This is a genomic window from Planomonospora antibiotica (assembly GCF_014647955.1).
Lineage (GTDB): Bacteria > Actinomycetota > Actinomycetes > Streptosporangiales > Streptosporangiaceae > Planomonospora > Planomonospora parontospora.
In genome coordinates this window covers 1-57,671 of record NZ_BMQE01000006.1, presented here as the reverse complement: position 1 = coordinate 57,671, position 57,671 = coordinate 1, and the positions used below count along the sequence as shown (strand labels likewise).

At 73.1% G+C, this 57,671-nt stretch carries 47 protein-coding genes and 1 pseudogene (1 of these 48 running past the window's edge); 33 read left to right on the top strand and 15 right to left on the bottom strand.

Annotated features, from left to right (window positions below; translation table 11 throughout):
* From IEZ06_RS07525 to glyA, 3 genes are all read right to left on the bottom strand, one after another.
* A protein-coding gene (locus IEZ06_RS07525) for a non-ribosomal peptide synthetase (RefSeq protein WP_189235932.1) crosses the window boundary here: on the bottom strand, window positions 1–818 show its beginning. It extends 2,572 nt beyond the left edge of the window; 818 of the gene's 3,390 nt are visible here — the first part of the coding sequence; its start codon is at window positions 816–818; the stop codon falls past the left edge of the window.
* Window positions 819–840: 22 nt separating this feature from the next.
* Window positions 841–5,055: a non-ribosomal peptide synthetase gene (locus IEZ06_RS07520; RefSeq protein WP_189235931.1), complete on the bottom strand. Its 4,215-nt coding sequence runs from the start codon at window positions 5,053–5,055 to the stop codon at window positions 841–843.
* A gap of 166 nt (window positions 5,056–5,221) precedes the next feature.
* Window positions 5,222–6,556 (bottom strand): serine hydroxymethyltransferase, encoded by a 1,335-nt coding sequence (gene glyA / locus IEZ06_RS07515; protein ID WP_189235930.1) that lies wholly within the window; start codon window positions 6,554–6,556, stop codon window positions 5,222–5,224.
* A 295-nt stretch (window positions 6,557–6,851) separates the two neighbouring features.
* Here glyA and IEZ06_RS07510 point away from each other — a divergent pair, with 295 nt between their 5' ends.
* The 8 genes from IEZ06_RS07510 (at window position 6,852) to IEZ06_RS07475 (ending at window position 19,561) form a co-directional block, all read left to right on the top strand.
* Entirely contained in the window at window positions 6,852–8,279 is a 1,428-nt protein-coding gene (locus tag IEZ06_RS07510) for an AMP-binding protein (RefSeq protein ID WP_189235929.1), read from the top strand.
* Between the two features lie 96 nt (window positions 8,280–8,375).
* Window positions 8,376–9,083 carry an NADPH-dependent FMN reductase gene (locus tag IEZ06_RS07505; RefSeq protein WP_189235928.1) on the top strand — a complete coding sequence of 236 codons (708 nt, stop codon included), beginning with the start codon at window positions 8,376–8,378 and terminating at the stop codon, window positions 9,081–9,083.
* Between the two features lie 105 nt (window positions 9,084–9,188).
* Complete coding sequence (locus tag IEZ06_RS07500) at window positions 9,189–11,057, top strand: non-ribosomal peptide synthetase (protein ID WP_189235927.1); 1,869 nt, start codon at window positions 9,189–9,191, stop codon at window positions 11,055–11,057.
* The gene (locus tag IEZ06_RS07495; protein WP_203872087.1) at window positions 11,054–11,842 is read left to right on the top strand and encodes a thioesterase II family protein; all 789 of its coding nucleotides are present in this window, start codon (window positions 11,054–11,056) and stop codon (window positions 11,840–11,842) included. Before IEZ06_RS07500 ends, IEZ06_RS07495 begins: the two co-directional genes overlap by 4 nt.
* The gene (locus tag IEZ06_RS07490; protein ID WP_189235926.1) at window positions 11,839–12,045 is read left to right on the top strand and encodes an MbtH family protein; all 207 of its coding nucleotides are present in this window, start codon (window positions 11,839–11,841) and stop codon (window positions 12,043–12,045) included. The genes IEZ06_RS07495 and IEZ06_RS07490 overlap by 4 nt, the downstream gene beginning before the upstream one ends.
* Window positions 12,038–13,273 carry a cytochrome P450 gene (locus IEZ06_RS07485; protein ID WP_189235925.1) on the top strand — a complete coding sequence of 412 codons (1,236 nt, stop codon included), beginning with the start codon at window positions 12,038–12,040 and terminating at the stop codon, window positions 13,271–13,273. Before IEZ06_RS07490 ends, IEZ06_RS07485 begins: the two co-directional genes overlap by 8 nt.
* A 245-nt stretch (window positions 13,274–13,518) precedes the next feature.
* Window positions 13,519–18,099 carry a non-ribosomal peptide synthetase gene (locus IEZ06_RS07480; RefSeq protein WP_189235924.1) on the top strand — a complete coding sequence of 1,527 codons (4,581 nt, stop codon included), beginning with the start codon at window positions 13,519–13,521 and terminating at the stop codon, window positions 18,097–18,099.
* Between the two features lie 130 nt (window positions 18,100–18,229).
* Window positions 18,230–19,561, top strand: coding sequence for a hypothetical protein (locus IEZ06_RS07475; RefSeq protein WP_189235923.1), 1,332 nt, complete (start codon window positions 18,230–18,232; stop codon window positions 19,559–19,561).
* Window positions 19,562–19,579: 18 nt separating this feature from the next.
* Here the strand turns inward: IEZ06_RS07475 and IEZ06_RS07470 are convergent, their stop codons facing one another.
* Window positions 19,580–21,094, bottom strand: a complete 1,515-nt coding sequence (locus IEZ06_RS07470) for an amino acid permease (protein WP_189235922.1) — start codon at window positions 21,092–21,094, stop codon at window positions 19,580–19,582.
* A 151-nt stretch (window positions 21,095–21,245) separates the two neighbouring features.
* Window positions 21,246–21,719 carry an ATP-binding protein gene (locus IEZ06_RS07465; RefSeq protein WP_203872088.1) on the bottom strand — a complete coding sequence of 158 codons (474 nt, stop codon included), beginning with the start codon at window positions 21,717–21,719 and terminating at the stop codon, window positions 21,246–21,248.
* 191 nt (window positions 21,720–21,910) lie between these two features.
* Here IEZ06_RS07465 and IEZ06_RS07460 point away from each other — a divergent pair, with 191 nt between their 5' ends.
* Entirely contained in the window at window positions 21,911–22,294 is a 384-nt protein-coding gene (locus IEZ06_RS07460; protein ID WP_189235921.1) for a response regulator transcription factor, read from the top strand.
* A 53-nt stretch (window positions 22,295–22,347) separates the two neighbouring features.
* Entirely contained in the window at window positions 22,348–22,539 is a 192-nt protein-coding gene (locus IEZ06_RS07455; RefSeq protein ID WP_189235920.1) for a HAMP domain-containing histidine kinase, read from the top strand.
* A gap of 102 nt (window positions 22,540–22,641) precedes the next feature.
* Here IEZ06_RS07455 and IEZ06_RS07450 read toward each other — a convergent pair whose 3' ends face one another.
* A complete protein-coding gene (locus IEZ06_RS07450) occupies window positions 22,642–23,322 on the bottom strand; it encodes an endonuclease V (protein WP_189235919.1) in 681 nt (226 codons plus the stop codon).
* 257 nt (window positions 23,323–23,579) lie between these two features.
* Between IEZ06_RS07450 and IEZ06_RS07445 the strand changes: the two genes are divergently transcribed.
* The 12 genes from IEZ06_RS07445 (at window position 23,580) to IEZ06_RS07390 (ending at window position 37,591) form a co-directional block, all read left to right on the top strand.
* Window positions 23,580–24,494, top strand: coding sequence for a CHAP domain-containing protein (locus IEZ06_RS07445; RefSeq protein ID WP_189235918.1), 915 nt, complete (start codon window positions 23,580–23,582; stop codon window positions 24,492–24,494).
* A 410-nt stretch (window positions 24,495–24,904) separates the two neighbouring features.
* The gene (locus IEZ06_RS07440) at window positions 24,905–25,918 is read left to right on the top strand and encodes a LacI family DNA-binding transcriptional regulator (RefSeq protein ID WP_373293816.1); all 1,014 of its coding nucleotides are present in this window, start codon (window positions 24,905–24,907) and stop codon (window positions 25,916–25,918) included.
* Window positions 25,919–26,011: 93 nt separating this feature from the next.
* Complete coding sequence (locus IEZ06_RS07435) at window positions 26,012–27,004, top strand: ABC transporter substrate-binding protein (protein ID WP_189235917.1); 993 nt, start codon at window positions 26,012–26,014, stop codon at window positions 27,002–27,004.
* 69 nt (window positions 27,005–27,073) lie between these two features.
* Window positions 27,074–28,585, top strand: coding sequence for a sugar ABC transporter ATP-binding protein (locus IEZ06_RS07430; RefSeq protein ID WP_189235916.1), 1,512 nt, complete (start codon window positions 27,074–27,076; stop codon window positions 28,583–28,585).
* Window positions 28,582–29,634: an ABC transporter permease gene (locus tag IEZ06_RS07425; RefSeq protein ID WP_189235915.1), complete on the top strand. Its 1,053-nt coding sequence runs from the start codon at window positions 28,582–28,584 to the stop codon at window positions 29,632–29,634. The genes IEZ06_RS07430 and IEZ06_RS07425 overlap by 4 nt, the downstream gene beginning before the upstream one ends.
* Window positions 29,631–30,629 (top strand): galactofuranose ABC transporter, permease protein YjfF, encoded by a 999-nt coding sequence (gene yjfF, locus IEZ06_RS07420; protein ID WP_189235914.1) that lies wholly within the window; start codon window positions 29,631–29,633, stop codon window positions 30,627–30,629. Before IEZ06_RS07425 ends, yjfF begins: the two co-directional genes overlap by 4 nt.
* A gap of 52 nt (window positions 30,630–30,681) precedes the next feature.
* The gene (araB, locus tag IEZ06_RS07415) at window positions 30,682–32,382 is read left to right on the top strand and encodes a ribulokinase (RefSeq protein ID WP_189235913.1); all 1,701 of its coding nucleotides are present in this window, start codon (window positions 30,682–30,684) and stop codon (window positions 32,380–32,382) included.
* Between the two features lie 76 nt (window positions 32,383–32,458).
* Window positions 32,459–33,142 carry an L-ribulose-5-phosphate 4-epimerase gene (locus IEZ06_RS07410; protein ID WP_189235912.1) on the top strand — a complete coding sequence of 228 codons (684 nt, stop codon included), beginning with the start codon at window positions 32,459–32,461 and terminating at the stop codon, window positions 33,140–33,142.
* Between the two features lie 26 nt (window positions 33,143–33,168).
* Entirely contained in the window at window positions 33,169–34,674 is a 1,506-nt protein-coding gene (gene araA / locus IEZ06_RS07405) for an L-arabinose isomerase (protein ID WP_189235911.1), read from the top strand.
* 123 nt (window positions 34,675–34,797) lie between these two features.
* On the top strand, window positions 34,798–35,763 hold the full coding sequence (locus IEZ06_RS07400) for a TIGR03557 family F420-dependent LLM class oxidoreductase (RefSeq protein ID WP_189235910.1): 966 nt from the start codon (window positions 34,798–34,800) through the stop codon (window positions 35,761–35,763).
* Between the two features lie 217 nt (window positions 35,764–35,980).
* Window positions 35,981–36,388 carry a YciI family protein gene (locus IEZ06_RS07395; RefSeq protein ID WP_189235909.1) on the top strand — a complete coding sequence of 136 codons (408 nt, stop codon included), beginning with the start codon at window positions 35,981–35,983 and terminating at the stop codon, window positions 36,386–36,388.
* A gap of 6 nt (window positions 36,389–36,394) precedes the next feature.
* Complete coding sequence (locus tag IEZ06_RS07390; protein WP_189235908.1) at window positions 36,395–37,591, top strand: RNA polymerase sigma factor; 1,197 nt, start codon at window positions 36,395–36,397, stop codon at window positions 37,589–37,591.
* A 253-nt stretch (window positions 37,592–37,844) separates the two neighbouring features.
* Here the strand turns inward: IEZ06_RS07390 and adhE are convergent, their stop codons facing one another.
* From adhE to IEZ06_RS07360, 6 genes are all read right to left on the bottom strand, one after another.
* Entirely contained in the window at window positions 37,845–40,526 is a 2,682-nt protein-coding gene (gene adhE / locus IEZ06_RS07385) for a bifunctional acetaldehyde-CoA/alcohol dehydrogenase (protein WP_229797862.1), read from the bottom strand.
* 59 nt (window positions 40,527–40,585) lie between these two features.
* Window positions 40,586–41,206 (bottom strand): vitamin K epoxide reductase family protein, encoded by a 621-nt coding sequence (locus tag IEZ06_RS07380; RefSeq protein WP_189235907.1) that lies wholly within the window; start codon window positions 41,204–41,206, stop codon window positions 40,586–40,588.
* Entirely contained in the window at window positions 41,206–41,973 is a 768-nt protein-coding gene (locus IEZ06_RS07375) for a DsbA family protein (RefSeq protein WP_189235906.1), read from the bottom strand. The genes IEZ06_RS07380 and IEZ06_RS07375 overlap by 1 nt, the downstream gene beginning before the upstream one ends.
* A 774-nt stretch (window positions 41,974–42,747) precedes the next feature.
* Window positions 42,748–43,449 carry a CBS domain-containing protein gene (locus IEZ06_RS07370; protein ID WP_189235905.1) on the bottom strand — a complete coding sequence of 234 codons (702 nt, stop codon included), beginning with the start codon at window positions 43,447–43,449 and terminating at the stop codon, window positions 42,748–42,750.
* Window positions 43,450–43,824: 375 nt separating this feature from the next.
* A complete protein-coding gene (locus IEZ06_RS07365; protein WP_189235904.1) occupies window positions 43,825–44,460 on the bottom strand; it encodes an SRPBCC family protein in 636 nt (211 codons plus the stop codon).
* A 182-nt stretch (window positions 44,461–44,642) separates the two neighbouring features.
* Window positions 44,643–45,659, bottom strand: a complete 1,017-nt coding sequence (locus IEZ06_RS07360; RefSeq protein WP_229797861.1) for a zinc-dependent alcohol dehydrogenase — start codon at window positions 45,657–45,659, stop codon at window positions 44,643–44,645.
* Window positions 45,660–45,903: 244 nt separating this feature from the next.
* Here IEZ06_RS07360 and IEZ06_RS07355 point away from each other — a divergent pair, with 244 nt between their 5' ends.
* From IEZ06_RS07355 to IEZ06_RS07345, 3 genes are all read left to right on the top strand, one after another.
* Entirely contained in the window at window positions 45,904–48,477 is a 2,574-nt protein-coding gene (locus IEZ06_RS07355) for a cation-translocating P-type ATPase (RefSeq protein WP_189235903.1), read from the top strand.
* 233 nt (window positions 48,478–48,710) lie between these two features.
* On the top strand, window positions 48,711–49,247 hold the full coding sequence (locus IEZ06_RS07350) for a flavodoxin family protein (RefSeq protein WP_229797860.1): 537 nt from the start codon (window positions 48,711–48,713) through the stop codon (window positions 49,245–49,247).
* A gap of 216 nt (window positions 49,248–49,463) precedes the next feature.
* The gene (locus tag IEZ06_RS07345; RefSeq protein ID WP_189235902.1) at window positions 49,464–49,607 is read left to right on the top strand and encodes a hypothetical protein; all 144 of its coding nucleotides are present in this window, start codon (window positions 49,464–49,466) and stop codon (window positions 49,605–49,607) included.
* 168 nt (window positions 49,608–49,775) lie between these two features.
* On the opposite strand, the gene IEZ06_RS07340 is transcribed toward IEZ06_RS07345, so the two are convergent.
* A complete protein-coding gene (locus tag IEZ06_RS07340; RefSeq protein ID WP_189235901.1) occupies window positions 49,776–49,916 on the bottom strand; it encodes a hypothetical protein in 141 nt (46 codons plus the stop codon).
* 224 nt (window positions 49,917–50,140) lie between these two features.
* Between IEZ06_RS07340 and IEZ06_RS07335 the strand changes: the two genes are divergently transcribed.
* The 3 genes from IEZ06_RS07335 to IEZ06_RS07325 all read left to right on the top strand — a co-directional run bounded on the left by IEZ06_RS07335 (window position 50,141) and on the right by IEZ06_RS07325 (window position 52,507).
* Window positions 50,141–51,001 (top strand): universal stress protein, encoded by an 861-nt coding sequence (locus IEZ06_RS07335; RefSeq protein WP_189235900.1) that lies wholly within the window; start codon window positions 50,141–50,143, stop codon window positions 50,999–51,001.
* 366 nt (window positions 51,002–51,367) lie between these two features.
* Window positions 51,368–51,616: a DUF1918 domain-containing protein gene (locus IEZ06_RS07330; RefSeq protein WP_229797859.1), complete on the top strand. Its 249-nt coding sequence runs from the start codon at window positions 51,368–51,370 to the stop codon at window positions 51,614–51,616.
* Window positions 51,617–51,643: 27 nt separating this feature from the next.
* On the top strand, window positions 51,644–52,507 hold the full coding sequence (locus IEZ06_RS07325) for a universal stress protein (RefSeq protein WP_189235899.1): 864 nt from the start codon (window positions 51,644–51,646) through the stop codon (window positions 52,505–52,507).
* 57 nt (window positions 52,508–52,564) lie between these two features.
* Here IEZ06_RS07325 and IEZ06_RS07320 read toward each other — a convergent pair whose 3' ends face one another.
* Window positions 52,565–52,744 carry a hypothetical protein gene (locus IEZ06_RS07320; protein ID WP_189235898.1) on the bottom strand — a complete coding sequence of 60 codons (180 nt, stop codon included), beginning with the start codon at window positions 52,742–52,744 and terminating at the stop codon, window positions 52,565–52,567.
* A complete protein-coding gene (locus IEZ06_RS07315) occupies window positions 52,735–52,965 on the bottom strand; it encodes a hypothetical protein (protein WP_189235897.1) in 231 nt (76 codons plus the stop codon). The genes IEZ06_RS07320 and IEZ06_RS07315 overlap by 10 nt, the downstream gene beginning before the upstream one ends.
* Window positions 52,966–53,097: 132 nt before the next feature.
* Here IEZ06_RS07315 and IEZ06_RS07310 point away from each other — a divergent pair, with 132 nt between their 5' ends.
* The 5 genes and pseudogenes from IEZ06_RS07310 to IEZ06_RS07290 all read left to right on the top strand — a co-directional run.
* Window positions 53,098–53,772 carry a CBS domain-containing protein gene (locus IEZ06_RS07310; RefSeq protein ID WP_189235896.1) on the top strand — a complete coding sequence of 225 codons (675 nt, stop codon included), beginning with the start codon at window positions 53,098–53,100 and terminating at the stop codon, window positions 53,770–53,772.
* Between the two features lie 67 nt (window positions 53,773–53,839).
* Window positions 53,840–54,055, top strand: a pseudogene (locus IEZ06_RS07305) (hypothetical protein); the annotation flags it as partial.
* 91 nt (window positions 54,056–54,146) lie between these two features.
* Complete coding sequence (locus tag IEZ06_RS07300; RefSeq protein WP_189235895.1) at window positions 54,147–55,844, top strand: sensor histidine kinase; 1,698 nt, start codon at window positions 54,147–54,149, stop codon at window positions 55,842–55,844.
* 750 nt (window positions 55,845–56,594) lie between these two features.
* Complete coding sequence (locus tag IEZ06_RS07295) at window positions 56,595–57,194, top strand: CBS domain-containing protein (RefSeq protein WP_189235894.1); 600 nt, start codon at window positions 56,595–56,597, stop codon at window positions 57,192–57,194.
* A gap of 104 nt (window positions 57,195–57,298) precedes the next feature.
* A partial coding sequence (locus tag IEZ06_RS07290; protein WP_189235893.1) for a helix-turn-helix domain-containing protein occupies window positions 57,299–57,671 on the top strand: 373 nt, incomplete at its 3' end.

Genomic DNA, 57,671 nt, shown 5'->3' with positions numbered 1-57,671 from the left:
TCGGCGTCCAGGGACAGGGAGAGCCCCTTGCCCTCGCCGCGGGTCTCCGGCGTCCGGGGGAAGTCCGACATGACCTCCGTCGCCCGGGAGCCCGCCAGGATGCGGCGCCAGGACTCGGCCAGGGCCGCGGACCGCTCGGCGTCCAGCTTCTCCCGCTGCCAGGCCGCGAAGTCGGCGTACTCCACCGGCAGGCCCGGCAGGTCGTGCTCGCGCCCGGCCACCGCCGCCTCGTAGCCGGAGGTCAGCTCCTCGGCGAACACCCGGGTCGACCCCGGGTCCCAGACGACGTGGTGGACCACCCACAGCAGGACGTGCTCGTCGTCGGCGAGGCGGACCAGCCGGGCCCTGATCGGCGGGCCGGCGGCCAGGTCGAACGGGGCCGCCGCATCGGCGGCGGTGAGCTCGGCCAGCTCCCGCTCGGGGTCGTCCCCGCCGGACAGGTCGGTCTGCTGGACGCCGACCATGTAGCCGGGGACCGGCTCCTGCCAGGGCAGCCCGTCCACCTCGATCAGCCTGCTGTGCAGGACCTGGTGGCGGCGGACCACCGCGTTCACCGACTCGCGGAGCGCGGCCGGGTCGAGCGGGCCGCGCAGCCGTACCGACAGCGCGATGTTGTTGCGGGTGCGGCCGCCGCCCAGCCGGTCGACGAACCACATCTGCTCCTGCTGGAACGAGGTCCTGGCGCGGGAGCCGTGGTCGAGGCGGGTCAGCGCGGTACGGCCGCCGCCGCCCGCCGACATCTGGCCGCGCATCTGCCGCAGGAGCCGTGACCGCTGCCCCTGGGGCAGCCGGCCGAGCCGTTCGGCGAGGTCGCTCATGTCAATCCTCCGTCAGCGGTGGTCACCGGGTCGGCCGGTGGAACTCGGTCAGCAGCTCGGCGAGCTGCCGGGGCAGGTGTTTGGCGAAGTAGTGGCGGCCGCCGGGGACGACGGCCAGCCCCACCTCGGAGGCGTACAGGCCCCAGGCCAGGTGGCCCTCCCCGTACCCCTCGGTCGCCTCGTCGGCGTCGCCGATGATGCAGGTGAGCGGGGTGGACAGGCGGGGCGTGAAGCCGGCGGACGTGCGGCCGAAGAAGCGGGCGGCCTCCGTCATGTCGTGCCGGACCATGCGGATCACCGTGGTCAGGTCGCGTTCGTCGAGCACCCCGTCGAAGCCGTCCATGGACCGCAGGTGCGCGACGAGGTCGTCGTCGCTGGAGATCCGCTCCATCTCCAGCGAGTACTCGGGGTCGTCCTCCGGCAGGGCGGCGGCGAGGTACAGCGCGCGGGGGCGCAGGCCGTACCCCTCCAGGACGCGGGTGGTCTCCAGCGCCGCGACGACGCCGGCGCAGTGGCCGTAGACCGCGAACGGGCCGCGCACGGTGCGGGCGATCTCGGTGGCGGCGAGCTCGGCGAGCTCGGTGACGGGCACCATCGGGCCGGGGCGCACCGGGTCGTGCCCGGGAGGGGAGACCGCCACCAGGGCGATCTCCGGCGGGAGCTCGGCGGCGAGCGGCCGGTAGGCGATGGCGTCGCCGCCGCCGTGCGGGAAGCACACCAGGGTCAGCTCCGGCTCGCGCCCGGTCTCGGGGGTGAGCCGGTACAGCAGACGGTGCGGGGCGCCGGGCGCGGCCTGCTCCCCGCCGGGCCCGGTGAGCTCGGCCAGGCGGGCGGCGAGCCGGCGCGGCGTCGGATGGGTGAACAGCTCCACCACCCGCAGGTCCTCGCGGACCGCCCGCACGGCGCGCACCGCGGCGAAGGAGTCGCCGCCGAGGGCGAAGAAGTCGTCGTCGGGGCCGACGCCGCCGACGCCCAGGACCTCGCCCCAGGCGGCGGCGACCGCGGCGGCGAGGGGCCCGCCGTCCGCCGGAGCGGTCGCGCCGGACCCGCCGGACCCGCCGGACCCGCCGGACCCGTTGTGCGCGGTGGGCGCGGTGCCGGAGCCGGTGGACCCGGGGGACACGGTGGACCCGGCGGCGGGCGCGGGCAGCGCGGCACGGTCCACCTTGCCGTTCGGGCTCAGCGGCAGGCGGTCGAGCAGCACCAGGGCGGACGGTACGGCGTGCGGCGGCAGCACGCGGGCCAGCGCGGCCCGTACGGCCGCCGGGTCCACCCCCGCGACCTCCTCCGTGCCTTCCCCCGGGCCCTCCTCCGTGCCTTCCGCTGCGCCTGCTTCCGGGACCAGGTAGCCGACGAGCCGCGCCGCGCCCTCGCCGGGCCCGCCGCCGCGCGCCACCACGACGGCGTCGCGCACGCCCGGCTGCCCGCGCAGCGCGGCCTCCACCTCGCCCGGCTCGATGCGCAGCCCGTTCAGCTTGATCCTGAAGTCGGTGCGGCCCAGCAGCTCGATGACGCCGTCGGGACGGTGGCGCGCGACGTCGCCGGTCCGGTACAGGCGCTCGGTGAGCCCCGGCTCCAGCTCGACGGTCACGAACCGCTCCGCGGTCAGCTCCGGCCGGTTGAGGTAGCCCCTGGCCAGGCCCGCCCCGCCCAGGTGGAGTTCGCCCGGGACGCCGACCGGCACGGGGCGCAGCCGCTCGTCGAGGATGTAGGCCCGCTGGTTGGCCATCGGCCTGCCGTAGGGGATGCGCGCCCAGGAGGGGTCGACGCGGTGGACGGGGAACTCGATGGAGTGGATCGACGCCTCGGTGGCCCCGCCCAGGGCCGCGAACGCCAGCCCGGGGGCGAAGGCGCGGATCCGGTCCGGCTGGGCGACCGGGATCCAGTCGCCGCCGAGGAAGGCGACCCGCAGATCCGGCAGGTCCGGGCCCCCGGCGTGCTCCAGCTGGTCCAGGAGCAGGTCCAGCAGGGCGGGCGCGGAGTTCCACACCGTCACCCCGTGCCGGGTCATCAGGTCGGCCCAGTGGGCGGGGTCGCGCGCGGCGGCCGGGTCGGGCAGGACCAGGGTCCCGCCCGCGCCCAGCATGCCGAGGACCTCGTAGACGCTCATGTCGAAGCTGGGGGACGAGAGCGCCAGGACCGCGTCCCCGGGGCGCACGCCGTACGACCGGTTGAGGTCGAGCAGGTTGCTGACGACCCCCCGGTGCTCCAGCGCGATCCCCTTGGGGGTCCCGGTGGAGCCCGAGGTGTAGATGACGTACGCCAGGTCGCGGGCGGTGACCCGGGTGACGGGGCGGTGGGCGGGGCGGGCGGCGATCTGCGCGCCGTCGGCGTCCAGCAGCACCCGCACGGCGCCCGCGGAATCCCCGGCGCCCGCGGGGGCTCCGGGGGGTCCTTCGCCGGCCGGGATCCGGGCCGCCGTCTCCGCGGTGGCGACCAGGACCGGGGCCGCGGCGTCGCGGACCATGAAGGCCAGCCGGTCCGGCGGGTAGTCCGGGTCCAGCGGCACGTACGCGCCGCCGGCCTTGAGCACGGCGAGGATCGCCGTCACGAGGGCGGGCCCGCGGCGCAGGCACAGCGCCACCGCGCCGCCCGGCCGCACGCCCAGTCCGATCAGGTGGTGGGCCAGCCGGTTGGCGCGCTCCTCCAGCTCGCGGTAGGTGACCGTCCAGCCGTCCAGGCCGCCGCAGACCAGCGCGGGCGCGCCGGGACGGCGGTCGGCGTGCTCCTCGAACAGCCGGTGCAGGCAGGTCCGGTCCGGGAACGGCGCCCCGGTGGCGTTCCAGTCGTGCAGTACGGCCCGCCGCTCGGCCTCCGACAGCAGCGGCAGGTCCCCCAGCGGCACCTCCGGCCGCTCGACCGCGGCCCGCAGGAGGGTGAGGAAGCGCTGCAGCAGCCGGTCGACCGTCTCCGGGTCGAACAGGGCGGTGGGGTACTCCACCAGGGCCCGGACGGTGGTGCCGCTGTCGTGCACGCTGACCATCAGGTCGTACTTGGTGACGCCCGACTCGAACTCGACCGGCTCGGTCCGCAGGCCCGCCAGCTCCGGTGCGGTGTCCGGCGTCTCGTCGAGCAGGAACATCACGGACGTGAGCGGCGGGCGGCTCGGGTCGCGCGGGATCTTCAGCGCGTCGACGATGAGGTCGAACGGCATCTCCTGGTGGGCGTAGGCCTGCAGGGTGGTGGTCCGGACGGAGCGGACCAGCTCGTCGAACGTGGGGTCGCCGCCTGTCCTGACCCGCAGCGGCAGCGTGTTGACGAAGAAGCCGATCAGGTCGGCGACGGCCGGGTGGTCGCGGCCGGAGACCGACGTGCCGACCACGACGTCGTCCTGGCCGGTGTGGCGGGCCAGGGTGGCGGCGAAGCCGGCCAGCAGCGTCATGAAGAGCGTCGCGCCCGCCGCCCTGCCGTGCTCGCGCAGCGCCGCGACCAGCGGGGCGGGCAGCTCGACGTAGCGGGAGCCCCCCTCGTGCCCGAACAGCGGCGGCCGGGGCCGGTCGGTGGGCAGGTCCACCGGGGCGGCGCCCGCCAGCTCGCCGGTCCAGTAGTCCCTGAGCCTGTCCAGCCGCTCGCCGCCGACCCGCCTGCGCTGCCAGGCGGCGAAGTCGGCGTACTGGAGGGGGAGCGGGGCCAGGCCGGGGTCGCGGCCCGCCGCGCGGGCCGCGTAGCAGCGCTCCAGCTCGGTGGAGAGCAGCCGCATCGACCAGCCGTCGGTGACGATGTGGTGGACGTTCAGCAGCAGGACGTGGTCCTCGGGGCCCAGCCGCCCCAGGGCGGCGCGGATGGGCGCCTCACGGGCGAGGTCGAACGGGGCGACCGCGTCGGCGGCGTGGAACGGGCCGATCGCGGCCTCGTCCGGCAGGTCGACGACCGGCAGGGGCAGCCGGTGGTCCGGCAGGAGCTCGGGCACCGCCTCCTCGCCGCGTCCGGGGTAGACGGTGCGCAGGACCTCGTGCCGGTCCACCACGTCCTGCAGGGCGCCGTGCAGCGCCCCGACGTCCAGCGGACCGCGGATGCGGGTGGCCACCGGCACGTTGTAGGCCGGCGAGCCCGGCTGCAGCTGGTCGACGAACCAGAGCCGCCGCTGGGCGAACGACATCACCGCCGGCTCGCCACCGGTCCGGGGCTCCGGGTCGTCCTGCCCGGCGGGCCCGGCGCCCGCGCCCGCCAGTGCTTCGAACAGGGCGCGGCGCGAGGCGGGCAGACCGGCGATACGTTCGGCGAGGGTGTCGCTCACCGGGAACCTCCATGCGTTTTCGGGGGAGTCTTCGGGGCGTCTTCGGGGGTGCTCGCGGCGGCGACCGGCCGCCGGCCGGCGGCCGGGCCCTCCCGGGCCGGCCCCTCCGAGGCGGAGGGAGCCCGGCCGGGCCGAACCGGACGGAGTCGAGCCGGGCGGAGCCGGGTCAGGCGGGGTAGCCGGGCAGCGGGAAGTCCCGGCAGAGTCGGGCCACGGCGGCGCGGACGCCGTCGCGGGCGGGTGCGGGGAGCCGGTAGTCGGTGTCGCCGAGCTGCTCCACCGCCTCGACGGCCCGGCAGAAGAGGTCGGCGCAGGCGGCCATGTCGGCGGGGCCCATGCCGCGCAGCGCGAGCGTGTTGGTGCCCAGGCGGATCCCGGAGGTGACGTGGGCGGGCCTGGTGTCGCCGACGATGCGGTTCTTGTTGACGATGATCCCGCACTCCTCCAGCGCCCTCTCGACCACGACGCCGGTGTAGCCCTTGGCGCCCACGTCGATGAGGACGAGGTGGTTGTCGGTCCCGCCGGTGATCAGGCCCTGCCCGCGGTCCACCAGCTCCACCGCGAGCTGCCGGGCGTCCAGCCGCAGGCGCAGGGCGAGCGCGCGGAAGGCGCCGGTGGAGGCCGCGGCGAACGCCCGGGCCTTGGCCGCCACCCCCGCCAGGTCCGGGGTGCCCTGGGCACGGGGGAAGACCGCCCGCTGCAGCGCGCCCGCCAGCGTCCCCCTCCCGCCGGGACCCGGCCGGGCGGCGTCGGGCCCGGACAGGATGAGCCCGCCGCGCGGGCCGTAGAGCTGCTTGTAGGTGCTGGTGGTGGTCACATGGGCGTACGGGACCGGGTCGGGGTGCTCGCCGGCCGCGACCAGCCCGGCGATGTGGGAGATGTCCGCCAGCAGCCAGGCGCCGCACCCGTCGGCGATCTCCCGGAAGCGGGCGAAGTCGATGGTGCGGGGGTAGGAGCTCGCGCCGCAGACGATCAGCTTGGGCCGGACGCGCCGGGCCAGCTCGGCGACCTCGTGGTAGTCGATGAAGCCGTCGGGGCCCACGCCGTAGCCTGCGGTCCGGAAGTACCTGCCGGTGACCGAGGCGGGGGAGCCGTGGGTGAGGTGCCCGCCGGCGTCCAGGTCCATGCCGAGCACGGTGTCGCCGGGTTCCAGCAGGGAGAACAGCACCGCGAGGTTGGCCGAGCTGCCCGAGTGGGGCTGCACGTTGGCGTAGTCGGCTCCGAAGAGCTCGCGGGCCCGGGCCACGGCCAGCCGCTCGACGTCGTCGGCCACCTCGCAGCCCGCGTGGAAGCGGGCGCCCGGGTAGCCCTCGGCGGTCACGTTCCCCAGCGCGCTGCCGGCGCAGGCCAGCACCGACGGCGGCGCGGTGCTGCACGCGGCCACCATCGCCAGCGTGTCCGCCTGGCGGCGCATCTCGCGCTCCAGCAGATGGAAGATCTCGGGGTCCTCGGCGGCGAGGTTCTCCGTCGCGCGCCGGTGGAATTCGGCCAACCGGACCATGCGGGCCTCCAGTCGTCAGAGCCGCCGGGAAAAGGCTCCCGGAAGGGCGGTGAATTCGATCCGCGGACGGCAGATTAGGCACCCCCAGTTAAGTGCCGGTTATGACGCTTTATTAGGATTGATGAGAAATTGAAGCGATGAATTCCCCGCCTCCTTCCCCCGCCGGCGGGTGGGGGTCCGGGGCCCTCAGAGTGCGACGTAACCGCGCGGCAACCGGTTGCCGGAAGGGTGAACGGCGATACCGGTTTGACGGCGACCACGACGGCGGCTTTGACGGGATGACTCTGGAGGACCAATGACCACGGGACCACCGCATCGGTACTTCCAGGTTCTGGTGAACCACCGCGCGCAGTACGGCATATGGCCCCTGGACGACGCCGTGCCCGGCGGCTGGTCGCCGATCGGGTTCGTCAGCACGCGCGAGGAGTGCCTGGTCCAGGTGGCCGAGCTGTGGCGGGACATGCGGCCGGCCGGGAAACCGGACGAGGACGGGCCGGCCGGCTGGCCCGGCCGGATCGCCGCCGCCGCGGCCGCCCGTCCGGACGCCGTCGCGCTGAGCGGCGGCGCCCGTCTCACCTACGGCGAGCTGCTGGAGGGCGCGCGCCGGCTCGCCGGGCGGCTGATCGCCCTCGGCATCGGCGCCGAGGACCGGGTCGCGCTGTACCTCCCGCTCGGTGCCGCGGCGCTCACGGCGCTGCTCGGCATCGCCCTCACCGGAGCCGCCTACCTCCCGGTCGACAGCCTCGACGACGCCGGCTGGCGGGACCTGGTGATCGCCGACGGCGGTGTCCGGGCGGTCGTCACGGACCGTGCCGACACCCTGCTGCACGTCGACGCGCACATCCTGACCTGGCCGGACGACGCCGGGACCGAAACCGGCACCGACGCCACCCCCGACGCCGTCACCGATTCCGGGATCCCCGACACCGACACCGACGAGGCCATCGGCGCCGCCGCGGCCGCCACCGCTGCCACCGCTGCCACCGCCGCCGTCGCGGCGGCCGGATCCGCCGCGACCGGGCGGCCCGCCGCCCCGGCGCAGGGTCCGGGTGCGCTCCCGTCCGACGCGGCCTGCGTGCTCTACCACCCGGCGGAGCGCGGATCGCGGGGCGTCGTCCTGGAGCACCGACAGCTGGACGCCCTGCTGGGCGAGGTGCTCCCGGTCCGCCCGGGCGACCGCGTCGCGGTGTCGGGGCGCCTGTCCTCCGAGTTCGTCAACGCGGACCTGCTGCGCGTCCTGCACGGCGGGGCCGAGGCGGTCCTGCGGCCGGACGCCGCCGGTGCCACGGGTGGCGCCGGAGGCATCGGTGCCGCCGACCCCGCCGACCCCGCCGACACCGCCGATGCCTCCGAGGGCTCCGCCCGCCCGCCCGCCCCGAGGTGCTCCTCGCGCTTCTACGGATCCCTGGAGACCGGTGTCGTGTGCGCCGGGCGCAGGACGCTCCCCGCCGGGCCGGGCCCGGCGCGGACGCTGATCGGCCCGCCGCTCGCCGGCTGCCGCCTGTACGCCCTGGACGACGACCTCCGGCCGCTCGCCGCGGGCGGCACCGGCTTCCTCTACGTCGGAGGCCCGGTGGTCGCCCGCGGCTACCTGGACGATCCGGCGGCGACGGTCGACCGCTTCCTCCCCGACCCCTTCGCCGCGGACGGCAGCCGCATGTTCGCCACGGGACACCGCGTGCGGCTGCTGGAGGAGGGGGTGCCGGAACGCCTCGACGGATAGGCCGCAGGCGTCCGGAGAGCACGCATCCGCAGCCCGGGGCTCCTGCCGTCCGACCGAGCGCGACCCGTCCCGCCAACCGAACAGACAGGAGCGGAAATGTCCGTCACTCCTCATGTCACCGTGCTGAGCGGCGCGCTGGGCGCCGGCTCGCGCACCGAGCGCCTGGCCCGCTGGTGCGCGCGGGAATGCCTCTCCCGGGGGGCGACCGCCACCCTCTTCGGAGGCGCCGAGCTGGACTTCCCGTTCTACGGGGAGCCCGGCCGCCACGGCCCCCGGGTGGCCCGGTTCCTGGACGACCTGGCACGCGCCGACGGCGTCGTGCTGGTGACGCCCGCCTATCACGGCAGCGTGTCCGGCCTGCTCAAGAACGCCCTCGACTACGTCAACGAACTGGCCGCGGACGCACGCCCCTTCTTCGACGCCAGGGCGGTGGGCTGCGTCGCCCTGGCCGGGGGGGAGCAGGGCGCGGCCGCGACCCTCGCCACCATGCGGGCCATCGTGCACGCCCTGCGCGGCTGGCCGACACCGCTCGGCGTCGGCGTGACCGGAGGCTCCCTGCCGGACGGCGACGCCTCGCCGGCGAGCGAGCGCACGCGCCGGCAACTCGGCCTCATGCTCGACCAGGTCCTGTTCCTCGGCTCCGTGCCGGGGACGGGACGGCCGCAGGAGGTCGCCCTGCCCTCTCTCGCGCTGACGGCGCTCGACGCCGGATATTTCGACGCCGGAAAGAGCGGATCGCCCCGCAGCGGAACGTCTCCCGAGATTTCCGTGGAGCCGGGTCTCTACCGCCACGCAGATAGATAACCGCCATTTAACCGCCTTTATCTATTTTCTGCATATGTCGGATATCGAGGTCGACTCCCGTCCGGGTGGACCAGGCGCGACCCACGTCACGAAGCAGGAGCTCCGATGACCCACAGTTCGGCTCCAGAAACCCCGGGCGGGTACGCACCCGCGTACCGCGTCCTCGACGCGGTGACGCGGTGGGCCCGGCGGGCACCCGCGGCCACGGCGGTCCGCGCACCGGACGGCGAGTTCGGTTTCGCGGAGCTCGCCCGCCACGTGGACGCCCTCGCCGCCGCACTCGTCGACGCCGGCGCCGGCCCGCAGACGCCCGTCGGCCTGTGCACCGGCAGATCACGCTGGCTGGTGCCCGGCCTGCTCGCGGTCTGGCGGGCGGGCGCCACCGCCGTGCCGGTCGACGACGGCCATCCCGCCGACCGGATCAACTTCGCGCTCCGCGACGCCGGGGCGAAGATCCTGCTCGGCGACCGGCTCCCGCCCGGTGCCGCGCCCCCGAAGACGCGCACCCTCCTCCCGGAGGAGGCGGCCGGGCGGCGGGTGAGCGCGTGGGCCGCGCCCCCGGACCCGGACGACTGCGCCTACATCATCTACACCTCCGGGACCACCGGCTGGCCCAAGGGCGTGGAGGTCACCTACCGGGGCCTCGACACGCTGCTCGGCGCCCTCGCCGGCCTGGAACTGCCCGCCGGCGGGCTCGGGGTCAACGCCGTCTCCCCGGCGTTCGACGGCTGGCTGTGGTGCACCCTGCTCTACCTGTGCCACGGGCAGGGCGTCGCCCTCGTCGACCTGGAGGAGGGGCTCGACGCGGCGCTGGAGGCGGTGCGCCCGCGCACCGTCTGCCTCACGCCGTCGCTGCTCGCCTCCTGCACCGGGGACATCCCCAGCGCCCGGGTCCTGGTCGTGGCCGGCGAGCCCTGCCCGCCGGAGCTGGTGCGCAGGTTCGGCGGCGGGCGCAGGATCCTCAACGTCTACGGCCCCACCGAGACGACGATCGCCGCCACCTGGGCCGACAGCCGCCGCGGCGACGACGTCCGGACGATCGGGCGGCCGCTCCCCGGCTACCGCGCCCACGTGCTGGACGACCGGCGCCGCCCGGTGCCGCCCGGCGTCCCGGGGGAGCTGTACCTGGCCGGCGCGGCCGTCGCCCGCGGATACCGCAACCGGCCGGGCCTGACCGCCTCACGGTTCGTCCCCGACCCCTTCGGCGAGGCCGGGGAGCGGATGTACCGGACCGGCGACGTGGTGGTCGAGCGGCCCGACGGGCAGCTGGAGTACCACGGCCGGCTGGACGACCAGGTCAAGGTGCGCGGCCTGCGGGTGGAACTCGGCGAGATCGAGCGCGTGGCGCTGCGCGCCCCCGGCGTCCGCGCCGCCGCGGCCTTCGTCACGGAGACCGGTGACGCGGTCGGGCTCGCCGTGGTGCCCTCGGCAGGCGCCGCCGCGGGCCGGGCCGCCCCCGGCACCCCGCAGGGCTCCCCGGCCCTGGACCCGGCCCCGGCCCTGGACCTGGAGCCGGACTCGCTCCCGGACCCTCTTCCGGACCAGGAAGGGGAGGCCCGGCTCGCCGCCGAGGTCAGGGCCCGCTGCGCGGCAGGCCTGCCGGAGGCGATGGTGCCCGCCGCGGTCGCCGTCGTGGCGGCCCTGCCGACCCTCCCCACGGGCAAGGTCGACCGTACGGCGCTCGCCCGGCTCTCCCCGCGCGGGCCGGTGACCGGCCGGCCGCCGGCCGGTGAGCGCGAGCTCCTGGTCTGCGAGGTGCTGGGCGAGCTGCTCGCCCGCCCCGTCGAGGACGCCGGAGCCGACTTCTTCGAGCTCGGCGGGCACTCGCTGCTGGCCGCCCGGGCGGTCTCGGCGCTGCGCCGCCGTACCGGGCTGCGCCTGACGATGGCGCACCTGCTGGCCGCCCCCACCGCCGAGGGCCTGGCCGCCGCGCTGGACGGGCTCGCCGAGGACTCCCTCGTGGGGACGGCGTGAGCCGCCCCTGGCTGGTGTCGTGGCCCGCCGGCCCCGCCCGGCCCGCCCGCCCGACGCTGCTCTGCCTGCCGCAGGCCGGGGCCGGCTGCGGCCAGTTCCGCCCCTGGCAGGACGCGCTGGGGCCGGAGGTGTCCGTGGTCGGCGTGCAGCTGCCCGGCCGGGAGAACCGCTTCACCGACCCGCCGGCCCGCAGCGTCGGGGAGGTCGTCGGCGCGGTCGTCGCCGAGATCGCCGGCGACCCCGCCGGGCCGCTCGCCTCGGGGCTGCCGCTCGTCGTCTTCGGCAACAGCTTCGGCGGGCTGCTCGGCTACGAGGTCGCCCGCGCCCTCGGCGGCCGCCACGGCCGGTGGCCGGACGCGCTGGTCGTCGCCGCGTGCCGTCCCCCCGGCATGTGGACCGGCGCGGGCCGGGGCCTGGTGGAGGGGGAGGAGGAGCTCGAGCGGCTGCTGGCGGGCCGCGGGCTCGGCGAGGACGACCTCGATGAGGACAGCCGCGAGCTGGCGCTGGAGGTCCTGCGGCACGACGCCCGGCTGTCCCTGACGTACATCCACGACGACGGCGCGGGGGGCGCGCTGTGCCCGGTCGAGGCCTGGGGCGGCGAGGCCGACGAGACCGTGACCCCCGGCCAGCTCGCGGGCTGGCGCGACCACGCCGCCGCCGGGTTCCACCGCCGGCTCTTCCCCGGCGGCCACCACTTCTGCCTGGAGCGTCCCGGCGCGGTCCTGCCGCTGCTGCGCGAGCTGCTCCGCGAGCCCGCCCGAACCCCCGAGAGGAGCCCGAGATGAACGACGGGACCCGCCGCTACGCGGTGCTGGTCAACGACGCCGGGCAGCACGCGCTGCACCCGCAGGACGCCGGCCCGCCCCGCGGCTGGCGCGCCGCGGGGTTCAGCGGCAGCGAGGAGGCGTGCGCCCGGTACGTCGACGAGCACTGGACCGACACGCGCCCGCTCCACCTGCGCCGGAGGGCGGGGGAGCGGCATGCCTGAGCTGCCCGTCCCGCCCGAGGGGCTGGACCTCCTCGACCCCGGCCTGTTCGCCAGGGACGCCTTCTGGCCCGTCTTCGCCTGGCTGCGGCGGAACGCGCCGGTCCACCGGCACCCGGAGCCGGACGGCCCCGGGTTCTGGGTGGTCAGCCGCTACCGGGACATCGCCGCCGTCTACGCCGACGCCGAGACGTTCAGCTCGCGGTACGGCATGCGCCTCGACAGCGACCCCGGAGCGGTCGAGGCGGTCGCCCAGCGCATGCTGATCGTCTCCGACGCCCCGGACCACACCCGGCTCAAGCGGGTCCTGCAGCGGTCCTTCGGGCCGTCGGCCATGCCCCGGATGGAGGAGCTCGTCCGGGGGGTCGTCGCCGAGGTGGTCGGGGAGGCGGCCGAGACCGGGGAGGTCGACTTCATCGACGTCGCCAAGAAGATCCCCAACCACGTGGTCTGCGCGCTCATGGGCATCCCCCGCGAGGACCGGGAGTGGATCGGCGGCATCACCACCGACGCCTTCGAGTCGGAGGACGAGGCCGAGCGCAGCGGTGCGCACGGCGAGATCTTCCTCTACTTCGCCGACCTGCTGCACGAGCGCAGGGCCCGGCCCGGCGACGACTTCGTCAGCGTCATCGCCACCGAGCGCCGGGCCGCCGACGTCCCCGGCGGGGAGCGCCCGCTCACCGACGAGGAGATCATCTTCAACTGCAACGGCGTGCTGGCCGGGGCGAACGAGACGACGCGCTACTCCGCGGCCGGGGGGGTGCTCGCGCTGGCGCGCGATCCCGGCCAGTGGGAGCTGCTGCGGGCGGCCGGCCCGGCCGGGGCGTCCGCGGCGGCCGAGGAGATCCTGCGCTGGACGACCCCCGGCGTGCACGCGCTGCGTACCGTGATGCGCCCGGCCCAGGTCGGCGGCGTCCGCGTCGAGCCCGGGGACCGGGTGACGCTGTGGAACGTCTCCGCCAACCGCGACGAGGAGGTGTTCGACCGGCCCGGCCGGTTCCTCGCCGACCGCACCCCCAACCGGCACATCGCCTTCGGCCACGGCCCCCACCTGTGCCTGGGCGCCCGGCTCGCCCGGCTGGAGCTGAGCGCCTTCGTGGCCGAACTGACCCGGCGGGTCGAGCGGATCGAGCTGACCGGCGACCCGGTGTACAACGCCTCGAACTTCACCTGGGGCCTGCGCCGCCTGCCGGTACGGCTCTCGCCGGCCCGGATCCCGGCGCCCGCCTGACCCCGCCGTCCGGTACGCCCGGCACGCCCAGACCACCCAGACCGCCCGGCACGCCCAGACCGTCCGGACCGCCACGGCCCCGGCACCGCCCCGAGGGGCGCGGCACCGCCCGGACCGCTCCCAGGGGCCCGGCGCCCGCCCGAGCCGCCCCGGATCCCCGCGTCACCTTGCCCTGCGTTCCCCCTCGTCTTTCCTCGCGTCTTTTCCCCCCGCGGTTTCCCCGCGTCGCCCAAGGAGGCACCAGCGTGGCCATCAAGATCATCGATCATGACGGACGGGCGACCGTCCCCGAGCACCTCGACCTCCCGGTGGACCGGAGCAGGACCGGCGACGCCGGGACCGGCGGTGCCGCCGCCGGGTACGTGAGCGTGCCGGTACCCGTCGAGGGCCGGACCGCGACGTGGTGGACCGCCGTGTTCCTGGCCTTCCTGCACCGCTACAGCGGCGCGACGGAGATCACCCTCACCGGTCCCGACGGGCTGGCCCACCGCTACGGCGTCACCGCCGCCGACAGCGTGCGCGTGCTGGCCGCGCGCGTCACCACCAGGCCGGTCGGCGGGGACGCCTCCACAGCCGGAGACAGGGCCGCAGACAGGGCCGCAGAGGGGGCCGCGGACGGGAGCGGGGAGCGGCGGGCCGAGACCCGGGGCGTCACCGTGGCGCTGACCACCGCCGAGCACGGCGGCGGCGTCCGGGCCGACCTCACCCTCCTCGTCACCGGGGACGGCGCGGTCCTGCTGGCCGCCGGCGACCTGTGGCTCCCGGAGACGGCCGAGCGCATGGCGCGCCACCTGGCCACCCTCGCCTCCGCCGCGCGCCGGGCCGCCGACGTCCCCGTCGCCGAACTGCCGCTGCTGGACGCGGCGGAGCGCCGGCGGCTGCTGGTGGAGTGGAACGACACCGACGCGGCCTGGCCGGACGGCGACTACCCCGCGCTGGTCGCCGCGCGCGCCGCCGCCACGCCGGACGTCCCGGCGGTCGTCCACGGGACACGCGTGATCACCTTCGGCGAGCTGGAGACGCGGGCGAACCGGATCGCGAACTTCCTGCGGCGCGTCGGCGCGGACACCGGCGAGCGGGTGGGCCTGCTCTGCCCCCGCGGAGCCGACTTCGTCGTCGCCGTCCTGGGCATTCTCAAGTCCGGCGCGGCCGTGGTGCCGCTCGACCCGATCAACCCCGACGCCCGCATCGCCCAGATGGTCGAGGACGCCCGGCCGCTCGCCGTACTGGCCCCCGAGCCGCTGCTGGAGCGGGTGCCCGGCGGCGTGCGGGCGGTGCGCGTCGACGCCCCCGAGTTCGACGCCGAGCCCGTCGAGGCCCCGTACGTGGAGCTCACCGGCGACTCCGTCAGCCACCTGATCTACACCTCCGGCTCGACCGGGCGGCCCAAGGCGGTGCTGGAGCGGCACGGGGCCCTGGTCAACCTCGTCCACTGGACCGGGCGCGCCTACGGGGTGCGCCCCGGGGACCGGGCCTCCTGGCTGTCCACGCCCGGCTTCGCCGTACAGCTCATGGAGTGGATGCCCTACCTCGCGCTGGGCGTCACCGTCTGCGTGGGGGAGGCCGAGGACCGCACCCCCGAGCAGGTCAGGGACTGGCTGGTCGCCGAGCGCGTCACCCACACGATGCTCGTCGCGGCGCTGGCCGAGCGCGTGTGGCCGCTGGAGTGGCCCGCGCAGGCCGCGCTGCGCGTCATGGTCACCACCGCCGAGCGGGTGCACAGCTGGCCGCCCGCCGACACGCCCTTCCAGGTCGTGATGACGTACGGCTCGACCGAGACCACCAACGTGCTGTCCTGCCTCGACCTCGGCGCCGGATCCGACCTCACCGCCCAGGCCACTCCCGAGGAGGTGCGCGCCGCGCGGCAGGTGCCGGTCGGCCGCCCGATCGCCAACACGCGGGTCTACATCCTGGACGGGTTCGGCACCCCGGTCCCGGTGGGGGTGGTCGGCCGCCTGCACGTCGCGGGCGCCGGCGTCGCGGGCGGCTATCACCGCCGCGACGAGCTGACCGCGGCGCGGTTCCGGCTCAACCCCCTGGCCGAGGAGCCGTCGGCGGTGCTGTACGACACCGGCGACCTGGCCCGCTACCGGCCGGACGGGGCGGTCGAGCTGCTCGGGCGCTCCGATGCCCAGGTGAAGGTCCGGGGCTTCCGGGTGGAGCTCGGCGAGGTGGAGACCGCCGTCGCCGCCGCGCCCGGGGTGGCGGAGGCCGTCGTGGTCGCGCGCGAGGAGGAGTGGGGCGGCACCCGGCTGGTCGCCTACGTCGCCCCGGCCGCCGCGGAGGCGAGGACCGTGCGCACCCACGTCTCCCGGCGGCTCCCGCAGTACATGGTGCCGGCCGCCGTGGTCGCCCTCGACGCGCTGCCCCGGCTGGCCAACGGCAAGCTCGATCTGCAGGCGCTGCCCGAACCCGCCGCGCTGGACACCGGCGCGGAGGCCGTCGCGCCGCGCGACGACGCGGAGACCGCGCTGGAGCGCATCTGGGCCGGGCTGTTCCGCGTCGAGCGGGTCGGCGTGCACGACAACTTCTTCGAGCTGGGCGGCCACTCGCTGCTCGCCTTCCGGCTCATCGACGAGGTCCGTACGGCCTTCGCGGTGGAGCTGAGCCTGCCGGACCTGTACCGCAGCCCGACCGTCGCCGGGCTCGCCGAGCTCGTCACCACCAGCCGGACCACGGGCCGCTCCGACTTCGCCGGGATGTCCGCGATCGAGCCCGACCCGGAGAACCGCTTCCAGCCGTTCCCGCTCACCGAGTGCCAGCAGGCGCTCTGGGTCGGCCGGGGCGACGCGGTCGACCTGGGCAACGTGGGCTGCCACGGCTACTTCGAGTGGGAGAGCGACCACCTGGACGTCGAGCGCTTCACCGCGGCCTGGCGCAAGCTGGTCCTGCGCCACGACGCGCTGCGCACGGTGATCCGGCCCGACGCGCTCCAGCAGGTGCTGGCCGAGCCGCCGGACTACGCCGTCGAGGTCCTGGACCTGCGCGGCGCCGAGCCCGCCGAGGCCGAGGCCGAGCTGCTCCGGCTGCGCGAGCGGCTCTCCCACCAGGTGCTCGACGACGGCCACTGGCCGCTGTTCGACGTGCGGCTGTCGATCCTGCCCGGCCCGTGGAAGGTCCGCATCCACCTGAGCCTGGACTTCCTCATCTCCGACGCGTGGAGTTACTTCCAGGTGCTCATCCCCGACCTGGTCCAGCTCTACGAGCGCCCGGACGAGGACCTGCCCCCGCTCCGGCTGACCTTCCGCGACTACGTCATCGGAGGCCGCGACCGGCTCGCCGCCAGCGACGTGTACCGGCGCTCGGAGATCTACTGGCTGGACCGGATCGACTCCCTGCCACCGGCCCCGGAGCTGCCCGCCCGGCCGCCGGAGCAGGAGGCGCTGCCCATCCGCTTCGACCGCCGCGACCACCGCCTGGACGCGGCGACCTGGGACCGGGTGAAGGCGCAGGCCACCGAGTTCGGCGTGACCCCCTCCGTCCTGCTCTGCGCGGTCTTCGCCGAGACCCTGCGGGCGTGGAGCGGCATGGAGCGGTTCACGATCAACTTCCCGATCTTCAACCGGCTGCCGCTCCACCCCGACGTCAACGGGCTGCTGGGCGACACCACGACCACCATGCTGCTGGCGGTGGAGAAGTTCGACGGGACCTTCGCCGAGCGGGCCCAGGCGCTGCAGGCCCAGCTCTGGGCGGACCTGGAGCACCGCTACTTCAGCGGGGTCCAGGTGCTGCGCGCGCTGGCCCGCCGGCGGGGCACCATGGCCCCCGCCATGCCGATCGTGCTGACCAGCCTGGCCGGGCACCCGCCGCGCGCCTTCGCCGCCTCGCTGGGCGAGGCGACCTACTCCATCTCGCAGACACCGCAGGTCTCCATCGACTTCCAGGTGTTCGAGGTCGCCGGAGAGCTGCTGTTCAACTGGGACTTCCTGCCCGGTCTCTTCCCCGACGGGCTGGTGGAGGAGATGTTCGACGCCTACACCGAGATCCTCGGCAGGCTCGTCGACGACCCGGCCGCCTGGCGGACCGGCTCCTTCGGCCTCGGCCCGTTCGACGTGGCGGCGCTGGCCGCCTCGGCCGCCGACCGGCGGGAGACGCGGGACACCGGCGAGGCCTGGGAGCAGTTCTGGGCGGGGGTCGGCAGGACCGGGTCCGGCGGCGACGTGCTGTGGGACCCCGACAGCGACTCCGAGCTCGCCGCCTGGGTCGGCGTGGCCGTGCAGCGGATGGACCGGGCGCTGCCGGTCGTCGACATCGGCTGCGGCAACGGACGGTTCACCAGGGCCTTCGCCGAGCACTTCCCGGCGGCGATCGGCACCGACGTCTCGGCGAGCGCCATCGCCCACGCCGTCGCCGAGTCGGCCGGCCTGCCGCGTACGGCCTTCCGCACCCTGGACGCGACCCGGCCCGAGGAGGGCGCGGAGCTGGCCGAGGAGATCGGCGACGCCAACGTGTTCGTCCGCGCGGTGCTGCACGTGCTCGACGACGCCGCCCGCGCGGCCTTCGCCGAGACGGTGGCCGAGCTGACGGGGGACCGGGGGGTGCTCATCCTGCTCGAACCCGCCTACGAGGAGTCCTCCTTCGGCTACCTGGGCGTGGTGGGCGGCGACCGGGGCCGGGCCGCGACCCTGGTGCGCCCGCTGGAGCGGGCGGGCGTGCTGCACTCCAGCCGGTTCGGCGACGCCGAGCTCGACCGGTTCTTCGGCGCGGCCGGCGGCTGGGAGCACGTCGCCTCCGGGGCCGTCGAGCTGGACGCGGTGGACCCGGAGTCCGACACGGCGTCGGTCAAGGTGCCCGGCTACTTCGCCGTCGTGCGCCGCGCCCGCTGAACGGCTCCTCCGCGAGGCCGGATGCGGTCCCCGCCTGACGCGGGGCCGCATCCGGCCATCAATCATGAAATTCCTTGATATGAGGCGTCGCTCCCGAGAGACTGCGGCCTACCCGATCTCAGGAGGGCGCATGGGGAAGTGGCGGGCCGCGGCCGCCGCGATGCTGGCGGTGCTCGCGCTGGGCGGAGCGGGGACGACGGGGGCCGCGGCGGCGGCGCCGCCCGAGCCGTACGAGGTGTGGCTGGTCGACCAGTCCGACAGCGCCGGGCGGTCGCACGGCGGGAACATCCACGTGTATGCGGGGGACGGCGTCACTCGCGACCTGTCCCGGACGCAGCCCGTGCACGTGGTCGACCTGGGCGGCGAGACCTCGTCCCTGTGCGCGGCGAGCACGGGCGCGCTCCCGGTGCGCCCCCACATGATCGTGTTCAACAAGGCCGAGACCCACGCGGCGCTCTCCTTCGTCGCCAGCGGGCACGTGGTCGTCTTCGACGCCGCGACCCGGCGGCCGCTCGCGTGCCTGCGCACCGAGGCCGGGGCGGGCGGGGCCCGGCAGGCCCACGCCCTCTGGCCCACCGAGGACGACAGATACCTGATCATCGCCAACCAGAACGGCAAGAAGCTGGAGCGGATCGGCACCGACTACGCCGCCGGCCGCTTCGTGCAGGAACCGGCCGCCACGCTCGACCTGGCGGGCTGCACCACCCCGAACGGGGCGCCGTGCCAGGCGCCGGGGCTGCGCCCCGACAACGCGCCGATCTGCCCGTTCATCGCCTCCGACAACGGCCCGGTCTTCGTCAGCCTCCGCGGCGGCGGGATGCTGGTGGCCGACTGGCGGACGACGCCGATGTCGATCACGGGGGAGTACGACACCGCCCACATCCCCGCCAACGGCTGCGGGTTCGTCGAGGCCGGCGGCTTCGTCTTCGGCGACGGGGGCGGGGGCACGCCCGCCAACCTCGACCAGTTCAGCGTCTTCCGGCTGCCGATGCGCGGCTACTCCCCGGCGAACCCGCCGAACACGCCCGCCGTCGAGCGGCTCTACGACGACGAGGCGGCCGACCGCGACGCCCACGGCACGGCGGTCTCCACCCGGGAGCGCCACATCTGGGTCGGCGACCGCGACGGCAACGTCGCCGAGGTCTTCGACGGCGTGACCGGCGCTCACGAGGGCACGGTCGACCTGGTCTCCCCGTTCAGCGCGGACCCGACGGTCGATCTCTTCGCGAGCTCGCCCGACCAGAAATGGATCTTCGCCTCGACCCGGGGGCCGCACCCGCTCTCCGGCGACCCGCACTCCTCGCACGGGAGCGACCCCGGGATGCTGGTCATCAGGGTGACCGCCGACGGGAAGTCGGGCCAGGTGCGCGGCCTGATCCGGGTCTCCAACCCGGACGCGGCCGGCACGGAGCGGGCCGACCCGCACGGCATCCGGGTGCGGCGCGTGCCGGCGACCGGCTGACGGCGGCCGGCACGACGGTCAGGCGGAGCCTCCGGAGCCCGGCCCTCCGGAGCCCGGCTCTCCGGAGCCCGGCCCTCCGGAGCCCGGCTCTCCGGAACCCGGGCCCCCGGCGTCTGCGGCCCCCGCCCGGGCCAGCGCGGAGTGCCGGTAGGAGTACCCGAAGTACACGACCAGGCCGAGGGCGAACCACACCGCGAAGCGCGCCCAGGTCTCCCAGTGCAGGAAGGTGATCAGCCAGAGGGAGAAGACGACGCCCACCGCGGGCACGACCGGCATGCCCGGGCAGCGGAAGGTCCGCGGCATGTCGGGCCGCCGGTAGCGGAGCACGATCACCGCCGTGCAGACGACGGCGAAGGCGAGCAGGATGCCGATGTTGGTCAGCTCCGCCGCCTCCCCGATGGGCAGGAACCCGGCGATGAGCGCGGAGACGGCGCCCGCGATCCAGGTCACGCGCGTCGGCACGCGCCGGGTCGGGTGCGTCCTGGCGAACCACTTCGGCAGCAGGCCGTCCCGGCTCATCGCGAACCAGACGCGGGTCACGCCCAGCATGAACGTGAACATCACGGTGAGAATGCCGACGATCGCCCCGACCGCGATCACGTCCGCCAGGCCGCGCAGGCCCACCGACTGGAACGCCGAGGAGAAGCCGCTCTCCGGATCGATCTCCGAGTGGTGCTGCATGCCCGTCAGCACCAGGCAGGCCAGCACGTAGAGCACCATCGAGATGACGAGGGAGTACACGATCGCCTTCGGCATGTGGCGCTGCGCGTCCTTGGACTCCTCCGCCGCCGTGCTCATCGCGTCGTAGCCGAAGACCGCGAAGAAGACGGTGGCCGCCCCGGTGAGGGCGCCGCCGACGCCGTAGGGGAAGAACGGCGTGTAGTTGGCGGAGTCGACGTGGAAGACGCCGACGGCGACGACGAGCAGCACCACGGCGACCTTCAGCGCGACGACGGCCGTCTCGAAGCGGGCCGCGTTCCTCATGCCGAGGGTCAGCAGCCAGGCGATCAGCAGGCAGAGCGCCGCGGCGAACAGGTCCACCCGGTGCCCCTCGCCCGTCCCCGGCGCCCCGAGCATCCAGGCGGGCAGGGTCACGCCCAGGTCGGTCAGGAGGAACGAGAAGTAGCCGGAGATGCCGATGGCGACGACGGCGACGATCGCGGTGTACTCCAGGAGCAGGTCCCAGCCGATGAACCAGCCCGCCAGCTCGCCGAGGACCGCGTAGCCGTAGGTGTAGGCCGACCCGGCCTTCGGGATGAGCCCGGCGAACTCCGCGTAGGAGAGCGCCGCCGCCGCGCTGGCGATCCCGGCGATCAGGAACGACACGACGACCGCGGGACCGGCCGTGCCGTTGGCCACCGTACCGGCCAGGGTGAAGATGCCCGCGCCGATGATGCCGCCCACCCCGATCGCGGTGAGCTGCCAGAGCCCGAGCACGCGGGTGAGCTGCTCGCCGCCGCCGCCCTCCGGCTCGTCCAGGTGCTCGATGGGCTTGCGGCGCAGCACGCCCGATCCCGCGCGAGGCATGGTCATGACCTTCATCTCCGTACGGCCGACGAAGCGGACTATCCTGACCTCCATTTCAGGGTAACCGCGGATCGCGCGCATGTCCCGTCCCGTCTCCCCGCGTCCCCGCCGGGGCGGTACGGCGCATGGCACGCCCCGTGGAACGGCCCGGTCCGGCTCAGGGCGGCCGCTCCTCCAGCGGCTCCACCTCGAACCCGCCGCGGCCGTCGAAGCGGACGGTGCGCAGCTCGTCGAACCCGTCCGCCAGGCGGGGACGGCGCAGCCGCTTGAGCGTGGCGTAGAGGCCGACCTCCGGGACCCGGGCCCGCCCCCGCCGTACGGCGTTGCGCTCCAGGCAGCCGGGCAGGTCGGGCGGGAACCAGCAGCCCACGACCCGCGCCGAGCACTCCCGGGCCACCTCGATGAGGGGCCGCCACTCCTCGGGGGAGGGGTTGGTGTTGTCCACGGCGACGTCGCGCCCCTCCTCCAGCGCCTCGCGGACCAGCCGGAGCTGCCGCTCCTGGCGGCGGCGGGCGTTGGGGAAGTGGTCCTTGCTCACGTGGGCGTGGGTCGCCGAGAGCGTACGGTGGTAGAAGCCGGTCTTCCCCGAGCCCTGCAGGCCGATGAGGATCACCAGCTCACGGGGGCTCACGGCGCGCGGCTCCCTTCGGGTCCGGTGTCCGTTCCAGTCTGGCGCACCGGATCCGGATCCGGACCCGGGCAAGCGCTCCCGGAAGGGCGGTCAGGCGCGTCAAATTCGTGCAAAGCGCCTGAGAGCGGTATGAATGTCAGTGGTCAGGGCAATGTCCCTACCGGGGATGTGCTTTGTCGGGGGGTGAGTGCATGGCCAGGGTTCTGACGGTGGAGGACGACGCGGACATCCAGTTCGTGATCAGTTTCGCGCTGAAGAAGGCCGGACACGAAGTGAAGATGGCCGGTGACGGTCTGGCGGCCCTGGAGGCCCTGGCCGAGAAGCTGCCCGATGTTGTGATCCTGGACTGGATGATGCCGGGGCTGTCCGGACCCGAGGTGTGCCGCAGGCTGCGGGAGATGCCCGGGGGGCAGAACGTGGCGGTGCTCATGCTGTCGGCCAAATCGGAGCAGGACGATGTGACGCAGGCGTTCGAGGCGGGCGTCGACGACTACATGACCAAGCCGTTCAGTCCCAAGGACCTCGCGACGCGCGTGCAGGACCTGCTGGCCCGCGTGGCGGGGACCCACCTTTGACCCGCCGGCGTGGCCGCTGACGTGCTGACGGGTCCGCGCCGGGGACGCCGCCGGTGACCGAGGGGCGCGAGCCGGACCGGAGGCTGCTCGGGGAGGGCCCGCAGGCCGCCGCCCGGCAGATGGCGCTGATGTTCGCGCTGGGCCTGTGGATCACCCGCGAGCCGGCCCGCGCGCACGGCGGCGACGCCTTCTACGCCCCGGCCGACCCCGGCAGCCGCTTCACCGTCACCCTGCCCGCCGGCTAGCCGCCCGCCCGGTCGCGCGGGCGTCCACGGGGGTCCGGGACACCGCCGGTCCGCCCGTACCCCGCCGTACCCCGCCGCACCCCGCAGTGCTCGCCCGCGCTCTCAGGCGTCGGCGGCCTCCCGCAGGGCGGTCCGGGAGAGCCGGTCGGCGGCCCGGGTCGTCTCCGGGAGCCGGTATCGGGGGCTGAGCGCCAGCACGTGCCGGCATGCCGTCTCCAGGTCGATCCGGTGCCCGGTGGAGACGAAGACCGGCTTGACGCCGTCCTGGGTGCGGAGCACGCGCCCCACGACGTCGCCGTCCAGCACCAGGTCGCTCCACGCCCCCCGCTCCCGGCCCGGCTCCCGGTGGGAGCCGACGAACGCGGTCTTGCCCACGCCCAGGGTGGGCAGGCCGGTCAGCACGCCCAGATGGCAGGCCAGGCCGAAGCGGCGCGGGTGCGCCAGGCCGTACCCGTCGCAGACGACCAGGTCGGGGACGGTGGCGAGCCGTTCCAGCGCCTCGGTGAGGGAGGGCAGCTCGCGGAAGGCGAGCAGGCCGGGGACGTACTCGAAGGCGGTCCGGCCGGTCACCGCGACCTGCTCGACGACCCGGTGGGTCACCGCGTCGAGGACGACGACCGCGGCGGCCAGCCGGTCGCCGGAGTAGGCGACGTCCACGCCGGCGACCGTCGCGGGACTGCGGGGGCCGGGGTCCGCCAGGTCGAGCGAGGCGCGCAGGGCGTCCTGTACGGCCTCGGCCTCGGCGGCGGTCTCCGGCCAGGGGTGGGAGAGCTGAATCTTCACACTCCGTGACGATATATCCCGGACGCCCTCCGGCGCGCACTTCGATTGTGACCGAACGTCACCGGTTCATTTGCCTCAGTAACCGCTCGCGACGGCCGAACAGGGAGGCGACAACAGGTTGTGCACCGGTCGCCGTTCGCCCGCAGGCCGGAGCCGAGTCCCGCCCGGAGCGCCGTCCCGGCCGGGAGCCTTCCACCGGACCCCGCCCGCCGCGGTGCGGGTCCTCCTCCGGCGGGCAGCAGAAAGGGAACGCGTCCTTGTCCGCTCTGTCACGCGTCTTCTACCGCGGAACCCTCTCCGCGGGCCTGGCCTTCACCGCCCTCGCCGGATTCGCCGCGCTGCCCGCCGAGGCGGCCGCCACCGCCGCCCTCCCGGTCGCCGACGACCGGCCGGGCGGGGCCCCCTTCGCGGAGATGCAGTCCCGGATCGCCGAGATCGAGTCCAGGATCGAGACGCTCCAGAGACGGGCCCCCCAGGAGCCGCCCGCGGAGACCGCGCTCCGGACGCCGGACTCCGCCGGGACCGGGACGCAGGCCGGGGAGCTCCGGCTGCCCGGGCAGGCCAGGCTGGACGAGGTGCAGGCGCAGCTGGAGAGCGGAGACCTGCGGCTGCCCGACCCGATCCAGCCCGCAGACGCCCGGACGCGGGCCGGAGGGCTCGGGCTGCCCGAGGCCGCCCCCCAGGACGCCCGGACGCAGGCCGCGGGCGGCACGGCCGCCGCCAGGGTGCGGCAGGTCGTCACGACGGCGCTCGACAAGGTCGGGGAGGGCGAGCGGAAGGACGGCACGACCTTCTACGGGGCCTGGTACGACGGCTACACCGACCAGAAGGGCTTCGCCGGAGCGGCCTGGTGCGACATGTTCCTGTCGTGGGTGGCCGTCCAGCACGGCCTGGAGAAGCAGATGGGGGTCTTCGCCTACACCCCCTGGCACGCCGAGTGGTTCAAGAAGCAGGGCCGGTTCGACCGCAAGCCGCAGGCCGGCGACCTCGTCTTCTTCGACTGGGCGGGCTCGCGCAGCATCTCGGCGATCGACCACATCGGCCTGGTGACCGGGGTCAACCCCGACGGCTCGGTCTCCACCGTGGAGGGGAACATCAGCGACAAGGTCGTGACCCGCACCCGCACCATGGACACCATCGTCGGGTTCGGCCACCCCGCCTACGGCGGCTGATCCGGCACCCGTCGGCGGTCTCGCGGGCCGGGGCCCGCCGCGGCCGGCCCGGAACCCTCCACGCCGGCTCCGGGCCGGCCTTCGGGTGTCCCGGCCGGATCCGCCGGCACGCCGCGGCTCCCGCGTCGTCCGCTCCACGCGGATCGCGCGGGAGCGGGCGGGGCGCCGCGTCCGCCGCAGGGTGGGCGGACGCGTAATGTGAACGCTAACAACGCGAACTCCCAACATTTAAGGGCCCCGGGCGTCCCGCGTCAAGGGTGGGTTAACAACGGGTTTCGCGCAGGCGGGATGTGATACGACCGTAATCCTGAAGATGCTTGACGCGGCGTGTTGTTAGCGTTCACAGTCTGTCCCAGGCCATCCGGCGCAGTCCGCCCGAGGCCTTCCGAAACCGACGAGGGGAGCCGCCCGTGGCACCGAGCAAGGAGCGTCTGCCCGTGATGGCGGACGTGGCCCGGCTGGCGGGTGTCTCGCACCAGACGGTCTCGCGGGTGCTCAACGACCACCCCAACGTCCGCGCCGAGACCCGCACCCGGGTCATGGACGCGATCGACCGGCTGGGCTACCGGCGCAACCTCGTGGCCCGCGCCCTCGTCACCCGGCACTCGCGCACGCTCGGCGTCGTCAGCTTCGACACGACCCTGTACGGCCCGGCGAGCACCGTCTACGGCATCGAGCAGGCGGCCAGGGCGGCGGGTTACTTCGTCAGCATCGTCAGCCTCAAGTCCATCGACCGGGCGGGGGTGCGCGACGCGCTCGACTACCTGGCGGAGCAGGCCGTCGACGGCATCGTCGTGGTCGCCCCGCAGCGATCGGCGGCCCGCGCGCTGGCCGACCTGCCCGCGGGCATCCCCGTGGTGGCCGTCGAGGGCGGTGAGGCCGGGGACGTCTCCACGGTCAGCGTCGACCAGGTCGAAGGCGCCCGGCTGGTCACCGAGCACCTGCTCGGGCTCGGCCACGAGACGGTCTGGCACGTGAGCGGCCCGTCCGACTGGCTGGAGGCCGAAGGGCGGATCCGCGGCTGGCGGGCGGCGCTGTCGGACGCCGGCCGGGAGGCGCCCGAGGTGCTCCCCGGCGACTGGAGCCCGCGTTCGGGATACGAGGCCGGGCGCCGCCTGGCCGGGATGGAGGGCGTCACGGCGGTGTTCGTGGCCAACGACCAGATGGCGCTCGGCGTGCTGAGGGCGTTCGCCGAGGAGGGGGTGCGCGTACCCGGCCGGATCAGTGTGGCCGGCTTCGACGACATCCCCGAGTCGGAGTTCTTCTCGCCGCCGCTCACCACGGTCAGGCAGGACTTCGCCGCGGTGGGCCGGCGCAGCATCGAGGTGCTGCTCCGGCGGATAGAGACACGCGAGCAGCGGGTCCGCGAAGCGTTCGTGGTCCCGCCGGAGCTCGTGATCAGGGCCAGCACCTCGCCGGCCTGAGAAAGCCCGTCGCGAAGGGATCGGGGGTGACGTCGCGACGTGATGTTAGCGCTAACGGAGACACGCTCACGAGATCGTGAGAAGAGAGGAACGATGATCGTGTTCAAGAGGATGTCAGCGCTGCTGCTGGCCGGTGTCACCATCATGGCCGCCGCGGGATGCGGAAGCGGCGGCGGCACCACCGCCTCCTCCGGCGGGGCCGACGACGGCAAGATCACCATGGGCTTCGCCCAGGTGGGCGCGGAGAGCGGCTGGCGCACGGCCAACACCAAGTCCATCCAGGAGTCGGCCAAGGCCGCCGGGATCGAGCTGAAGTTCTCCGACGCCCAGCAGAAGCAGGAGAACCAGATCAAGGCGATCCGCTCCTACATCCAGCAGAAGGTGGACGTCATCGCCTTCTCGCCGGTCGTGGAGTCCGGCTGGGACAACGTGCTCAAGGAGGCGCAGACCGCCAAGATCCCGGTGATCCTCACCGACCGCGCGGTGGACTCGGCCGACACCAGCCTCTACAAGACCTTCCTCGGCTCCGACTTCGTCGAGGAGGGCCGCAAGGCCGGCAAGTGGCTGGTGGAGGAGTACAAGGACTCCACCGACACGGTGAACATCGTCGAGCTGCAGGGCACCACCGGCTCCGCGCCCGCCAACGACCGCAAGGCCGGGTTCGCCGAGGTCATCGCGGCCGAGCCGAAGTTCAAGGTGGTCGCCTCGCAGACCGGCGACTTCACCCGGGCCAAGGGCAAGGAGGTCATGGAGGCCTTCCTGAAGTCCAACCCGGACATCGACGTGCTCTACGCGCACAACGACGACATGGGCCTGGGCGCCATCGAGGCGATCGAGGGCGCCGGCAAGGTCCCCGGCAAGGACATCAAGATCATCACGGTCGACGCGGTCAAGGACGGCATGCAGGCGCTCGCCGACGGGAAGATCAACTTCATCGTCGAGTGCAGCCCCATCCTCGGTCCGCAGCTGATGGACCTGGCCAAGAAGGTCGTCGCCGGTGAGCAGGTGCCCGCGCGGGTGCTGACCGAGGAGACGACGTTCACCCCCGAGCAGGCGAAGGCCGCCCTGCCCACCCGCCCGTACTGACCGGACCGGGCCGCTTGCGGACTCGCACTCCGCGAGCGGCCCGCCTCCCCGAAGGAAAGGGACGCCGCAATGGCACCCCCCGCCCCGATCCTGCAGATGAGCGGGATCTGCAAGGAGTTCCCCGGCGTGAAGGCGCTGTCCGGCGTCGACTTCCGGCTCCTCCCCGGAGAGGTGCACGCGCTGATGGGGGAGAACGGCGCAGGCAAGTCGACCCTGATCAAGGTGCTCACCGGCGTCTACGACATCGACGGCGGCCGGATCACCCTGGACGGCGAGGACGTCGCCTTCACCGGCCCCCTCCAGGCCCAGCAGGCCGGGATCAGCACGGTCTACCAGGAGGTCAACCTCTGCGCGAACCTCTCGGTCGCGGAGAACATCTTCATCGGCCGCGAGCCGCGCCGCCTGGGCCGGATCCAGTGGAAGCGGATGCGGCGGCGCGCCGCCGAACTGCTCGCCGGGCTCGACCTCGACATCGACGTCTCGGCACCGCTGTCCTCCTACTCCCTGGCCGTCCAGCAGATGGTGGCCATCGCCCGCGCGGTCGACATCTCCGCCCGGGTGCTCATCCTCGACGAACCGACCTCCAGCCTCGACAGCGGCGAGGTCGAGCAGCTCTTCCGGGTGATGCGCCGCCTCAAGGCCGAGGGCATCGCCATCCTGTTCGTCTCCCACTTCCTCGACCAGATCTACGAGATCTCCGACCGGATGACGATCCTGCGCAACGGCACCCTGGTGGGGGAGTACCCCACCAGCGAGCTCGGCCAGGTCGAGCTGGTCGGCAAGATGATCGGCCGGGAGCTGGCCGACCTGGAGAAGCTGGAGGACAGGCCGCCGGCGCGGACGAGCGAGCCGCTGGTGCAGACCGAGGCGCTGGGCCGCACCGGCGCGATCGAGCCGTTCACGCTCACCGTGCACAAGGGCGAGGTGGTCGGCCTGGCCGGGCTGCTCGGCTCGGGCCGCACCGAGATCGCCCGGCTGCTGTTCGGCGCCGACCACGCGAGCACCGGCGCGCTGCGGATCGACGGCGAGCCCGTCACCCTGCGCACCCCGCGCCTGGCGATGAACCGCGGAGTCGCGTTCTGCTCGGAGAACCGGCGGGCCGAGGGCCTCATCCCCGACCTCACCGTCCGGGAGAACATCATCCTGGCGCTGCAGGCGATGCGCGGCTGGAGCAGGCCGATCCCCCGGCGCACCCAGGACGAGCTGGTCGACAAGTACATCACCGCGCTGAACATCCGCCCGGCCGACCCCGACCAGCTGGTCCGGAACCTCAGCGGCGGCAACCAGCAGAAGGTGCTGCTGGCCCGCTGGCTCATCCTCGAACCCCGCCTGCTCATCCTGGACGAACCCACCCGCGGCATCGACGTCGGCGCGAAGGCGGAGATCCAGCGCCTGGTCGCCGAGCTGTCCGACGGCGGCATGGCCGTGCTGTTCGTCTCCGCGGAGCTGGAGGAGGTGCTCCGCCTCAGCCACAAGGTCGCCGTCCTGCGGGACCGCAGGCTGGTGGCCGAGCTGCCCAACGACGACGGCCTCACCACCGGAGTGATCATGGAGACCATCGCGAGCGGAGGCCGCGCATGACCGCGCTCGTCAGGCACCGCCTCTTCTGGCCGGCCGCCGTCCTGGTCCTGCTGCTGGCCGCCAACGTGGCGTTCACGCCGGGCTTCCTGTCCATCGAGATGAAGGACGGCCACCTCTACGGCAGCCTCATCGACATCTTCCGCTTCGGCGCGCCGCTCATCCTGGTGGCGATCGGCATGACGCTCGTCATCGCCACCGGGGGCATCGACCTGTCGGTCGGCTCGGTCGTGGCCATCTCCGGCGCCCTGGCCTGCCTGCACATCAGCGGCCTGCCCGACCAGAACGACGTGGGCGGCGTGCTGGCCGCGGTCGGGCTGGCCCTGGGCCTCGCCCTGGTGCTGGGCGCGTGGAACGGGTTCCTGGTCGCCGGCATCGGCATCCAGCCGATCATCGCGACGCTGATCATCATGGTCGCCGGGCGCGGCCTGGCCCAGCTGATCACCGACGGCCAGATCGTCACCGTCAACAGCGCCTCCTACAAGCTCATCGGCGGCGGCTACTGGCTGACGCTCCCGTTCAGCATCCTCATCGTGCTGGCCGTCCTGGCGCTCACCGCGTTCCTCACCCGCCGCCTGGCCCTGGGACTGCTGGTGGAGTCCATCGGCGGCAACGCCACGGCGAGCCGGCTGGCCGGCATCCGCTCGCGCGGGCTGACCGTGGCGGTCTACGCCTTCTGCGCCCTGTGCGCGGGCATCGCCGGACTGATGATCAGCTCCAACGTCTCCAGCGCCGACGGCAACAACGCGGGCCTGTGGATCGAGCTCGACGCCATCCTCGCCGTCGTGATCGGCGGCACCTCCCTGATGGGCGGCCGGTTCTCGCTCGGCGGCACCGTGCTCGGCGCGCTGGTCATCCAGACGCTGACCACCACGATCTACTCGATCGGCATCCCGCCGGAGACCACCCTGCTGTTCAAGGCGCTCGTGGTGACCGTCGTGTGCCTGGTGCAGTCCCCCGCCTTCCGCGAGAAGGTCTTCCAGCGCCGCGGGCGCCGCCGACCGGCCGCGCCCCAGGCCACCGACGACGAGAAGGTGGAGGTGCCGGCATGAGCTCGGGCATCCTGACCTCCGCCCGGCTGCGGCTGCCCGGCCGCCTCCGGAGCGCCTACATCCCGGTCCTGGCGACGGCCGGCCTGCTGGCGGCGATGTTCGTCGCCGGAGGCGTGCGCTACGAGGGGTTCGCCAGCGGGCAGGTCGTGCTCAACGTCTTCATCGACAACGCCTTCCTGCTCGTGGTCGCCGTCGGCATGACCTTCGTGATCCTCACCGGCGGCATCGACCTGTCGGTCGGCGCGGTCGTCGCACTGTCCACGATGGTCTCGGCGAGCCTCATGACGGACGGCGGCTGGCCGCCGCTGCTGGTGGTCCCGCTCGTGCTGCTCATCGGCTCGGCGCTCGGCCTGGCGATGGGCTGCATCATCCACTACTTCGACATCCAGCCGTTCATCGTCACGCTGGCCGGCATGTTCCTGGCCCGCGGCCTGTGCTACGTGATCGGCACCGACTCGATCTCGATCACCGACCCGGCCTACACGGCCGTCGCCCAGGCGCAGATCGCGCTGCCCGGCGGGATGGCCGTCTCGGTGAGCGTCCTGATCGCGGTGGCGGTGGCGGGCGTGGCGGCGTACGTGCTGCACTACACCCGCCTGGGCCGCAACGTCTACGCGATCGGCGGCAGCGAGCAGTCGGCGCTGCTCATGGGCCTGCCCGTGGCCAGGACGAAGATCGCGGTCTACACGATCAGCGGCTTCTGCTCCGCGCTCGGCGGCGTGCTGTTCTCGCTCTACACTCTCTCCGGGTACGGTCTCAACGCGCTCGGCATGGAACTGGACGCGATCGCCGCGGTCGTCATCGGCGGCACCCTGCTGACCGGCGGGTCCGGCTACCTCGCGGGCACCGTCCTCGGGGTGCTCGTGCTCGGCCTGATCCAGACGATCATCAGCTTCGAGGGCACCCTCAGCTCCTGGTGGACCAAGATCTTCATCGGGCTGCTGCTCTTCGCCTTCATCCTGCTCCAGCGCCTCATCTCCGCGCGCCGGGCGTGACCCGTCCCCTGCGGAGCCGTACCCCGTGAATCCCTCTGAACCAGGAGAGAGTGTGAACGCTAACAGCGACCGATACGTGGTCGGCGTCGACTTCGGCACGCTGTCCGGCCGCGCCGTGGTGGTCCGGGTCGCCGACGGCGCCGAGATGGGCAGCGCCGTGCACGAGTACCCCCACCGGGTGATCGACGACCGGCTGCCCGGCACGGACGTGCGGCTGGGGCCGGACTGGGCGCTGCAGTCGCCCGAGGACTGGCGCGAGGTCCTGCGCACCGCCGTGCCGGAGGCGGTCACCGCCGCGGGGGTCTCCCCGGAGCAGGTCGTCGGCATCGGCACCGACTTCACCGCCTGCACGGTGCTGCCGGCCGCCGCCGACGGCACCCCCCTGTGCGAGACCGAGGGCCTGGCGGCCCGGCCGCACGCCTGGCCGAAGCTCTGGAAGCACCACGCCGCCCAGCCGCACGCCGACCGGATCAACGCCGCCGCGGCCAAGCGGGGCGAGACCTGGCTGGCCCGCTACGGCGGGAAGATCTCCTCGGAGTGGCAGTTCGCCAAGGCGCTGCAGGTGCTGGAGGAGGACCCCGAGGTCTACGCCGCCGCCGACCACTGGATCGAGGCCGCCGACTGGATCGTCTGGCAGCTGACCGGCGTGCAGACCCGCAACGTCTGCACGGCCGGCTACAAGGCGATCCGCCAGGACGGGGCCTACCCGTCCGACGACTTCCTGGCCGAGCTGAATCCCGCCCTCGCCGGTCTGACCGGCAAGCTCGGCCCGGAACCGGTGCCGCTCGGCGGCCTCGCGGGCACGCTGTCCGCGACGGCCGCCGGGTGGACCGGACTCCCCGAGGGCATCGCGGTCGCCGTCGGCAACGTCGACGCGCACGTCACCGCCGCCGCCGCCGACGCCGTACGGCCCGGCCAGATGGTCGCGATCATGGGCACCTCGACCTGCCACATCATGCCCTCCGACAGCCTCGCCGAGGTCCCCGGCATGTGCGGCGTGGTCCGCGACGGGATCGTGCCGGGGCTGTGGGGCTACGAGGCGGGCCAGTCCGCCGTCGGCGACATCTTCGGCTGGTTCGTCGACACCTGCGTGCCCGGCTCCTACGAGCGCGAGGCCGAGCGCAGGGGCGTCTCGGTGCACGAGCACCTGGCCGCCCTCGCCGCCGGGCAGGCGGTCGGGCAGCACGGCCTGGTGGTGCTGGACTGGCACAACGGCAACCGGTCGGTGCTCGTCGACCACGACCTGTCGGCGGTGGTCGTCGGCCAGACGCTCGCCACCCGGCCCGAGGACACCTACCGGGCGCTCATCGAGGCCACCGCCTTCGGCGCCCGCACGATCGTGGAGGCGTTCGAGTCCTCCGGCGTGCCGGTGCGGGAGTTCGTGGTCGCCGGCGGGCTGCTGAAGAATCGCTTCCTCATGCAGGTCTACGCCGACGTGCTGCGCCGCCCGCTGTCGGTGATCGGCTCCGAGCAGGGCTGCGCCCTCGGCTCGGCGATCCACGCGGCCGTCGCCGCCGGGGCCTACCCCGACATCACCGCCGCCGCCGCCGCGATGGGCAAGCGCACCGAGGCCGCCTACCTGCCCGACCCGGAGCGCGCCGACGCCTACGACCGGCTGTACGCCGAGTACCGCCGCCTGCACGACCACTTCGGCCGGGGCGAGGACTCCGCCGGCGCCGCCGGTGCCGGCCGCAACGACGTCCTGCACCGGCTGCGGGCCCTGCGCAACGAGGCCAGTGGGGCGGGCGCGTGAGTCCCGCCCGCAACCCCGATCCCCGACCCCGATCCGCCGAACCGTGCCGGCCTCCGCGGCCGGCCAGGGAGAACCGATGACCACAGCCATCACAGGCAGCGCCGTCAGTGCCGTCACCGCGCTGCGGGAGACCGTCTGCCGCCTCCACGACGAGCTGGTCCGCTACGGCCTCGTCGCCTGGACCGCCGGGAACGTCTCCGGCCGGGTGCCCGGTGAGGACCTGTTCGTCATCAAGCCCAGCGGCATCTCCTACGACGACCTGACGCCCGAGTCGATCGTGGTGTGCGACCTGGACGGCAACCTGGTCGACGGCGACCTCGCCCCGTCCAGCGACACGGCCGCGCACGCCTACGTCTACCGCGCCATGCCGCACGTCGGCGGGGTCGTGCACACCCACTCGACCTACGCCTCGGCCTGGGCGGCCCGCGGCGAGGCGATCCCGTGCGTGCTCACCGCGATGGCCGACGAGTTCGGCGGGGAGATCCCCGTGGGACCGTTCGCGCTGATCGGCAACGACGACATCGGCAAGGGCGTCGTCGCCACGCTGGAGGGCCACCGCTCCCCGGCGGTGCTCATGCAGAACCACGGGGTGTTCACCATCGGCAAGGACGCCCGGGCCGCGGTGAAGGCCGCCGTCATGTGCGAGGACGTCGCCCGGACCGTGCACGTCGCCCGCCAGCTCGGCGAGCCGCTGCCGATCGCCCAGGCCGACATCGACCGCCTCCACGACCGCTACCAGAACGTCTACGGCCAGCGCTGAACCGCATGTACAAGGAGTCCGAACAGATGAAGTCCCTCAACGGCCGCGAGATCTGGTTCCTCACCGGGAGCCAGGGCCTGTACGGCGAGGACACGCTGCGCCAGGTGGCCGAGCAGTCCCGGCAGATCGCCGAGGCGCTGAACGACGCCGAGGCCGTGCCGTTCCGGGTGGAGTGGAAGCCGGTGCTCACCGACGCCGACGCGATCCGCCGGGTCTGCCTGGAGGCGAACGCCGACGACGCCTGCATCGGCGTCATCGCCTGGATGCACACGTTCTCCCCGGCCAAGATGTGGATCGCCGGGCTGGACGCGCTGCGCACCCCGCTGCTGCACCTGCACACCCAGGCGAACATGGCGCTGCCCTGGGACTCCATCGACATGGACTTCATGAACCTGAACCAGGCGGCCCACGGCGACCGCGAGTTCGGTTACATCCAGTCGCGGCTCGGCGTGCCCCGCAAGACCGTCGCCGGGCACGTCGGCGACCCGTCGGTCGCGGCCCGGATCGGCGCCTGGTCCCGGGCCGCCGCCGGGCGCGCCGAGGTCGGCTCGCTCCGGCTGGCCCGCTTCGGCGACAACATGCGGGACGTGGCCGTCACCGAGGGCGACAAGGTGGAGGCGCAGCGGCGCTTCGGGGTGTCGGTCAACACCTACGGGGTCAACGACCTGGTCGCCGCCGTCGACGCCGCCTCCGACGCCGAGGTCGGCGCGCTCGTCGGCGAGTACGAGGACGTCTACAAGGTCGCGCCCGAGCTGCGCTCCGGCGGCGAGCGCCACGACTCGCTGCGCTACGCCGCCCGCATCGAGCTGGGCCTGCGCGGCTTCCTGGAGGCGGGCCGGTTCGGCGCGTTCACCACGAACTTCGAGGACCTCGGCGGCCTGCGGCAGCTGCCGGGCCTGGCCGTGCAGCGGCTGATGGCCGACGGGTACGGCTTCGGCGGCGAGGGCGACTGGAAGACCTCGGTGCTGCTGCGCACGCTCAAGACGATGTCGGCGGGCCTGCCCGGCGGCACCTCGTTCATGGAGGACTACACCTACCACCTGAACCCGGGCCAGGAGCTCATCCTCGGCGCGCACATGCTGGAGGTCTGCCCGACGATCGCCTCCGGCACGCCGTCGTGCGAGATCCACCCGCTGAGCATCGGCGGCCGGGAGGACCCGGTCCGGCTCGTCTTCGACGCCGAGCCCGGCCCCGCGGTGGTGGTCGGCCTGGCCGACATGGGCGAGCGGTTCCGGCTGGTCGCCAACGAGATCGACGTCGTCGAGCCCGCCGCGCCGCTGCCGAACCTGCCGGTGGCCCGCGCGGTGTGGCGGCCCCGGCCGGACCTGCGCACCTCCGCCGAGGCCTGGCTCACCGCCGGAGCCCCGCACCACACCGTGCTGTCGGCCGCCGTCGGGACCGAGGAGCTCACCGACTTCGCCGACATGCTCGGCGTCGAGCTGCTCGTCATCGACGCCGACACCACCTCCCGGCAGTTCGCCAAGGAGCTGCGCTGGAACCAGGCCTACTACCGCCTGGCCCAGGGCTTCTGAGCCGCCGCCCGGTCCGGGGCCTGCGACCCGCCGCCCGGTCCGGGGCCTGCCGCCGCGTCGGAAGGGCCCTGCCCGCCCCCGCCCCCGGGAGAGACCGGGGGCGGGGCGGGTAGGAGCCCGGGCATGACGCGAATCGGATACACGATGATGTGCGAGCAGACGCCCGCCCGGCAGCTGGTGGACGACGTGGTCGCGGCCGAGCGGGCCGGCTTCGACTACGCGGTCGTCTCCGACCACTACTTCCCGTGGCTGGAGGAGATGGGGCACTCGCCGTACGCCTGGTCGGTGCTCGGCGCGGCGGCGTACGCCACGGAGAGCCTGCCGCTGATGACCTACGTGACCTGCCCGATCATGCGCTACCACCCGGCGGTGGTGGCGCAGAAGGCGGCCACCGTGGGGGTGCTGTCCGGCGGCCGGTTCACCCTCGGGCTGGGCGCGGGGGAGAACCTCAACGAGCACGTGATCGGCCAGGGCTGGCCGCCCGTCAACACCCGGCACGAGATGTTCCGGGAGGCCATCGAGATCATCAAGGGGCTCTTCGAGGGCGGCTACTTCACCTACCGGGGCGAGTACTTCGACGTCGACTCGGCCAAGCTGTTCGACCTGCCCGAGCAGCCGGTGCCGCTGGCGATCGCCGCCTCCGGCACGCAGTCCGGCGACATCGCCGCCCGGTACGGCGACGCGCTCGTCGCGGTGGACCCGGACACCGACCTGGTGCGCTGGTTCAACGACTCGCGCGGCCAGGGCAGGCCGGTCTACGGCCAGCTGGCGATCAGCTACGACCCGGACCGCGGCGCGGCGGTGGAGCGCGCGCACCGGCTCTGGCGCTGGGCCCTGCCCGGCTGGAAGGTCATGGCCGAGCTGCCGGCCCCGGTCAACTTCGCCGCCGCCGCCGAGACCGTGCGACCGGAGGACGTCGCGGAGAAGATCCCGTGCGGCGCCGACGTGGACGCGGTCGTCGAGGCCGTCCGCGCCTACACCGACGCCGGGTTCACCCACGTCGCGCTGGTCCAGATCGGCGCCGAGCACCAGCGCGCGTTCATCGACTGGTCGGAGAAGGAGCTGCTGCCCGCCCTCCGCCGGGGGTGAGCCGTACGGCACGGCCGGAGCGGCCGTCCGCCCCGCCCGGTCCCGCGGCCTGCACCACGTGGCGCAGGCCGCGCGGCGGCTCCGGCACGGGGAGCGTCAGGGTGCCATAGAAGTCCGCCGGAAAAACATCGCGGTGGGATGTCGAGAATCCGGGCGCGGCTCCGTCCCCGCAGTGAACAACGGCCACAATGGGCCGTAGCGCACCGAGGAGAACACGATGGCCAAATACCTTCTGCTGAAGCACTACCGCGGTGCCCCGGCTCCGGTCAACAACGTGCCGATGGACCAGTGGACGCCGGAGGAGATCTCGGCCCACATGCGGTACATGCACGACTTCGCCGACCGGCTCGTGGTCACCGGCGAGTTCGTCGACGGCCAGGCGCTCTCCCCGGAGGGCACGTTCGTCCGCTACGACGGCGAGGGACGGCCGCCGGTCACCGACGGCCCGTTCGCCGAGACCAAGGACCTGATCGCCGGCTGGATGGTGATCGACGTCGAGACCTACGAGCGGGCGCTCGAACTGGCCGGCGAGCTGTCCGCGGCTCCGGGGGCGGGCGGGAAGCCGATCCACGAGTGGCTCGAGGTGCGCCCGTTCCTGGCCGCGCCCCCGACCATCACGGAGTGACGCACGGTGGACGAGGTCCTGCTGCGGACCCTCACTCCAGCGGTGATCGGCGTCCTCGTCCGTCGCGGAGCCGACTTCGCGGCGGCCGAGGACGCCGTGCAGGACGCCCTGGTCGAGGCCGTGCGCGCGTGGCCGGACGATCCGCCGCGTGACCCCAAGGGCTGGCTGGTCACCGTGGCCTGGCGCAGGTTCCTCGACGCCGCCCGCGCCGACGCCTCCCGGCGGCACCGCGAGGTACGCGTCGAGCACGAGCCCCCGCCCGGCCCGGTCCGGGAGGGGGACGACACGCTCCGGCTGTACTTCCTGTGCGCGCACCCGTCACTGACACCGGCCTCGGCCGTCGCGCTCACCCTGCGCGCGGTCGGCGGCCTGACCACGCGCCAGATCGCGCAGGCCTACCTCGTGCCGGAGGCGACCATGGCCCAGCGCATCAGCAGGGCGAAGCGGACCGTCGCGGGCGTCCGGTTCGACCGGCCCGGCGACGTCGCCACGGTGCTGCGCGTGCTCTACCTGGTCTTCAACGAGGGCTACTCCGGCGACGTCGATCTCGCCGCCGAGGCGATCCGGCTCACCCGGCGGCTGGCGGCCGCGATCGGCCACCCCGAGGCGGCGGGACTGCTCGCGCTCATGCTGCTGCACCACGCGCGGCGTCCGGCACGGACCGGCCCCGGCGGCAGGCTCGTGCCCCTCGCCGAGCAGGACCGCGGCCGGTGGGACACCCGCCTGATCGCCGAGGGCGTCGGCGTGCTCCAGGCGGCCCTGGCCCGCGACCGCCTGGGCGAGTTCCAGGCCCAGGCGGCCATCGCCGCGCTCCACGCCGACGCCCGGACGGCCGAGGAGACCGACTGGGTGCAGATCGTCGAGTGGTACGACGAACTGGTGCGTCTCACCGGCAGCCCGGTGGCCCGCCTCAACCGGGCCGTCGCGGTCGGCGAGGCCGACGGCCCGCGGGCCGGCCTGGCCGCGCTGGCGGGACTCGATCCCGCGCTGCCCCGCCACGCCGCCGTCGCGGCGTACCTCCACGAGCGCGACGGCGACCCGGCGACGGCGGCGCGGCTGTACGCCGAAGCCGCCCGAGCGGCGCCCAGCCTCCCCGAACGCGACCACCTCACGCGGCAGGCCGCACGGCTCAACGCGCGCCTGCGCGGCCGAGCGGCGCAGCGGGCCGTCGAGGACGGGCCGGCGGCTGAGCTCGATCTTTAACCTGCGCCCTCGACCGTCTCGCTGATCGACTTCTGAGATCTCTCCGTTCGGCGGACACGGGTACGGCCTTGGGGCGATCATGCGCGCTGTCGAGACGCCAATGATCACACCAAGGCCGTGAAGGTGAGTCCGCTGGACAACACCGCCCACGTCGAGCCACTGACCGTATTGTTCCGGTTCCGGACCGACCTGTACGACGGGTCCTCACCCCGAAGTGTGGACCCACGGACACCGGTTGCTTGGAGTTGCCCCGTCACATGGTGCGTTCTGCATCGTCGCTGCGGCGGCCGTAGTAGGCGGCCCGCATCAGGTCCTGCATGTCCGCCAGCATCGGCATGCGCGGGTTGGCGGGGGCGCACTGGTCCTCGTAGGCGTTCATCGCCTGCTGCGGCAGCGAGTCCAGGAACGCCTCCTCGTCGACGCCGATCCGCTGGAACGACGGCTCGATGCCGACCGCGTCGCGCAACCGCTCCACGGCCGCCGCGAGGGACTCCACCCCCTCCGCCGGGGTCGCGGCGGGCAGGCCCAGTGCCTGGGCGATCTCGCAGAAGCGCTCCGGGGCCCGGTAGTCCTCGTACTTCGGCCAGCCCGACAGCTTCGACGGTACGGTGCCGTTGTAGCGGATCACGTGCGGCAGCAGCAGCGCGTTGGTGCATCCGTGCGCCACGTGGAAGGTGGCCCCCAGGGTGTGCGACATGGCGTGCACGATGCCGAGGAAGGCGTTGCCGAAGGACATGCCGGCGATCGTGCCGGCGTTGTGCATCTTCTCCCGGGCCTCCGGGTCGGCGGCGCCGTGCTTCACCGCCCGCTCCAGGTGGCGGAAGACGAGTTTGACCGCCTGCAGGGCCAGGCCGTCGGTGAAATCGTTGGCGTAGACCGACACGTAGGACTCGATGGCGTGGGTGAGCGCGTCGAAGCCGCTGTCGGCGGTGACCACGCGCGGCAGGTCGGCCGCGAGCACCGGGTCGACGATGGCGACGCTGGGAGTGAGCGCGTAGTCGGCCAGCGGGTACTTCTTGCCGGTGACGTCGTCGGTGATCACCGCGAACGGCGTCACCTCCGCGCCGGTGCCCGAGGTGGTGGGCACGCACACCAGGCGGGCGCGCCCGCCGAGCGCCGGGAAGCGGAAGGCGCGCTTGCGGATGTCGAAGAACTTCTCCTTCATGTCTGCGAACACCACCTCCGGGTGCTCGTAGCGCAGCCACATCACCTTGGCCGCGTCCATCACCGAGCCGCCGCCCAGCGCGATGATCGTGTCCGGCCGGAAGGAGCGCATCAGCTCGGCGCCCCGGTCCACCGTCGCGACGCTGGGCTCCGGCTCCACGTCGTCGACGATCTGCAGCGCGACCCGCTCGCCGCGGCGCTGCAGCACGTCGAGGATCCGGTCGACGTAGCCCAGCCGGGTCATCACGGCGTCGGTGACGACCGTCACCCGGTGCACGTCCGGCATGTCGGCGAGGTAGCGGATCGCGTTCGGTTCGAAGTAGATCTTCGCGGGGATCTTGAACCACTGCAGGTTGTTGTTGCGCCGCCCGATGCGCTTGATATTGATCAGGTTGACGGCGGTGACGTTGTCCGACACCGAGTTGTGGCCGTAGCTGCCGCAGCCCAGGGTCAGCGAGGGCAGGAACGCGTTGTACATGTCGCCGATGCCGCCCTGGGAGGCCGGGGCGTTCCAGATCACCCGGACCGCCTTGACGCGCCGGCCGTACTCCTCGGCGAGGGCGGCGTCCTCGGTGTGGACGACCGCGCTGTGCCCGAGCCCGTGGAACTCGACCATCCGCTCGGCGTACGTCAGGCCCTCCTCGCGCGAGGAGGCGCGCAGCACGGCCAGCACGGGGCAGAGCTTCTCCCGGGTCAGCGGCTCGGCCGGGCCGACCGCGTCGACCGGGACGAGGATCACGGAGGTGTCGCCGGGGACGGCGAAGCCGGCCTGTGCGGCGATCCACTGCGGGGAGCGGCCGACCACGTCGGGGTTGAGCCTCGCGCCCGAGCAGCCCTCGCCGCCCGCGGCCGCACCGAAGACGAACTCCTCCAGCTTCGCCTTCTCCTCGGGGGTGGCGACGTGGGCGTGCAGCCTGCGGAACTCGGTGAGCGCCGCGTCGTAGATCTCGTGGTCGAGGATGACCGCCTGCTCGGAGGCGCAGATCATGCCGTGGTCGAACGTCTTGGACAGCACCACGTCGTGTACGGCGCGGCGCAGCTTGGCGCTGCGCTCGATGTAGGCCGGGACGTTCCCGGCACCGATCCCCAGGGCGGGCTTGCCGGCCGAGTAGGCGGCCCTGACCATGCCGTTCCCACCGGTGGCGAGGATGGTTGAGACCCCCTCGTGGTGCATGAGCGCGGAGGTGGCCTCCAGGGACGGCTCGGTGATCCACTGGATGCAGTGCTCGGGGGCGCCGACCTCGACGGCGGCGTCGCGGACGATCCGCGCGGCCTCGGCGCTGCAGCGCTGCGCCGACGGGTGGAAGGCGAAGACGATCGGGTTGCGGGTCTTGAGCGCCAGCAACGCCTTGAAGATCGTGGTGGAGGTGGGGTTGGTGACCGGGGTGACGCCGCAGACGACGCCGACCGGATCGGCGATCTCCACGATTCCGCTGATCTCGTCTCGGGAGACGACCCCCACCGTCTTGAGATCAGCCATGCTGTGCGTGACGTGCTCGCAGGCGAAGATGTTCTTCACCGCCTTGTCCTCGAAGACGCCGCGGCCGGTCTCCTCCACGGCCAGGCCCGCGAGCTCGGCGTGCCGGTCCAGCGCTGCCACGGACGCCTTCTTGACGATGGTGGCGCTGGCGGCGGTGGTGGCCACACCGGAGTGCACCTTGTCGCCGCTCCAGCCGGCACCGCGGTTGAGGCTGTGGCGGGCGTGCGGGTCGTAGAGCCACTCGGTGCGTCGGCGGGAGGGCGGCATGTCCTCGGGCTCGCGCAAGGACATGTGCCCGCCGTCACATCGTGGGGCGTCTTCGCCGAGCTCGGGGACATCAGCCGGCCCGGTTATCCGAACAGGGCGGCGCCGTACTTCGTCACGACCGCCAGGATCAGGACCAGGATCCAGATGGCGACGGCGATGGCGTCCAGGTCGGCGTCGATGAAGCGCGCGGCCGCCGCCTGCGCGCGGGACGGCAGGAACAGGTTGCCATCGCGGATGTTCACATGCGTCAGTGTGGCGAACACCAGGGTGGTGGAGACCGTCACCAGCAGGCACCACGGGCACAGCGCGCCGATGGCGGACATCGACTGGGAGAACAGCCAGTACGCGAAGATCACGCCGAGGGTGTAGACCACCTGGGCGGCGAACATGAACCAGCGCGGGAAGCGCACCCGGCCCAGGCTCGCAACGGCGATGGTGATCACTACCGGTTCGGCGACGAGTCCCAAGAAGGCATTGGGGAATCCGAACAGCTGGGCCTGCCAGGAGGTGGCGACCGTGCCGCAGCTGATGACGGCGTTGATGTTGCACGACAGGCTGGTGCCGGGGTCGGCGGCCAGGCGCAGCGCGTCGACCGACAGCACGAAGGAGGCGGCCAGGCTCAGGCACGCCGACACCAGCATGGTCCCGAAAAGCCAGGCGTTCGAGTGCCGCAGCCCGTGCAGGCGGGCCAGGAGCACAGCCATCACTTGCCCTTGGCGGCGGTGACGGCCGCCGTCAGCGGCCCGGCGGTGTACAGGTCGCCGGTGAACACCTCACCGTTGATCTTCACGGTGGGTGTGCCCTCGATCCCCGTCTCGAACACCGCGGCCGTCGAGGTCTCGACCCACGGCTGGAAGAGCCGGTCAGTGAAAGCGTCTGCGACGTCCTGCGGCACACCGGCATTCCGGGCCAGGGCGGCGATCTCGTCATCGGACAGGCCGCTGCTGCCCTCGGCGGGCTGGTGGGCGAACAGCGCGGTGTTGAAGGCCGGCAACGCGCCGGGTGCCCGGTCGGCGACGGTGGCGATCGCGTTGGCGGTCCGGGTCGAATACTTCGACCCGCTGGACATCCGGTCCAGGAACGCCAACGGGTACAGCTCCAGCCGTACCGTGCCGTCGGCGACCAGGCGATCCAGCTCGGTACTGTTGGCCTGCTCGAAGCGCCCGCAGAACGGGCACATGTAGTCGAGGTAGACCTCCAGTTTCACCGGGGCGGCGGCGTCGCCGACGGCGAGGGCTCCTGCGGCCGTGGCGATCGCCGGAGCGACGGCCTTGTCCTGCGATGCCGCGGTGATCCGGGAGCCCTCGCTGCCCGCCGCGTTGATCAGGCTGACCACGATGGCGATCAGCAGACAGCCGATGATCACCCCGCCGCCTGCGGCGATCGCGCGGTTGCGTTTCTTCTGGCGGCGTCCGGCGGCGGCCCGGGCGTCGCGTAGTTCCCGGGACTTGGTGCGTGCCTGCATGCTCATGCGCTGTTCTCCCTCGGTCCTGCCGGGGTGGACGAAGGGCCAGATGGTGTGCGGCCTTGGCGTCGTCCACATCCCCGATCGGCGCCGGTCGCGGTCTGAGGTCCGCTTTCTCGGGCGCTCACCGTTAACCTTCGTCGGGTTGCCGGTGATCCGCTGGGGCCGAAGGTCCTTTACCGTCGCGACCTCCGCCCTGGATCGGACACCCGGGCCCCGGAACGCTCGGTCGGCCGCAGTGGCCGGGTGCCGGCGACGGCGCGGACGACCAACCAGATCGCCAGTGCGACAACGCCGGTCCACGCCGGTCCACGCCGGCATCGTGAGCGATCCCCACGGCCACCCGGAGCCTTTACCCCACATATGGTGACCCCGACCATTTCACGGGCCGACGACCAGCGGTAACGTGTTCATCACTTCCTCCTTCGCCCGCCTGCCTCCGGCCTTCAGGGGGATCGTGAGCGGGAAAGGACCGAAAGTCCCCTGGCCCGGCAGCGCAAGGCGCTGCCCCAGTGGGAGACGGCACGAGACCATGCAGATGACATCTGCGGAGGGGGAGGCCGCGAATCCGGCTCGGAGATGCGGCCATCGCCGCGGCCTGTGAGCTCGCCGCATCGGCTGGGCGGTCTGCGGGGTGCCGGGACCGAATCGCCGTGTACGTCTTCCTGGGACGGCCGACGTCGCGGCCATGCCGATCTGGGAGCAGCCGGCCCGTACCTGCGAGGCCCGTACCCGTACGGCTTGCGGCCCCTGTCACAGGGGCCGCAAGCCGTACGGGTGCTACCGGCTCGTCCAGGCCGTAGTGTCGTCCTCGTTCCACTGGACCTCGTCGACGACGTCGATCACGCCGTTGACCCGCAGTGCCATGCGCGCGGCGATCTCCGCCTCGCTGCGCCGGTCCATGCGTCCGGTCAGCGTCACCACGCCCCGGTGCACGGCGACCTTCACCCGGGAGGTGTCGACCCACAAGGAGTGGCCCAGAACGTCTTTCTCGATCTCCTCGGTGATGGCTGCATCCGATCGGAGGAAGACCTTGAGCAGATCCTGACGGCTGACGACGCCCTCCAGCGTCCCGTGCTCGTCGACGACCGGCAGGCGCTTGACGCCGTGCTCGTCCATCAGCCGCATCGCGTACACGACTGCGGACTGGGAGCGGACGGTCACGGCGGGGGAGGTCATCAGCTCGGCCGCGGTCTCCCCGCGTGCCTTGTCCCTGCCCCGGCCCTTCTCCTGGGCGAGCCGGTGACGCAGCCGGGCGCGCAGCGGCTGCCGGTAGCCCTCCCGGTAGAACTGCTCCTTGAACTCCTCCTTGTGCAGGAGATCCGCCTCGGAGACGACGCCGATGACATGGTCGCCGGCGTCGACGACGGGGACCGCGCTGATGCCGTGGGCGATGAGCATCTCGGCGACGTCCTTGAACGGCGTGGCTCCGTTGACGGACGCCACCTTGTGGGTCATGACCTCGCTGACCTTGACGCGCATCGTGTCCTCCTTGAGGGGCGGGGGTCCTCTCATTCCACTGCGTTCGCGGTTGCGCGGGCAGAGCCGGAAGTCCTCCAGCGCCGGGACATCGCACCGCTCCGGGGGGTCCTTGGTCCCTACGGCGACCGGTCGCGGCGCCGGACGGTGAGATCAGAGCCCGACCCCGGGAGGAAGCACGAGGCTATCCGGCCGACTGGTGGAGATGACCGCGCGCATGGCCGCGGAGCGGTAACCGGCGGCCGGGGGTGGCCGGTATCTGCGGCGTGCTCACCCGCGGCAGGCCACCGGCCTGCCGCGAACGTCGCGAGATGGCTTGTGGCGTGACGGGGTCGCGGACGCTTCTCGCACGCCGTGACCGGCAGCAGATCGACAGGGTCATCCGGTGCGAGCCAGGCGTTCAGCCCGCTCTTTTATCCCCAGCAGCATCTTGCGTTCCATGATGAGGCTGCCCGGCTCCATGATCAGCAGGTTGACCAGCCGCCCGAGCAGACCGGCGTCCGGAGTCGCGATCCGGTTGCGGCTGACGAGCCTGGTCGTCTCACCGTCGGAGCGGAGTATGAAGGCCCACACCCAGTTACCGTCCTCCGATCGGAACACCAGCGCCTGTTCCGGCTCCATGACCTCCGCGCGCATTCGCGGGCCGGTCGTCCCCAAAGGAAGGACATCACCGGTCTTGAGGCCTTGGAACTGCGGCAGGACCTCGTTGGCGCTGTGCATGTCCAGACCGAAGAGGTTCTCGATCCAGTCGTAGGTGTAGGCGCCGCCGCGACCGCTGCCCATCTGCACCAGCCACGGCCAGACCGCGCCGGGTGGTGCGTCGATGGCGACGGCGCGGGTGGCGACCAGGCCGGGATCCGGCAGCAGCTCGTCTCCGGGCAGCGAGCTTTCCGCCTCCTCGGCGGTGGCACCCCAGGTCAGGCACCGTCTGCGCAGCAGCAGCGGGTAGGCCGCCGCAGCGACGCCGACGATCAGCAGCCCGGTCCGGGCGGAGGACTTCGGTGCTCTGTCCATCATGGTCTCCTCGGGTTCGTCTTCGACGCCATGTCCGCGGTGGTGAGCCTCTCCAGGGGTGAAAGATCCGGAGAACCGGCTGCAGGGCCGCCGGTGTCGGCTTCGAGGGCCTTGCGGGATCATGGCGAAGCGGTACGGCCCGGCAGCTGCGGCTGCCGGCCGTACTCGACAGGGGGGCACGGTCACATCTCGAAGACCAGCCGGGCCGGGACGGTGCTGTCGAGGACCTCGCCGAATGCCTCGTTGATCTCCTCCAGCTTGCGGGTCTCGTAGATCACCTTGGTCCGCCCCGAGGCGTGCAGGCGGAAGACCTCGGCCAGGTCGCCGCGGGTGCCGACGATGGAGCCGATCACGCTGATGCCGCCCAGTACGGTCTCGAAGACCGGCAGGCTCATCGTGTTGTCCTTGGGCAGGGAGACCAGCACCAGCCGTCCGCCGCGCCGCAGGCAGGCGTGGGCCTGCTCCAGCACGCGCGGGCTGGCGGCCAGCACGATCGCCACGTCGGCCCCGCCGAGGGCCTTGATCTCGGTGACCGGGTCGCCGGTGGCGGCGTTGACGGTGTGGGCGGCGCCCAGTTCCTCGGCCAGGCGGAGCTTGTCGGCGGTGATGTCGACGGCGATGGTCTCGGCGCCGAAGATCTGCGCGTACTGCTGAGCGAGGTGGCCCAGGCCGCCGATGCCGAAGATCGCGGCGCGCTCGGCCGGGCGCAGGCCGGAGACCTTGACGGCCTTGTAGGTGGTCACGCCCGCGCAGGTCAGTGGGGCGGCCTCGGCGGGGGAGACGCCGTCGGGGACTCCGACGACGTAGTCGGCGTGGGCGACGGCGTACTCGGCGTGGCCGCCGTTGAGGGCGTAGCCGGTGTTCTGCTGGGACTCGCACAGGGTCTCGCGGCCGCTGACGCAGTACTCGCAGGTGCCGCAGGCGTACCCCAGCCAGGGGATGGCCACGCGCTCGCCGACGGTGCGTCCGGTGACCGCTGAGCCGACCTTCTCGATGACGCCGACACCCTCGTGGCCGGGAGTGAAGGGCGGCGCCGGCTTGACGGGCCAGTCGCCGTGGGCGGCGTGGATGTCGGTGTGGCACAGGCCGCTGGCCTCGATGCGGACCAGGACCTGGTGAGCCTCCGGCTCGGGGACGGGGATCTCCCGGATCTCCAAGGGCTGGTCGAACGCGGTGACGACGGCGGCGCGCATGTTCATGGTCGTGGATCTCCTTCGTTCTGCTTCGATCTCGTCTCCGAGCCTCCACCCCGGCGGCCGGGTGAGGCAGGGGCGAAGGTCCTGGCGCGGTGCGGTCGTCGGTCACGGCCGTGCGGGGTGGGAGGCTGCGATCGGTCCGTCGGCGGATCGGGCTTTCCCGCTGCGGGCCGAGGGGACGAAAGTCCCGCCGGGAGGTGCCCTTCGGTCCAGGTCCCGCCGTCTCCTCCGTTGATCTACTGGGCACATGGAAGACGTCGATGTGCATGTTTCGCCTGGGCTCTCGCAGGAGGCCGCCGCGCGGCTGCTGACCGAGCACGGGCCCAACGCGCTGCCGCAGCCCCAGCCGCCCACCCTGATTGCCCGCGCGGTCCGCCAGCTCGCCGATCCGCTGTCGGTCCTGCTGCTCATCGCCGGTCTGGTCACTCTTGTGGTGCTGCGCGAGGTCCCCGAGGGCGCGGCCATCGTCGCCATCCTGCTCGTCAACGTCGTCATCGGGGTCAGCCAGGAGACCAGGGCCGACCAGGCGGTCCGCGCGCTGGGCACGCTCACCGCGCCGATGGCCAAGGTACGCCGTGACGGCGTGCTGCAGCGCATCCCCGCCGCCGAGGTCGTGCCCGGAGACGTCATCGAACTCGCCGCCGGGGACCGCGTCCCCGCCGACGCCCGCGTCCTGACCGCCGGCGCCCTGGCCGCCGACGAGGCCATGCTCACCGGAGAGTCCCTGTCGGCGAACAAACACCCCACCGAGCCCGCCGAGGACGGCACCCCGCTCGGCGACCGGAAAGGGGAGCTGTTCTCCGGCACCCTGATCGTGCGCGGCTCGGGGACCGCGCTGGTGCAGCGCACCGGCGCCGACACGCAGATGGGCCGCATCGCCACCGCGCTGGAAGGCGGCGGCAAGGGACCCCTGGAACGGGAACTCGCCCAGGCCTCCCGGCGCATCGGCGTCCTGGCCCTGGCCGCAGGCACCGTGATGGTGCTGATCGGGCTGACCCGCGTCAGCCAGGGGCAGGCCGCGCTACTGGACATCATCCTGGCCGGGGTCGCCCTGGCCATCGCCGCGGTCCCCGAAAGCCTGGCCGCGGCGGTGACCACCGCCATGGCCCTGGGCTCGCAGCACATGGCCAGGCTCGGCGTCATTGTCCGCAAACTCTCGGCGATCGAGGCGCTGGGGGCGACCACCGTCATCGCCACCGACAAGACCGGCACCCTGACCACCGGGCGCCTGGCCGTCGCCGACCAGGTGACCGTTCCTGCCGTCACCGACCAGGCCGGGCCCGCCGCCGAACTGTGGCGTGCGGCGCTGCGCTGCAACGACGCCCGCGACGGCCTCGGCGACGCCGTCGACGTCGCTCTGCAGACCGCCGCCACCGCCCACGGAGTACGGCTGCCGCCTGGCGAGAAGCGGCTGGCCGAGCGCCCCTTCGACGCCGAGACCCGGTCCATGACCGTGATCACCACCGCCGGCGGCGGACCGCTGCTGACCGTCAAGGGAGCCCCCGAAGTGGTCCTCGCCCGCTGCACGCCCGGCCCGGAGGTGGACCGGTTGGCGGCGGCCGTACCCGAGCTGGCCCGCCGCGGCCTGCGGGTGCTCGCCCTGGCCACCGGGACGGTGGGCCTGGCCGCCGACCCCTCGGGCTCTGCCACCACCGGTTCCGGTGCCGCGGACGCAGGCACGGACGACCTCGACGCCACCGGGCTGACCCCGGCCGGACTGGTCGCCCTCAGCGACGAGATCCGCCCCTCGGCCCGCCAAGCGGTCGCCGACTGCCGCGCCGCAGGCATCCGCGTCGTCATGGTCACCGGCGACCACGCCGACACCGCCCGCGCCGTCGCCGCCGACGTCGGCATCGAACCCGACCCGGTCGTCACCGGCACCTCGCTGGACGGCGCGGGCACGGACGGCGCGGATCGAGCCGCGCTGCTGCGCGAGGCCGGGGTACTGGCCCGCGTCGATCCGGCCACCAAACTCGACCTGGTACGCGCGTTGCGCGAGCACGGCGAGATCGTCACCATGACCGGTGACGGCGTCAACGACGCGCCTGCGCTGCGCCACGCCGACGTCGGCGTGGCCATGGCCGGAGACGAGGGCACCGACGTGGCCCGCGAGGCCGCCGCCGTCGTCGTCACCAACGGCGAGCTGGGCACCATCGTCACCGGCATCCGCGAAGGCCGCCGACTGCACCACAACGTCGCCTCGATGATCGGCTACCTGCTCACCGGGAACCTCGCCGAGATCTTCCTGGTGCTGACCGGCCTGCTGCTCTGGCCCGACCTGGTCGTGCCGCTGCTCCCGGTCCACCTGCTCTGGATCAACCTGGTCCTGGACGGCATCCCCGCGATCGCCCTGGGCCTCGACCGGCCCGCCGGCGACCCGCTCGCGCTGCGCCCCCGCCGCGGCGGCCTGCTGTCGCGGCCGGTCATCACCCGCATCGCGGCGCGAGCCCTGCTCATCGGCGCGCTCGTCTTCGCCGCCGTCGAGGCCGCGCGCCACCTGGGCTGGAGTGACGAGCAGGTCCGCACCCAGGCCGTGCTGGCCCTGGTCTTCGCGCGGCTCACCCTGGCCTACGTCACCCGCGCCCGACACTGGACCTTCGAGCACGGCTGGTGGCGCGGGCGCGCGGTGCTGACCGCGGTCGCCGCCACCGGAGCGCTCCAGATCCTGGTGACGCTGGTGCCCGCGCTCGGCGCGCTGCTGGCCCTGACGACGCTGCCTCCACTGGGCTGGGCCATGGCGCTGGCCGCGGGCCTGGCCACCCCGTTCCTGTGCGACCTGCTGCGCATCGCCCGCCCCCGCTGGCCGCAGGCCCGCGCGTAGCGGTCCCGGATCGCGCCATACGGTCCTCTGCAGAGTGCCGGAGTGCAGCACGTCTCTGTGCCCGGGACTCATCCGGTGATCGCCTGCCCGCTCGCGCGCCGGGCCTTTGGTCCCCGCCGCGGTGGTCGTAGGCCCCTTCACCCGCGCACCGGCGAGCGAGATGCTCAAGACGACCGGCAGGGGCGGGGACCGCCCCCGATCCCCGCCCCTGCCGAGCGTCCATGGAGAAGGAGATGATCCTGATGCGCGCGCTCGTGGTCTTCGAATCGATGTTCGGCAACACCCAGGCGATCGCCGAAGCCGTCGCCGACGGCCTGGCCACCCACATGCGGGTGGACCTCATCGAGGTCGGTGACGCTCCGGCGACCGTCCCCGGCGACGTGGACCTGCTCGTCGTCGGCGCACCCACTCACGCCTTCGGCATGAGCCGGCCCGCCACCCGGCAGTCGGCCGCCCAGCAGACCCCCGCCGGCCTGGTGTCCAAGGGGCGGGGGCTGCGCGAATGGCTCGCCACTCTGGACGATCATGTACCGGCCGTGGCCGCCGCGGCGTTCGACACCCGGGTCAAGAACCCCTGGGTCCCCGGATCGGCCCGGCACGGCGCTGACAAACGCCTGCGCAGGAAGGGGTTCGCGATCCTGTCCGGCTCGCAGAGCTTCTACGTCTCCGGCACGCCCGGCCCTCTCCTGGAGGGGGAGACCGACCGGGCACGTTACTGGGGTACGGCGCTGGCCACGGCACGGCAGGCCAACGCCCACCGGATCACGTAGGAACCCACCCGGCGTCATGCCCGAGAGGGCCGGGTGCCGGCGGAGGCCCGGCGCCCGGCCGAAGTGAACGCGCCGATCACCGCTGGGGCGGCCCGCCGGCCTTCGCCGGATACCTGAAAACCCAGGATCCGGGAGGTGCGCCATGCATACCAGTGAGTTGACGGGCGCCAGGACGGTTCCTCCGATTCCTTCGCTCAGCGGGACTACGCCCACGGCATGCCCTGGGGCTACGCGCGGTCCGTGTCCGGCTCGCCGGGCGTCGCGGTGCTGCTCACCACGACCGGAAACGAGCGGGAGGACTGGCTGGCCGCCGGGCAAGGCCTGCAGCGGGCGCTTCCCGCAGGTCCACGTAGCCGGTGAACCGGCTGATCACCCCACCGTGGACGTCGATCCGCGTCCGGCAGGTGGTGGGTCGTCCGGTTCACCCTCCAGCGGTCTGAGAGCGCAGGAGGCGATGACGGCTGTAAGACTTCCTCCGTTTCGGGTTCCGGCGTCCGGCCGGGTCCGGGCGCCGGTAGGCCCCTCTGGTCAGGAGCGGGGCTCTGGCTCATGCATCAGTGTCTCGACCAGGTCCGTGAGGTGGGCAAGGCGGATCTCCAGGTCGTGGATGCGGGCTTCGAGGCCCACCGTGGACGGGGGCTGGTAGGTCATGGCGATCTGGCGGGCCATCGTCGCTCCTCTGCTCAGGTCCGGGATGCGCCGGGACGCGGGTGACCGCGTCCGGCTCGATCCCGTCGTCACGCACGGACGGATCGTCCATGCCCTCAGTGTCCGTGCCGGCCGGGCCGGAGACTACGGCCGATGGACCCGCGGTCATGGGCCGACCGGCCCTGGTCGCCTCCCCCCGAGGACGCTGAGATGGCAGGAAAGCAAGGAAGCGAAGGAGAACGACCATGTCCGATCCCGTGATCGTGGGCACCGATGGTTCGGTCGCCGGTTCCGCCGCCGTGGAATGGGCCGCCGACGACGCGGCGCGCGTGCGCGCTTCGCTGCGCATCGTCTTCGCCCTGGACCGCTCGCCGTACGACATCCCGAGGTTCTCCGTCCGGGAGTGGGGGGACACCCTGATCCGCAACGCGGAGCGGGTCCTGGCCGAATCCGAGGCCCTCGTCCGAGAGCGCCGACCCGAGGTCGAGGTCACCACCCAGATGATCGAAGGCGCGCCTGCGGTGGTCCTGCGCGACCAGGCCGCCGGCGCCACCGAGGTCGTGGTCGGCAGCAGAGGGCTGGGCGGGTTCGCCGGAGCCGTGCTCGGCTCGGTGAGCACGCATGTGGCCGGGCACGCCCGCGGGCCGGTGATCGTCGTCCACGCCGGTCCCCGGACCTCTCACGCAGAGGTCGCCGTCGGCATCGATGACTCCCCGCAGTGCGACCCCGCGCTGGCCTACGCCTTCGAGCAGGCCGCGTTGCGCGGCGCCACGCTGCGGGCCCTTTACGTCTGGCAGGCACCGGTGCACGCCTACGCCCCGGAGATCGTCTACGACATGGATGAGATCCGCAGGGCTCAGTACCAGGTCGTGGCAGACAAGCTCGCCTCGTGGCGGCAGACGTATCCGCAGGTGAAGGTGATCGAGGACGTCCGGTCCGGACATCCGGTCGAGGCGCTGACCGCGGCGTCGGAAGGAGCGGACCTGGTCGTCGTGGGCTCCCACGGCCGGGGAACCCTGGGGTCGCTGGCGCTGGGCTCGGTCAGCCGGGGCGTTCTGCACCACGCTCGCGGCACCGTGGCCGTGGTCCGCTCGCCACGCGCCTGAGACCGCAGGTTCCCCGGGCCCGTTCACCCTTTTGACGAGCGGGCCCGCGGAGCGGGGTCACCGGTCTTGCCCGGCCTGTCCCTGCGTCTGCCGTTCCTTGCAGGCTTTCAATGGCGAGACCGATGCCACAGTCCGGGTACGGCGCTGCACGCCGGGCTCGGCCCGCAGCAGGAGACGCAGTTCCTGCCGGTCTTCTCGACCGGGTGTGACCGCTTGCCGATCTGCCGGTACCTGAACCGTGGAAGCGGTCTTGAGACAAGGTCTCTGTGCCCGGATATCTCCCTGCAGTCGCCTCTGTGGCGGGTGCGAGGTCGGCTGGACGATGGAGGCGGAAGGTGGAGCACGCCGTCTGGCGGAGTTCATCCGATGACGGATCACGACCGGGAAGAGGGCCTCGTCATGAAAGCAGCGGCAGGCGACAGGCTGGTCGTCGAGGGCACCCACGGTGCCGGCGTCCGGCGGATCGGTGTGATCATGGGACTGCGTGATCCTGACGGCACTCCGCCCTACGTGGTGCGCTGGGTGGACGATGAGCACGAGGGCCTCGTATTCCCGGGGCCCGACGCCCGCGTGGTGACGAAGGAAGACAGGGACGTCTCGTTCACGACTTCGTGAACGGCCCGCATATACGCAGGAGGAATCATGATCGTGGTAGGGGTCGATGGCTCGCAGGCCGGCCTGGGGGCGGTGGGCTGGGCGGTGCGCGAGGCCGGGCTGCGCGGTGCGCGGCTGCGCATCGTGCACGTCATGCCGGCCTGGGCGTTCGAGATGCCCGAGGACGTGCCGCACGCCGATGTGGGGCGGTGGATGCGCGACGGCGCCGCCGATCTGCTGGCCCAGGGAGTGGAGCGGGCCCGCGCCGAGGGCCTGTCGGTGGAGGTGGAGCCGCTGCTGCTGCCGGGTGATCCGCGGCAGGGCTTGATCGAGGCCGCCGGACAGGCGGAGCTGCTGGTGGTCGGCAGTCACGGGCTGGGCGGCTTCCTGGGCATGCTGGTGGGGTCGGTGGCGCTGGGTGTGTGCGGGCACACCGCCTGCCCGGTGGCCGTGGTCCGCGCCGCGCCCGCCGGGCAGGAGCAGCCCGCGGTGGATGGTCCGGTGGTGGTCGGGGTCGACGGTTCACCGGCGGGAGCGGAGGCGCTGGCCTTCGCCTTCGCTGAGGCGTCGGCGCGCGGGGTCGAGCTGCGGGCGGTGCACGCCTGGAGCGGACCCGTCATCGAAGGCGCGCCGCACCTGCTGGAGAGCGCCGAGCGGCAGGAGGGCGACGAACAGCGGATGCTGGCCGAGGCACTGGCCGGCTGGAGCGAGCGTTACCCGGATGTCAAGGTCACTGCGGAGGCGGTCAACGGTCACCCGGTGGACGTGCTCAAGGACGCCTCGGCCGAGGCGGGCCTGCTGGTCGTGGGCTCGCGCGGGCGCGGGGACCTGACCGGCCTGCTGCTGGGTTCGGTCAGCCACTCGCTGCTGCACCATGCGCTCCGCCCTCTGGCGGTGGTCCCGCCCCGGTGACCTCCGGGGCCGGACCCGGTTTCTGCTCGTCGGCTGACCTCTTCGCCAGCGGAGAGGTCAGCCGACGAGCGACATCGCGGTGAGCAGGTGGACGGTGATGGAGACCAAGTCCTGAAGCACCGTTTCCAGCGGCCGGAACCGAAGGCAGGGCCGCGGCCGAGGAGGCCGAGCGGCGATGGCCGGTACCGAGGCCACCGAGCAGGTGGCGAACAAGGAGATGTCCGCGGTCAGCGCCACCTGGCCATCGCCGTACAGCAGGCGAAGGGCGGAAAGGCCGGCGCCATGACGGCGCCGATGATGAGGCCGGTGGCGCTCTCCCCGCGGATGAGGCGGCGGACGGACACGCCCACCGACAGGCCACGCGCCACCCACGCCCCCGATGGCCGGACGGCCCGGTCGGCGGGGCAGGAGGTCCCCCGCCCGTAGGACGTTCCGCCCTGCCCGGGGATAGCGCCCACGCCGGACGATGAGGGTATGGACGAGTTTCGCCGGGGCGGCTCACATCCGGGCATCACCCCGGCAGTCCGCTCCCGGAGGATCGGCGTCAGGTCGTGGCCGTTTTCGGCCGCGTGAAGTGAGAGGAGAGCGCCATGGCTATCGAAGTCAAGGATGTGATGGGCCGGGTGGCGATCGCGGTGCGGCTGGATGCTCCCTTCACGGAGATTCTCGCGGCGATGAAGCGCTTCGCGGTCGGCGCGGTCGCGGTGCTCGATGCCGACCGACGTCCGGTGGGCGTGGTGTCGGAAGACGACCTCCTGCTCAAGGAGGTCGATGAGGTACGGCACGGCGTCACGATCTTCAAGGGTGAGAGGCGCCGGCAGGAGCAGCGCAAGGCCGCGGGTGTCACCGCCGCCGAGCTGATGACCAGTCCGGCGATCACGGTGACCCCGGGCACGCCGGTCCGCGAGGCGGCCCGGCTGATGCACGAGCGGCGGATCAAGCAACTGCCGGTGATCGATCCGGTCACCGGCCGGATCGTCGGCACGGTGCACCAGCGGGATCTGCTGCGGGTCTTCACCCGTCCGGTGGAGGAACTGCGCGCGGAGATCGAGGCGGTCGTACGCGGTGCGGCCGGGCTCGATCCCTCGACGGTGTCGATCGGAGTGCGGGACGGGGCGGTGACGGTCGGCGGCGTCGTCGAGCACAAGTCCCAGATCACCCGGCTGCTGGAGGGGATCGGTCGAGTGGAGGGCGTCGTCGGCGTCACCTCCGAGCTGGCCTGCGCGCACATCGTCGGTGTCGTCGTCGCCCCGCCTCTCTACTAGGAGTTCTGGCTTCTGCCGCGGTGACCGTTCGCGCTGGGACCGGACGAGCCCATGGAGACCGCCGTTCGGCATCCGGATCGCCGCCGTCACCGGCGCCCTGCTGCTGGTGCTGATGTGGGCCGCCGAACTGCCGCTGGCCACCAACCCGTTGTTCATGGACGACCACATCGTCTACGCCATCGTCCTGGCCGGCCTCGCCCTGGCAGACGCGGGCGACACTCTCGGTGTCGGCAAGTGGTGGGGCGCCACCGGGCTGGTGCGCCGCTACCCGATCCTGAAGTAGCGCCCGTGAACCGCTCCGCGGCCCGGATCCGGTGCCCGCCCCCTGGTAGGGGAGGTGGGCACCGGAGTGTTTCTAGTGCGAAACTTCCGATATGACGGATAAGGAGTCGCGCTCCCTGGCCCCGGGCATGCGGCTGGACGAGTTGCTGGCAGAGCTGCAGACCCGCCTGAGCGCGGTGCTGGCCACCCGCGACCGGGTGCACGCGCTGCTGGAGGCGGTCGTCTCGGTCGGCAGCGATCTCGACCTGGAGACGGTGCTGCGGCGGATCGTGGCCACCGCCACCACCCTGGTGGACGCCTCTTACGGCGCGTTGGGCGTGGTGGGCGAGGACAACACGCTGATGCAGTTCGTTCCCGTCGGCCTGAGCGAGGAGGAGATCGCGGCGATCGAGCACTGGCCGCACGGTCTCGGCCTGCTCGGCCTGCTGATCAAGGAGCCGCAGATGTTGCGGCTGTCGCGCATCTCCGACCATCCGGAGTCCTACGGCTTCCCGCCCGGGCATCCGCCGATGGGCTCGTTCCTGGGCGTGCCGGTGCGGGTACGCGAGGAGATCTTCGGCAACCTCTACCTCACCGAGAAACGCGGCGGTGAGGAGTTCGACGAAGAGGACGAGGCGATCGTGGTGGCACTGGCCACCGCCGCCGGCGTCGCGATCGAGAACGCCCGCCTGTACGAGGAGACACGGCGCCGCGAGACCTGGCTGCAGGCCTCGGCGGAGGTCACCACCAGCCTGCTGTCAGGAGCCGGACCTGACGAGGTGCTCACCCTCATCGCCCGCCAGGCGCGGCAGATGACCGACGCCGACCTGGCCCAGGTCCTGCTGCCCGATGAGGGCGGGCAGATGTTGCGCGTGGAGATCGCCGAAGGCCCCGGGGCGGATCCGCTTCAGGAGATGGACTTCCCCATCGAGGGATCGGCGGCGGGGGCGGTCTTCTCCCGGGGTGAGCCGTCGGTCTACGGGAACCTGCAGGATCTGCCCTATCCGCGCTCTCCGCTGCGCGCGTCCGGGTTCGGTCCCGGGCTGCTGGTGCCGCTGGGGGCCGCCCAGGCGGTGCGCGGGGTGCTGGTGCTGGCCAAGAAGCCCGGCCGCACCCCGTTCACCCAGGCCGACCTGCGCATGCTGGCGGCGTTCGCCGGGCAGGCCGCGATCGCGCTGGAGCTGGCCGAGGCCCGTAAGGACGCCGAGCGACTGGGACTGCTGGAAGACCGCGACCGCATCGCCAAGGACCTGCACGACGTGGTCATCCAGCGGTTGTTCGCGGTGGCGATGACGCTGATGAGCACCGTGCGGCTGGTGGAGCGGCCCGAGGCGTCCAGCCGGCTCCAGCACGCGATCAACGAGCTGGATGAGACGATCCGGCAGGTCCGCTCCACCATCTTCGCCCTGCAGACGTCCGGCCATGACGCCGCGCCCGGCCTGCGTGCGCAGATCGTCGACCTGGTGGAGGGCGCACGCGGGCATCTGGGCTTCATGCCAGGCCTGCGGATGGAGGGCAGCCTCGACAATCAGGTGCCCGCGGAGATCGCTGAGCACCTGCTCGCGGTACTGCGCGAGGCGCTGTCCAACATCGTGCGCCATGCCAAGGCCACCAAAGCCGATGTATCGGTCGAAGCGGCCGATGAACGGCTGACGCTGGTCGTGCGGGACAACGGTGTCGGCCTGCCGCCGGACGGCAGGCGCAGCGGCCTGCGCAACCTCGCCGAACGAGCCGAACTGCTGGGCGGCTCCTGCGAGATCACTGCAGGTCAGGAGGGTGGGACCCGGCTTTGCTGGAGCGTCCCGCTGTGATCCGGCGGGCCCTTGACCCTTACAGGACATGGCCGTCGCGCGGGCTCGCGGCAGAGCGGGCGGCCGGTCCAGCGCGGTGACGCCGGAGACTCCAGACGGACCGCGACCTGCCGCGCGGCCACAGCGTTCTGGACTGCGTGCGGATACGGCGCGGGCGGGGCCCTGAACCCCGGCGCCCCGTGGAGCGGGAAACCGCACGGAGAACCATCGCCCACTGACCGTGAACCCCTACCGGTCGTTCGAACGGGTCACCGTCGGTGATGAGAAGGCCGGTTCGGGACGCGGTCATGGTGGACGGCTCTGCGGGCAGTTCAGTGATCGTCAAAGGGAAGATCTCCTGCCGCAGCATGGCCAGCGGGCACCATGATCTCCCGTGGCTCCTGCGACCCCGCACAGTCACCAGGACCACCGCGTCGTGCGGTGGGGAGCGGGCCGGCCCTCACACGATCGGGTTGGCCAGGCGGTTCAGGAGTCCGCTGGATTCCGGCGAACCGCCGTCCGGCCGAGACCGTCCCCGGCCACGGGGTTCCCGCACAACGGGCCGTGCCGCCCGTTCCCGCCGCACGCTCCGTCGTGTGCGCTGTCACGTGCCCTGCCACGCCTCCTTGAGCTTCCGCCTGTCTTCGGCCGGCTCCCCGCCCGGCGCGCAGGGCCGAAAGACCCCGCCGACAGGGACCTTCCGGCCTCTGCGCGGCGTCCGGGGAGATGATGGGATGGCAGGCAGAGCGAACGCCGGAAGGAGCCGTGGCCATGCTGGTCCGCGAAGTCATGACCGATCAGGTCATCACGGTCCGCCCTACCGATCCGGTACGGCAGGCCGTCCGGGTGCTGCACGCGGCCGATGTCACTGCCGCGCCGGTCCTGGACACCGACGGGCGCCTGGTGGGCATCGTCAGTGAGATGGACCTGCTGCGCGGGGAGTTCCAGCGCGACCCCCGGGCCAGCGCCCGCGCCGTGCTGGGGCACGGCGAGCCCGTGCCGTTCCTGGTCGAAGAGGTCATGACCGCCGATCCGGTGACGGTGACCCCGGCCACCGACGCGGTGGAGCTGATCGACCTCATGGTCGGCAGGAGGGTCAAGAGCGTGCCGGTGGTCGAGCACGGCCGCCTTGTCGGCATCGTCAGCCGCCGCGACCTGCTTGCCGTACTGGCCCGCTCCGACGACGACCTGCGCGCCGACGTGCTCGCCGCGCTGCACGAGCACTATCCTTCCGGACCCTCCTGGGAGGTCTCCGTCCACGACGGTGTGGCGGAGCTGCACGGCCACTGCGGCGAGCACGCCGACCGGATCGCCGACCTGCTGGCCCGCACCGTCCCCGGCGTCGTCCGGGTCAAGCACTCGGCGGGTTAGAGCCCCCGCCCCTGGAAAGCTCCGGACGTGATCCGGATCAGTCCGCGCCGAACCTCTGAAAAATCCGAACCCGACCCGGCTTTCCGTCCTCCTGGGAGAAATCCATGAGCGAACACACCACGACCTCCGCCGATCTCGGCAGGCGGGTCGCCGCGCGGCGCGGGGAGCTCGGCCTCAGCCGCAAGCAGCTGGCCGGGCGGACGGGCATCGACTCCGGCTACCTCGCCTACCTGGAGGAGGCCGCGGCCTCCCCTGCCAGCGAGACCGTGCAGAGCCTGGCCGCCGCCCTGGAGACCAGCCCGGAGGAGCTGCTGGGAGGCACGGTCGACCTGCCGCCCGGACGCGGCCCCGCCGCCGCCGATCCCTCGCTGGAGAAGCTCGACCCCAACCGGTGCCTGCATCTGATCTTCCCCGGCGGCGTCGGCCGGGTCGCCTTCGACGACGGCGGCGGCCCGACGATCCTGCCGGTCAACTACG

Bases quoted from the DNA above. Each gene is read 5' to 3' on its own strand.
- glyA (WP_189235930.1), bottom strand. From the start codon at position 6,556: ATGGTCCGGTTGGCCGAATTCCACCGGCGCGCGACGGAGAACCTCGCC.
- IEZ06_RS07510 (WP_189235929.1), top strand. From the start codon at position 6,852: ATGACCACGGGACCACCGCATCGGTACTTCCAGGTTCTGGTGAACCAC.
- IEZ06_RS07505 (WP_189235928.1), top strand. From the start codon at position 8,376: ATGTCCGTCACTCCTCATGTCACCGTGCTGAGCGGCGCGCTGGGCGCC.
- IEZ06_RS07500 (WP_189235927.1), top strand. From the start codon at position 9,189: ATGACCCACAGTTCGGCTCCAGAAACCCCGGGCGGGTACGCACCCGCG.
- IEZ06_RS07490 (WP_189235926.1), top strand. From the start codon at position 11,839: ATGAACGACGGGACCCGCCGCTACGCGGTGCTGGTCAACGACGCCGGG.
- IEZ06_RS07485 (WP_189235925.1), top strand. From the start codon at position 12,038: ATGCCTGAGCTGCCCGTCCCGCCCGAGGGGCTGGACCTCCTCGACCCC.
- IEZ06_RS07475 (WP_189235923.1), top strand. From the start codon at position 18,230: ATGGGGAAGTGGCGGGCCGCGGCCGCCGCGATGCTGGCGGTGCTCGCG.
- IEZ06_RS07470 (WP_189235922.1), bottom strand. From the start codon at position 21,094: ATGACCATGCCTCGCGCGGGATCGGGCGTGCTGCGCCGCAAGCCCATC.
- IEZ06_RS07460 (WP_189235921.1), top strand. From the start codon at position 21,911: ATGGCCAGGGTTCTGACGGTGGAGGACGACGCGGACATCCAGTTCGTG.
- IEZ06_RS07435 (WP_189235917.1), top strand. From the start codon at position 26,012: ATGATCGTGTTCAAGAGGATGTCAGCGCTGCTGCTGGCCGGTGTCACC.
- IEZ06_RS07430 (WP_189235916.1), top strand. From the start codon at position 27,074: ATGGCACCCCCCGCCCCGATCCTGCAGATGAGCGGGATCTGCAAGGAG.
- IEZ06_RS07425 (WP_189235915.1), top strand. From the start codon at position 28,582: ATGACCGCGCTCGTCAGGCACCGCCTCTTCTGGCCGGCCGCCGTCCTG.
- yjfF (WP_189235914.1), top strand. From the start codon at position 29,631: ATGAGCTCGGGCATCCTGACCTCCGCCCGGCTGCGGCTGCCCGGCCGC.
- IEZ06_RS07410 (WP_189235912.1), top strand. From the start codon at position 32,459: ATGACCACAGCCATCACAGGCAGCGCCGTCAGTGCCGTCACCGCGCTG.
- araA (WP_189235911.1), top strand. From the start codon at position 33,169: ATGAAGTCCCTCAACGGCCGCGAGATCTGGTTCCTCACCGGGAGCCAG.
- IEZ06_RS07400 (WP_189235910.1), top strand. From the start codon at position 34,798: ATGACGCGAATCGGATACACGATGATGTGCGAGCAGACGCCCGCCCGG.
- IEZ06_RS07395 (WP_189235909.1), top strand. From the start codon at position 35,981: ATGGCCAAATACCTTCTGCTGAAGCACTACCGCGGTGCCCCGGCTCCG.
- adhE (WP_229797862.1), bottom strand. From the start codon at position 40,526: ATGTCCTTGCGCGAGCCCGAGGACATGCCGCCCTCCCGCCGACGCACC.
- IEZ06_RS07380 (WP_189235907.1), bottom strand. From the start codon at position 41,206: ATGGCTGTGCTCCTGGCCCGCCTGCACGGGCTGCGGCACTCGAACGCC.
- IEZ06_RS07375 (WP_189235906.1), bottom strand. From the start codon at position 41,973: ATGAGCATGCAGGCACGCACCAAGTCCCGGGAACTACGCGACGCCCGG.
- IEZ06_RS07370 (WP_189235905.1), bottom strand. From the start codon at position 43,449: ATGCGCGTCAAGGTCAGCGAGGTCATGACCCACAAGGTGGCGTCCGTC.
- IEZ06_RS07365 (WP_189235904.1), bottom strand. From the start codon at position 44,460: ATGGACAGAGCACCGAAGTCCTCCGCCCGGACCGGGCTGCTGATCGTC.
- IEZ06_RS07360 (WP_229797861.1), bottom strand. From the start codon at position 45,659: ATGAACATGCGCGCCGCCGTCGTCACCGCGTTCGACCAGCCCTTGGAG.
- IEZ06_RS07355 (WP_189235903.1), top strand. From the start codon at position 45,904: ATGGAAGACGTCGATGTGCATGTTTCGCCTGGGCTCTCGCAGGAGGCC.
- IEZ06_RS07350 (WP_229797860.1), top strand. From the start codon at position 48,711: ATGATCCTGATGCGCGCGCTCGTGGTCTTCGAATCGATGTTCGGCAAC.
- IEZ06_RS07345 (WP_189235902.1), top strand. From the start codon at position 49,464: ATGCCCTGGGGCTACGCGCGGTCCGTGTCCGGCTCGCCGGGCGTCGCG.
- IEZ06_RS07340 (WP_189235901.1), bottom strand. From the start codon at position 49,916: ATGGCCCGCCAGATCGCCATGACCTACCAGCCCCCGTCCACGGTGGGC.
- IEZ06_RS07335 (WP_189235900.1), top strand. From the start codon at position 50,141: ATGTCCGATCCCGTGATCGTGGGCACCGATGGTTCGGTCGCCGGTTCC.
- IEZ06_RS07330 (WP_229797859.1), top strand. From the start codon at position 51,368: ATGACGGATCACGACCGGGAAGAGGGCCTCGTCATGAAAGCAGCGGCA.
- IEZ06_RS07325 (WP_189235899.1), top strand. From the start codon at position 51,644: ATGATCGTGGTAGGGGTCGATGGCTCGCAGGCCGGCCTGGGGGCGGTG.
- IEZ06_RS07310 (WP_189235896.1), top strand. From the start codon at position 53,098: ATGGCTATCGAAGTCAAGGATGTGATGGGCCGGGTGGCGATCGCGGTG.
- IEZ06_RS07300 (WP_189235895.1), top strand. From the start codon at position 54,147: ATGACGGATAAGGAGTCGCGCTCCCTGGCCCCGGGCATGCGGCTGGAC.
- IEZ06_RS07295 (WP_189235894.1), top strand. From the start codon at position 56,595: ATGCTGGTCCGCGAAGTCATGACCGATCAGGTCATCACGGTCCGCCCT.